54 protein-coding genes, 3 rRNA genes and 1 riboswitch (2 of these 58 only partly in view) are annotated in these 56,981 nt (G+C 62.3%); of the genes, 38 read left to right on the top strand and 19 right to left on the bottom strand.

Going from position 1 to position 56,981, the window contains the following annotated elements; all coding sequences use genetic code 11:
- From WDS16_RS15400 to rrf, 7 genes are all read left to right on the top strand, one after another.
- Nucleotides 1–781 carry the 3' portion of a metallophosphoesterase gene (locus tag WDS16_RS15400; protein WP_338886113.1) on the top strand. Its footprint begins 416 nt before the window's first position, so 781 of the gene's 1,197 nt are visible here — the last part of the coding sequence; its start codon lies beyond the left edge, outside the window; it ends in the stop codon at nt 779–781.
- 50 nt (nt 782–831) lie between these two features.
- Nucleotides 832–1,686: an HAD-IIB family hydrolase gene (locus tag WDS16_RS15395; RefSeq protein WP_338886112.1), complete on the top strand. Its 855-nt coding sequence runs from the start codon at nt 832–834 to the stop codon at nt 1,684–1,686.
- 20 nt (nt 1,687–1,706) lie between these two features.
- A complete protein-coding gene (locus tag WDS16_RS15390) occupies nt 1,707–2,252 on the top strand; it encodes an LpqN/LpqT family lipoprotein (protein ID WP_338886111.1) in 546 nt (181 codons plus the stop codon).
- A 37-nt stretch (nt 2,253–2,289) separates the two neighbouring features.
- A complete protein-coding gene (locus WDS16_RS15385) occupies nt 2,290–3,648 on the top strand; it encodes an IS1096 element passenger TnpR family protein (RefSeq protein ID WP_338886110.1) in 1,359 nt (452 codons plus the stop codon).
- Nucleotides 3,649–4,070: 422 nt separating this feature from the next.
- Nucleotides 4,071–5,588 (top strand): 16S ribosomal RNA (locus WDS16_RS15380).
- 339 nt (nt 5,589–5,927) lie between these two features.
- Nucleotides 5,928–9,089 (top strand): 23S ribosomal RNA (locus WDS16_RS15375).
- 142 nt (nt 9,090–9,231) lie between these two features.
- Nucleotides 9,232–9,348, top strand: a 5S ribosomal RNA gene (gene rrf / locus WDS16_RS15370).
- The 16S, 23S and 5S rRNA genes sit together here, the layout of an rRNA operon.
- 203 nt (nt 9,349–9,551) lie before the next feature.
- Here rrf and WDS16_RS15365 read toward each other — a convergent pair.
- Together WDS16_RS15365 and WDS16_RS15360 are read right to left on the bottom strand one after the other, a co-directional pair.
- The gene (locus WDS16_RS15365) at nt 9,552–10,142 is read right to left on the bottom strand and encodes a dihydrofolate reductase family protein (RefSeq protein WP_338886109.1); all 591 of its coding nucleotides are present in this window, start codon (nt 10,140–10,142) and stop codon (nt 9,552–9,554) included.
- 599 nt (nt 10,143–10,741) lie between these two features.
- Nucleotides 10,742–11,041, bottom strand: a complete 300-nt coding sequence (locus WDS16_RS15360) for a GNAT family N-acetyltransferase (protein ID WP_338886108.1) — start codon at nt 11,039–11,041, stop codon at nt 10,742–10,744.
- Nucleotides 11,042–11,175: 134 nt separating this feature from the next.
- Here WDS16_RS15360 and WDS16_RS15355 point away from each other — a divergent pair, with 134 nt between their 5' ends.
- Together WDS16_RS15355 and WDS16_RS15350 are read left to right on the top strand one after the other, a co-directional pair.
- Nucleotides 11,176–11,946, top strand: coding sequence for a hypothetical protein (locus WDS16_RS15355; RefSeq protein ID WP_338886107.1), 771 nt, complete (start codon nt 11,176–11,178; stop codon nt 11,944–11,946).
- 237 nt (nt 11,947–12,183) lie between these two features.
- Nucleotides 12,184–12,504 carry a homoserine dehydrogenase gene (locus WDS16_RS15350; RefSeq protein WP_338886106.1) on the top strand — a complete coding sequence of 107 codons (321 nt, stop codon included), beginning with the start codon at nt 12,184–12,186 and terminating at the stop codon, nt 12,502–12,504.
- Nucleotides 12,505–12,509: 5 nt separating this feature from the next.
- On the opposite strand, the gene WDS16_RS15345 is transcribed toward WDS16_RS15350, so the two are convergent.
- Nucleotides 12,510–12,875: a helix-turn-helix domain-containing protein gene (locus WDS16_RS15345; protein WP_338886105.1), complete on the bottom strand. Its 366-nt coding sequence runs from the start codon at nt 12,873–12,875 to the stop codon at nt 12,510–12,512.
- 52 nt (nt 12,876–12,927) lie between these two features.
- On the opposite strand from WDS16_RS15345, the gene WDS16_RS15340 reads away from it, so the two are divergent.
- Together WDS16_RS15340 and WDS16_RS15335 are read left to right on the top strand one after the other, a co-directional pair.
- Nucleotides 12,928–13,596 (top strand): FMN-dependent NADH-azoreductase, encoded by a 669-nt coding sequence (locus tag WDS16_RS15340; RefSeq protein ID WP_338886104.1) that lies wholly within the window; start codon nt 12,928–12,930, stop codon nt 13,594–13,596.
- Between the two features lie 10 nt (nt 13,597–13,606).
- Nucleotides 13,607–14,860, top strand: coding sequence for an LCP family protein (locus WDS16_RS15335; RefSeq protein ID WP_338886103.1), 1,254 nt, complete (start codon nt 13,607–13,609; stop codon nt 14,858–14,860).
- Nucleotides 14,861–14,913: 53 nt separating this feature from the next.
- On the opposite strand, the gene WDS16_RS15330 is transcribed toward WDS16_RS15335, so the two are convergent.
- The 4 genes from WDS16_RS15330 to WDS16_RS15315 form a co-directional block, all read right to left on the bottom strand.
- Nucleotides 14,914–15,636, bottom strand: coding sequence for an ABC transporter ATP-binding protein (locus WDS16_RS15330; protein WP_338886102.1), 723 nt, complete (start codon nt 15,634–15,636; stop codon nt 14,914–14,916).
- On the bottom strand, nt 15,633–16,481 hold the full coding sequence (locus WDS16_RS15325; protein WP_338886101.1) for an ABC transporter permease: 849 nt from the start codon (nt 16,479–16,481) through the stop codon (nt 15,633–15,635). Before WDS16_RS15325 ends, WDS16_RS15330 begins: the two co-directional genes overlap by 4 nt.
- The gene (locus WDS16_RS15320; RefSeq protein WP_338886100.1) at nt 16,459–17,478 is read right to left on the bottom strand and encodes an ABC transporter substrate-binding protein; all 1,020 of its coding nucleotides are present in this window, start codon (nt 17,476–17,478) and stop codon (nt 16,459–16,461) included. Before WDS16_RS15320 ends, WDS16_RS15325 begins: the two co-directional genes overlap by 23 nt.
- Nucleotides 17,460–18,170: a TenA family protein gene (locus WDS16_RS15315; RefSeq protein WP_338886099.1), complete on the bottom strand. Its 711-nt coding sequence runs from the start codon at nt 18,168–18,170 to the stop codon at nt 17,460–17,462. Before WDS16_RS15315 ends, WDS16_RS15320 begins: the two co-directional genes overlap by 19 nt.
- Nucleotides 18,164–18,263: riboswitch (TPP riboswitch) on the bottom strand. It overlaps the preceding gene by 7 nt.
- A gap of 100 nt (nt 18,264–18,363) precedes the next feature.
- Between WDS16_RS15315 and WDS16_RS15310 the strand changes: the two genes are divergently transcribed.
- Nucleotides 18,364–18,774 carry a hypothetical protein gene (locus tag WDS16_RS15310; RefSeq protein ID WP_338886098.1) on the top strand — a complete coding sequence of 137 codons (411 nt, stop codon included), beginning with the start codon at nt 18,364–18,366 and terminating at the stop codon, nt 18,772–18,774.
- Nucleotides 18,775–18,785: 11 nt separating this feature from the next.
- Here WDS16_RS15310 and WDS16_RS15305 read toward each other — a convergent pair whose 3' ends face one another.
- Nucleotides 18,786–19,436 carry a hypothetical protein gene (locus tag WDS16_RS15305; protein ID WP_338886097.1) on the bottom strand — a complete coding sequence of 217 codons (651 nt, stop codon included), beginning with the start codon at nt 19,434–19,436 and terminating at the stop codon, nt 18,786–18,788.
- 76 nt (nt 19,437–19,512) lie between these two features.
- Between WDS16_RS15305 and WDS16_RS15300 the strand changes: the two genes are divergently transcribed.
- The 10 genes from WDS16_RS15300 (at nt 19,513) to WDS16_RS15255 (ending at nt 30,992) form a co-directional block, all read left to right on the top strand.
- On the top strand, nt 19,513–21,054 hold the full coding sequence (locus WDS16_RS15300) for a carboxylesterase/lipase family protein (RefSeq protein ID WP_338886096.1): 1,542 nt from the start codon (nt 19,513–19,515) through the stop codon (nt 21,052–21,054).
- Nucleotides 21,055–21,110: 56 nt separating this feature from the next.
- Entirely contained in the window at nt 21,111–22,628 is a 1,518-nt protein-coding gene (locus WDS16_RS15295; RefSeq protein ID WP_338886095.1) for an ATP-dependent DNA ligase, read from the top strand.
- 116 nt (nt 22,629–22,744) lie between these two features.
- Nucleotides 22,745–23,584 carry a nitrilase-related carbon-nitrogen hydrolase gene (locus WDS16_RS15290; RefSeq protein ID WP_338886094.1) on the top strand — a complete coding sequence of 280 codons (840 nt, stop codon included), beginning with the start codon at nt 22,745–22,747 and terminating at the stop codon, nt 23,582–23,584.
- A 21-nt stretch (nt 23,585–23,605) separates the two neighbouring features.
- Nucleotides 23,606–25,027 carry a dihydropyrimidinase gene (gene hydA, locus WDS16_RS15285; RefSeq protein ID WP_338886093.1) on the top strand — a complete coding sequence of 474 codons (1,422 nt, stop codon included), beginning with the start codon at nt 23,606–23,608 and terminating at the stop codon, nt 25,025–25,027.
- A 3-nt stretch (nt 25,028–25,030) separates the two neighbouring features.
- Complete coding sequence (locus WDS16_RS15280) at nt 25,031–26,062, top strand: TIGR03842 family LLM class F420-dependent oxidoreductase (RefSeq protein WP_338886092.1); 1,032 nt, start codon at nt 25,031–25,033, stop codon at nt 26,060–26,062.
- Nucleotides 26,059–26,991 (top strand): ABC transporter permease, encoded by a 933-nt coding sequence (locus WDS16_RS15275; RefSeq protein WP_338886091.1) that lies wholly within the window; start codon nt 26,059–26,061, stop codon nt 26,989–26,991. The genes WDS16_RS15280 and WDS16_RS15275 overlap by 4 nt, the downstream gene beginning before the upstream one ends.
- The gene (locus WDS16_RS15270; RefSeq protein WP_338886090.1) at nt 26,988–27,758 is read left to right on the top strand and encodes an ABC transporter ATP-binding protein; all 771 of its coding nucleotides are present in this window, start codon (nt 26,988–26,990) and stop codon (nt 27,756–27,758) included. Before WDS16_RS15275 ends, WDS16_RS15270 begins: the two co-directional genes overlap by 4 nt.
- A gap of 10 nt (nt 27,759–27,768) precedes the next feature.
- Nucleotides 27,769–28,545, top strand: a complete 777-nt coding sequence (locus WDS16_RS15265) for an ABC transporter permease (RefSeq protein ID WP_338886089.1) — start codon at nt 27,769–27,771, stop codon at nt 28,543–28,545.
- Nucleotides 28,542–29,684: an ABC transporter substrate-binding protein gene (locus tag WDS16_RS15260; protein WP_338886088.1), complete on the top strand. Its 1,143-nt coding sequence runs from the start codon at nt 28,542–28,544 to the stop codon at nt 29,682–29,684. The genes WDS16_RS15265 and WDS16_RS15260 overlap by 4 nt, the downstream gene beginning before the upstream one ends.
- A complete protein-coding gene (locus WDS16_RS15255; RefSeq protein WP_338886087.1) occupies nt 29,685–30,992 on the top strand; it encodes an aspartate aminotransferase family protein in 1,308 nt (435 codons plus the stop codon).
- Between the two features lie 70 nt (nt 30,993–31,062).
- Here WDS16_RS15255 and WDS16_RS15250 read toward each other — a convergent pair whose 3' ends face one another.
- From WDS16_RS15250 to WDS16_RS15240, 3 genes are all read right to left on the bottom strand, one after another.
- A complete protein-coding gene (locus tag WDS16_RS15250) occupies nt 31,063–32,424 on the bottom strand; it encodes an FAD-binding oxidoreductase (RefSeq protein WP_338886086.1) in 1,362 nt (453 codons plus the stop codon).
- Nucleotides 32,425–32,494: 70 nt separating this feature from the next.
- Nucleotides 32,495–33,013 carry a DUF3558 domain-containing protein gene (locus WDS16_RS15245; RefSeq protein WP_338886085.1) on the bottom strand — a complete coding sequence of 173 codons (519 nt, stop codon included), beginning with the start codon at nt 33,011–33,013 and terminating at the stop codon, nt 32,495–32,497.
- An 8-nt stretch (nt 33,014–33,021) separates the two neighbouring features.
- The gene (locus WDS16_RS15240; protein WP_338886084.1) at nt 33,022–33,564 is read right to left on the bottom strand and encodes a DUF3558 domain-containing protein; all 543 of its coding nucleotides are present in this window, start codon (nt 33,562–33,564) and stop codon (nt 33,022–33,024) included.
- Between the two features lie 195 nt (nt 33,565–33,759).
- Between WDS16_RS15240 and WDS16_RS15235 the strand changes: the two genes are divergently transcribed.
- Nucleotides 33,760–34,071, top strand: coding sequence for a hypothetical protein (locus WDS16_RS15235; RefSeq protein WP_338886083.1), 312 nt, complete (start codon nt 33,760–33,762; stop codon nt 34,069–34,071).
- On the opposite strand, the gene WDS16_RS15230 is transcribed toward WDS16_RS15235, so the two are convergent.
- Nucleotides 34,068–34,706 (bottom strand): Type 1 glutamine amidotransferase-like domain-containing protein, encoded by a 639-nt coding sequence (locus WDS16_RS15230; protein WP_338886082.1) that lies wholly within the window; start codon nt 34,704–34,706, stop codon nt 34,068–34,070. The genes WDS16_RS15235 and WDS16_RS15230 overlap by 4 nt on opposite strands.
- Nucleotides 34,703–35,143 (bottom strand): HIT family protein, encoded by a 441-nt coding sequence (locus WDS16_RS15225; RefSeq protein WP_338886081.1) that lies wholly within the window; start codon nt 35,141–35,143, stop codon nt 34,703–34,705. Before WDS16_RS15225 ends, WDS16_RS15230 begins: the two co-directional genes overlap by 4 nt.
- Nucleotides 35,144–35,396: 253 nt before the next feature.
- Between WDS16_RS15225 and WDS16_RS15220 the strand changes: the two genes are divergently transcribed.
- From WDS16_RS15220 to WDS16_RS15210, 3 genes are read left to right on the top strand one after another with little or no spacing between them, the layout of a single operon-like run.
- Nucleotides 35,397–36,524 (top strand): Re/Si-specific NAD(P)(+) transhydrogenase subunit alpha, encoded by a 1,128-nt coding sequence (locus tag WDS16_RS15220; protein ID WP_338886080.1) that lies wholly within the window; start codon nt 35,397–35,399, stop codon nt 36,522–36,524.
- On the top strand, nt 36,524–36,850 hold the full coding sequence (locus tag WDS16_RS15215) for an NAD(P) transhydrogenase subunit alpha (RefSeq protein WP_338886079.1): 327 nt from the start codon (nt 36,524–36,526) through the stop codon (nt 36,848–36,850). Before WDS16_RS15220 ends, WDS16_RS15215 begins: the two co-directional genes overlap by 1 nt.
- Nucleotides 36,850–38,289 carry an NAD(P)(+) transhydrogenase (Re/Si-specific) subunit beta gene (locus WDS16_RS15210; protein ID WP_338886078.1) on the top strand — a complete coding sequence of 480 codons (1,440 nt, stop codon included), beginning with the start codon at nt 36,850–36,852 and terminating at the stop codon, nt 38,287–38,289. Before WDS16_RS15215 ends, WDS16_RS15210 begins: the two co-directional genes overlap by 1 nt.
- Before the next feature lie 43 nt (nt 38,290–38,332).
- Here WDS16_RS15210 and WDS16_RS15205 read toward each other — a convergent pair whose 3' ends face one another.
- Both WDS16_RS15205 and WDS16_RS15200 read right to left on the bottom strand, forming a co-directional pair.
- Nucleotides 38,333–39,022, bottom strand: coding sequence for a hypothetical protein (locus tag WDS16_RS15205; RefSeq protein WP_338886077.1), 690 nt, complete (start codon nt 39,020–39,022; stop codon nt 38,333–38,335).
- Nucleotides 39,023–39,116: 94 nt separating this feature from the next.
- Nucleotides 39,117–40,346 carry an MFS transporter gene (locus tag WDS16_RS15200; RefSeq protein ID WP_422395673.1) on the bottom strand — a complete coding sequence of 410 codons (1,230 nt, stop codon included), beginning with the start codon at nt 40,344–40,346 and terminating at the stop codon, nt 39,117–39,119.
- Between the two features lie 260 nt (nt 40,347–40,606).
- Here WDS16_RS15200 and WDS16_RS15195 point away from each other — a divergent pair, with 260 nt between their 5' ends.
- Entirely contained in the window at nt 40,607–40,975 is a 369-nt protein-coding gene (locus WDS16_RS15195) for a hypothetical protein (RefSeq protein WP_338886075.1), read from the top strand.
- Between the two features lie 202 nt (nt 40,976–41,177).
- Nucleotides 41,178–42,200 (top strand): phosphotransferase family protein, encoded by a 1,023-nt coding sequence (locus tag WDS16_RS15190; RefSeq protein WP_338886074.1) that lies wholly within the window; start codon nt 41,178–41,180, stop codon nt 42,198–42,200.
- A 26-nt stretch (nt 42,201–42,226) separates the two neighbouring features.
- Here WDS16_RS15190 and WDS16_RS15185 read toward each other — a convergent pair whose 3' ends face one another.
- Complete coding sequence (locus WDS16_RS15185; protein WP_338886073.1) at nt 42,227–42,679, bottom strand: thioesterase family protein; 453 nt, start codon at nt 42,677–42,679, stop codon at nt 42,227–42,229.
- 6 nt (nt 42,680–42,685) lie between these two features.
- Nucleotides 42,686–43,885 (bottom strand): benzoate/H(+) symporter BenE family transporter, encoded by a 1,200-nt coding sequence (locus tag WDS16_RS15180; RefSeq protein ID WP_338886072.1) that lies wholly within the window; start codon nt 43,883–43,885, stop codon nt 42,686–42,688.
- 76 nt (nt 43,886–43,961) lie between these two features.
- Here WDS16_RS15180 and WDS16_RS15175 point away from each other — a divergent pair, with 76 nt between their 5' ends.
- Entirely contained in the window at nt 43,962–45,443 is a 1,482-nt protein-coding gene (locus WDS16_RS15175; RefSeq protein ID WP_338886071.1) for an FGGY-family carbohydrate kinase, read from the top strand.
- Here WDS16_RS15175 and WDS16_RS15170 read toward each other — a convergent pair.
- Together WDS16_RS15170 and WDS16_RS15165 are read right to left on the bottom strand one after the other, a co-directional pair.
- A complete protein-coding gene (locus WDS16_RS15170; RefSeq protein ID WP_338886070.1) occupies nt 45,428–46,189 on the bottom strand; it encodes a glucose 1-dehydrogenase in 762 nt (253 codons plus the stop codon). The two genes, WDS16_RS15175 and WDS16_RS15170, sit on opposite strands and share 16 nt — an antisense overlap.
- Entirely contained in the window at nt 46,186–47,208 is a 1,023-nt protein-coding gene (locus WDS16_RS15165; RefSeq protein ID WP_338886069.1) for a sugar-binding transcriptional regulator, read from the bottom strand. Before WDS16_RS15165 ends, WDS16_RS15170 begins: the two co-directional genes overlap by 4 nt.
- Before the next feature lie 174 nt (nt 47,209–47,382).
- On the opposite strand from WDS16_RS15165, the gene eltD reads away from it, so the two are divergent.
- The 9 genes from eltD to WDS16_RS15120 form a co-directional block, all read left to right on the top strand.
- Nucleotides 47,383–48,474 (top strand): erythritol/L-threitol dehyrogenase, encoded by a 1,092-nt coding sequence (gene eltD / locus WDS16_RS15160; RefSeq protein ID WP_338886068.1) that lies wholly within the window; start codon nt 47,383–47,385, stop codon nt 48,472–48,474.
- Between the two features lie 66 nt (nt 48,475–48,540).
- A complete protein-coding gene (locus WDS16_RS15155) occupies nt 48,541–49,917 on the top strand; it encodes an ABC transporter substrate-binding protein (protein ID WP_338893470.1) in 1,377 nt (458 codons plus the stop codon).
- A gap of 24 nt (nt 49,918–49,941) precedes the next feature.
- Nucleotides 49,942–50,889 carry a sugar ABC transporter permease gene (locus WDS16_RS15150; RefSeq protein ID WP_338886067.1) on the top strand — a complete coding sequence of 316 codons (948 nt, stop codon included), beginning with the start codon at nt 49,942–49,944 and terminating at the stop codon, nt 50,887–50,889.
- 1 nt (nt 50,890) lies between these two features.
- Nucleotides 50,891–51,757: a carbohydrate ABC transporter permease gene (locus WDS16_RS15145; RefSeq protein ID WP_338886066.1), complete on the top strand. Its 867-nt coding sequence runs from the start codon at nt 50,891–50,893 to the stop codon at nt 51,755–51,757.
- Nucleotides 51,757–52,887 (top strand): ABC transporter ATP-binding protein, encoded by a 1,131-nt coding sequence (locus WDS16_RS15140; RefSeq protein ID WP_338886065.1) that lies wholly within the window; start codon nt 51,757–51,759, stop codon nt 52,885–52,887. The genes WDS16_RS15145 and WDS16_RS15140 overlap by 1 nt, the downstream gene beginning before the upstream one ends.
- Entirely contained in the window at nt 52,888–54,012 is a 1,125-nt protein-coding gene (locus WDS16_RS15135) for an ABC transporter ATP-binding protein (RefSeq protein ID WP_338886064.1), read from the top strand.
- A 10-nt stretch (nt 54,013–54,022) separates the two neighbouring features.
- Entirely contained in the window at nt 54,023–55,753 is a 1,731-nt protein-coding gene (locus WDS16_RS15130) for a dihydroxyacetone kinase family protein (protein ID WP_338886063.1), read from the top strand.
- A complete protein-coding gene (locus WDS16_RS15125; RefSeq protein ID WP_338886062.1) occupies nt 55,750–56,250 on the top strand; it encodes a ribose-5-phosphate isomerase in 501 nt (166 codons plus the stop codon). Before WDS16_RS15130 ends, WDS16_RS15125 begins: the two co-directional genes overlap by 4 nt.
- Before the next feature lie 98 nt (nt 56,251–56,348).
- Nucleotides 56,349–56,981: the 5' portion of a GntR family transcriptional regulator gene (locus tag WDS16_RS15120; RefSeq protein ID WP_338893468.1), read on the top strand. The gene runs 114 nt beyond the window's last position; only the first 633 of its 747 coding nucleotides appear in the window; it begins with the start codon at nt 56,349–56,351; the stop codon falls past the right edge of the window.

Genomic DNA, 56,981 nt, shown 5'->3' with positions numbered 1-56,981 from the left:
GATGTGGGGGCACTACGAGGCAATGAGGGTGCCGCGTGTCCTGGAGAAGGAGGTTCGCATTCCTCGGCTCGGTAGGGGGTTGGACGGTCTCCGTGTCGTGATGATCACCGACACTCACTACGGTCCGATCGACCGTGCCGCGTGGTCGGCGAAGATAGTCGAGAAAGTCAACGAGCTCGACGCCGATATCGCCTGTCATATAGGCGATCTCGCCGACGGTTCGGTGGCGAGGAGACGTCACCAGGTGGAACCGCTCAGGGACGTCCGAGCGAGGCATGCGAAGGTCTACGTCACTGGGAACCACGAGTACTTCGGCGAGGCACAGGCGTGGCTCGAGCACATGGAGTCGATCGGGTGGACTGCGTTGCACAACAAGCACATCGAGGTGTATCGAGGTAGCGACAGGTTGGTGATCGCCGGAGTCGACGACCGTACTGCAGCGGGGTCGAGAACCGAGGGACACGGTGCCGATCTCGACCGCGCGCTGGACGGGGCCGATCCGGAGCTTCCGGTGTTCTTGCTTGCGCATCAACCGAAACAGATCGACGAGGCTGTGCGACGAGGTGTCGATCTCCAGGTGTCAGGCCATACTCACGGCGGGCAGATCTGGCCGTTCGAATACCTGGTGCGTCTGGACCAGCCGACGGTGCGCGGACTGAGCATGCACGGTACTCGCACTCAGCTGTACACCTCGCGGGGGACCGGCTACTGGGGGCCGCCCTTTCGAGTGTTCGCGCCGAGCGAGATCACCGTGCTCACGCTGCGCTCGACCGCCGACTGATCCGGTGCGCAGTTGTTCAGGAAAAGAAGACGCTGGCATCATCGTCAGGTGTGACCGTCGAACTAGTAGCCACCGATCTCGATGGCACGTTGCTGCGCTCCGATCGCACCATCTCCTCTCGGACAGCCGACGCGATGGCGGCTGCACAAGACGCGGGAATTGACATCGTGTGGGCGTCGGCTCGCGCACGGCACTCCATTCATGATTTAGCCGAGTCGTGTGGATTCACCGGCCGGGCGATCGGCGCCAACGGTGCTGTGGTGCTCGACCTCGCCGACGGCACACCGGTCATTGAACAGACGTCGGCGATCGGGGCGGATGCGGTGACGACCGCGATGCTCCGGGTTCGTCAGCTGGTGCCGGGCGTCGTGTTCGCCACCGTCGGGCCGACGCGTTTCGTGGCCGAGCACGCTTACGCCGCACTGTGCGTGTTCGCCGATCATCATCGAGATCCACGCGAGATGGACATCTCGAGCACTGTGCTCAGCGCCGAACCCACGGTCAAGATCGTCGCGCGTCACCCCGATCTGTCCAGCGTCGAGCTTTATCGGACGGTAGCGGCCGCTCGGGTGGGAGGCGTCGAGCTCACTCATTCGGGCGCGCCCTACATCGAGATGTCGGCCGCTGGAGTGTCGAAGGCAAGTGCGCTGTCGCGTCTGTGCCAGGAGTTGGGCGTCGAGCAGCAGTCCGTGGCCGCCGTCGGCGACGCGCTGAACGACGTTCCCATGCTCGAATGGGCGGGAACACCTCTCACCACGGCCAACGCGCTACCTGAGATCAAGTCGATCGCCCACCGAGTGCTGGCATCGAACGACGACGACGGCGTCGCGGCATACCTGGAGGGGCTCGTGCAGGCACGTCTGGTGGCGGAGACCGGCTCTCTGGAATCGGCCCGGGATCGATGAACAACTCAGGAGACAGCAACATGGCCGATACACAGGCGCAGCGCAGCGACGGAACGACAGTCGCCCAATTCTTGTCCGAGCACGGCATCGAGATTCAGGCAGTCGATCAGGACCACGCTGCACAGCTCGGTATATTCGCCGCCGTCCCGGCAGGCTGGCAGACGTTGCCCGAAGGTCAATTTCCAGGAGCTACGTCGGTCCTGGTCGAACCGGGATTGGTGGAGAACGGGTTCGCGCCCAACGCAGTCCTTCTCGTCGGCAGGCTCTCTGCGGCAGTCGATTCGGAGAGTTTGCTGGACTGTAGTTTCGCCGATGCCCGTGTGATGCCGGGGTGGAACGAAGGCGTCGGTCACTCGGAGGATCTCGGCGGATGGCCTGCACGCTTCATCCGCGGTTCGTTCATGGCGGAGCAGTTGGAACTTGCAGTCACTACTCGGTATGCCGTGGTGGGAGCTCCTGAGCAGTACCTGGTGCAATTGACGGCGACTGTCCTCGCGGACCATGCCGACAGGCTGGAATTCGACGTAGCAGTAATCAACGACGGGCTTTTCCAGCCTGTTCGGTGACGGCACGACGTCGTGTCTTTTCACTTACAGTCGGGGAATGCGGAATGGCACCGGACGAGCGCGGCACCTGACCTTGGTGCCGGACCTCCCGGCCGAACCGAGCCGTCTGCGTCCTCGCCGGAACGACCCGGCGCAGAAGGCGACCATCGGCGGGTATTCGGAGATGGTGCAGCTGACGATGGATGTACAGCTGGCGATCGAGGGCCGGACCGTATGGCGTCGCATCAGAGTGCGGTCCGACCTTCTGTTGCCCGAGTTTCACGCCATTCTGCAGGCAGCGATGGGGTGGAGCGGGCAGGATGCGTACACGATGACGCTGGCCGAAGGGTCGGCTGCACACGCATACTGCGCGCCGGAGGTTCTCGCGGCCGGCGAATCAGGCCAGCTGGGCGACCACGTGAGGGTCGATTCGCTCCTGGCTTCACCGGGTGACACGCTGCACTACCGCTGCGACGATTGGGTCCACGTAGTCCGTGTGCACTCGGTGGACACCGATATCGATGATCTGCGACCGACGTGCCTGGATGGAGCCGAGCAGTGCCCGCCAGACGAGGGGGTCGTCGCACCGACTGCGCACTCGCCCAGCCACACACGATCGACGCCGGTCGCCGACGCCAATGATCGACTTCGTCGCGCGTGGACATCTCGCTCTGTCGAGGCGGAGAGTGCGGCGGCCTCGCCCTTGGTCGCCCGATTCCTCCGGCGCGTCGTCGGTGCGCCGGTCCCGCGTCTGATCGAACTCTTGCCCAGATGCGAACTGACCATCGAGAGCTCCGTCGACCTTGCAGTGGCGCAGATTGCGATGGCCAAAGTGACATGGTTCCTGCAGCTCGTGGGCGACCTGGGTGTGCGGTTGACCGATGATGGTCATCTGCCACCGGCTGTTGTGGAGCTTCTTGGTGACCAGCTGGACTGGGGCATCGGCTGGGTAGGTACCAGCGACCGAGAGACCGACCACCATCAGGCGACGGATCTCCGAGAAGCCGCTCGAGGGATGGGCGTTGTTCGTGTTCTGAAGGGGACCCTGGTGCGAACCAAGGCCGGCTCGCTCCTCGTGGACGACCCCATTGCCCTTTGGCACCACTGCGCTGCACGACTACCTCTCGGTCGACAGGACTACGAACAGGATTCGGGAACTCTCTATCTGGTGGCGCTTGCGGCATCGGCTTCGGCTGCGCAACGGGACGACATGGTCGTGGAATCGATGCACGCCTCGAGGTGGGGTGGCGGTGACGACGCGTTCGAGGCCCAAAATGCAGCGCACCCAACTGTGGCGTTCTTGGATCTCATCGGAGCGCATGGTCCGCTCTTCTATCTGGGAAACGGCGGTTCAGACTCACCCGGTTGGGCGCGGAGGTTTGCCCGCGATGCACTTCGCACGCAGAAGTCGCTCTGACCAGGCGATTTGGAGATGCGCGGCTCGTCGCGTAACTTTTGTCGAGTCAGAGCGACGGACACCGACCCGGTCTTAACGGACTGGGGGGTTGTTCAGAGTGTTTGACGAAGTTTGTCCCCCAAGAGTCGGGCCTTGTGTCCGAGACCAAGCTGGGATAGGCTGGAACAGTTGCCCTCGATGCTTGCAGACGGTGTGTCTGTTGGTGTTGAGTGTGTGCGTGTTCTTTGAGAACTCAACAGTGTGTCGATGAATGTCAGTGCCGAAATTTTTTGTTTTGGTGAATGCATTCGATGTATCAGTCATCCGCTTGTGGTGGTTGTTGTCGGGTGTTGTTTTATTTTTGCTAGTTGAGTTTTTTTTGCTAGTGATTTGACTCTTTTGTCTATGACTGATTTGTGGTTTCGACCATTGATCGAGAGTCTTTTACGGAGAGTTTGATCCTGGCTCAGGACGAACGCTGGCGGCGTGCTTAACACATGCAAGTCGAGCGGTAAGGCCTTTCGGGGTACACGAGCGGCGAACGGGTGAGTAACACGTGGGTGATCTGCCCTGCACTCTGGGATAAGCCTGGGAAACTGGGTCTAATACTGGATATGACCACAGCATGCATGTGTTGTGGTGGAAAGATTTATCGGTGCAGGATGGGCCCGCGGCCTATCAGCTTGTTGGTGGGGTAATGGCCTACCAAGGCGACGACGGGTAGCCGACCTGAGAGGGTGACCGGCCACACTGGGACTGAGACACGGCCCAGACTCCTACGGGAGGCAGCAGTGGGGAATATTGCACAATGGGCGGAAGCCTGATGCAGCGACGCCGCGTGAGGGATGAAGGCCTTCGGGTTGTAAACCTCTTTCAGCAGGGACGAAGCGTGAGTGACGGTACCTGCAGAAGAAGCACCGGCTAACTACGTGCCAGCAGCCGCGGTAATACGTAGGGTGCGAGCGTTGTCCGGAATTACTGGGCGTAAAGAGTTCGTAGGCGGTTTGTCGCGTCGTTTGTGAAAACCCGGGGCTCAACTTCGGGCTTGCAGGCGATACGGGCAGACTTGAGTGTTTCAGGGGAGACTGGAATTCCTGGTGTAGCGGTGAAATGCGCAGATATCAGGAGGAACACCGGTGGCGAAGGCGGGTCTCTGGGAAACAACTGACGCTGAGGAACGAAAGCGTGGGTAGCAAACAGGATTAGATACCCTGGTAGTCCACGCCGTAAACGGTGGGCGCTAGGTGTGGGTTCCTTCCACGGGATCTGTGCCGTAGCTAACGCATTAAGCGCCCCGCCTGGGGAGTACGGCCGCAAGGCTAAAACTCAAAGGAATTGACGGGGGCCCGCACAAGCGGCGGAGCATGTGGATTAATTCGATGCAACGCGAAGAACCTTACCTGGGTTTGACATACACCGGAAAACCGTAGAGATACGGTCCCCCTTGTGGTCGGTGTACAGGTGGTGCATGGCTGTCGTCAGCTCGTGTCGTGAGATGTTGGGTTAAGTCCCGCAACGAGCGCAACCCTTGTCTTATGTTGCCAGCGCGTTATGGCGGGGACTCGTAAGAGACTGCCGGGGTCAACTCGGAGGAAGGTGGGGACGACGTCAAGTCATCATGCCCCTTATGTCCAGGGCTTCACACATGCTACAATGGCCAGTACAGAGGGCTGCGAGACCGTGAGGTGGAGCGAATCCCTTAAAGCTGGTCTCAGTTCGGATCGGGGTCTGCAACTCGACCCCGTGAAGTCGGAGTCGCTAGTAATCGCAGATCAGCAACGCTGCGGTGAATACGTTCCCGGGCCTTGTACACACCGCCCGTCACGTCATGAAAGTCGGTAACACCCGAAGCCGGTGGCCTAACCCCTTGTGGGAGGGAGCCGTCGAAGGTGGGATCGGCGATTGGGACGAAGTCGTAACAAGGTAGCCGTACCGGAAGGTGCGGCTGGATCACCTCCTTTCTAAGGAGCATTCTCCAGGCCGTGCACTGCTGAACAGTCAGTAGATGATGGTGTGGCAGAGCCCGTTTCGTTCCCACATGTGGAACGGCGGGAGCTCACGGGTGGAACACTGACAATCAGACATCGCGTATCGGGGAGTCTTCAATGACTGTCCGGCGGTGGCTATATCGATGCACTGTTGGGTCCTGAGAGAACACGTGAGTGTTTCTTTCTAGGCAAGACATATACAGGCTTTCGCTTTCTAGCAGACCGCATCACTTCGGTGGTGGTCATGGTGTGGAGTGTGGGTGGGAGTGTGTGTGTTGTTTGAGAATTGCACAGTGGACGCGAGCATCTTTATTGTAAGTAGTTTAGAGCGTACGGTGGATGCCTTGGCACCAGGAGCCGATGAAGGACGTAGGAGGCTGCGATAAGCCTCGGGGAGCTGTCAACCGAGCTGTGATCCGAGGGTGTCCGAATGGGGAAACCCAGCACGAGTGATGTCGTGTTACCTGCACCTGAATATATAGGGTGTGTGGAGGGAACGTGGGGAAGTGAAACATCTCAGTACCCACAGGAAGAGAAAACAATTGTGATTCCGTGAGTAGTGGCGAGCGAAAGCGGAGGAGGCCAAACTTTGTGCGTGTGATACCCGGCAGGGGTTGCGTATGGAGGGTTGTGGGGTTTGCTTTGTCGATTCTGCCGGATCGGCCGACAGTGAGAAATCATGGTGTTAGTCGAAGTGGTCTGGAACGGCCTGTCGTAGAGGGTGAGAGTCCCGTAGACGAAAATACTGTGACTGTTGTAGTGGATACCCAAGTAGCAGCGGGCCCGTGAAATCTGCTGTGAATCTGTCGGGACCACCCGATAAGCCTGAATACTCCCTGGTGACCGATAGCGGACTAGTACCGTGAGGGAAAGGTGAAAAGTACCCCGGGAGGGGAGTGAAATAGTACCTGAAACCGTGCGCTTACAATCCGTCAGAGCCTTCGAGTGACTTGTTCGCTGGGGGTGATGGCGTGCCTTTTGAAGAATGAGCCTGCGAGTTAGTGGCATGTCGCGAGGTTAACCCGTGTGGGGTAGCCGTAGCGAAAGCGAGTCCGAATAGGGCGTATCCATGTTATGTGGTGTAGTGGCGTGTTCTAGACCCGAAGCGGAGTGATCTACCCATGGCCAGGTTGAAGCGACGGTAAGACGTCGTGGAGGACCGAACCCACTTAGGTTGAAAACTGAGGGGATGAGTTGTGGGTAGGGGTGAAAGGCCAATCAAACTCCGTGATAGCTGGTTCTCCCCGAAATGCATTTAGGTGCAGCGTCACGTGTTTCTCATCGGAGGTAGAGCTACTGGATGGTCTAGGGGGCTTACCGGCTTACCGAAATCAGCCAAACTCCGAATGCCGATGAGTGAGAGCGTGGCAGTGAGACTGCGGGCGATAAGGTTCGTAGTCGAGAGGGAAACAGCCCAGATCGCCAGCTAAGGTCCCTAAGCGTGTACTAAGTGGAAAAGGATGTGGGGTCGCGAAGACAACCAGGAGGTTGGCTTAGAAGCAGCCACCCTTGAAAGAGTGCGTAATAGCTCACTGGTCAAGTGATCCTGCGCCGACAATGTAGCGGGGCTCAAGTACACCACCGAAGCTGCGGCACTCACACAATAGCCCGCATATCCCTTACGGGGGGTGTGCCAGGTGTGTGGGTGGGTAGGGGAGCGTCGTGCAGCCGTGGAAGCATCGGAGTGATCCAGGTGTGGAGGCTGCGCGAGTGAGAATGCAGGCATGAGTAGCGAAAGACGAGTGAGAAACTCGTCCGCCGAATGACCAAGGGTTCCTGGGCCAGGTTAATCCGCCCAGGGTGAGTCGGGACCTAAGACGAGGCCGACAGGCGTAGCCGATGGACAACGGGTTGATATTCCCGTACCCGTGTGAACGCGCCCATGGTGAATCAGTGACACTAACCACCCTGAATCCACGTTACCGATCTCTTTCGAGAGTGAGGGGTGTGGTGGATGCGTGGGACCTGATCTGGTAGTAGCCAAGCGATGGGGTGACGCAGGAAGGTAGCTGGGCCAGTCAGTGGTAGTACTGGTGTAAGCCTGTAGGGCGAACGGTAGGCAAATCCGCCGTTCATTCGAGCCTGAGAGGTGATGCGTAGCCGATTGAGGCGAATTCAGTGATCCTATGCTGCCGAGAAAAGCCTCTAGCGAGCTTTCACACGGCCCGTACCCCAAACCGACACAGGTGGTCAGGTAGAGAATACTAAGGCGATCGAGATAACTATGGTTAAGGAACTCGGCAAAATGCCCCCGTAACTTCGGGAGAAGGGGGACCTCGTTCGGTGATCACTCTTGCAGTGTGAGCTGGGTGGGGTCGCAGAGACCAGTGAGAAGCGACTGTTTACTAAAAACACAGGTCCGTGCGAAGTCGTAAGACGATGTATACGGACTGACGCCTGCCCGGTGCTGGAAGGTTAAGAGGACCGGTTAACTGCCCTTGTGGTGGTGAAGCTGAGAATTTAAGCCCCAGTAAACGGCGGTGGTAACTATAACCATCCTAAGGTAGCGAAATTCCTTGTCGGGTAAGTTCCGACCTGCACGAATGGCGTAACGACTTCTCAGCTGTCTCAACCATAGACTCGGCGAAATTGCAGTACGAGTAAAGATGCTCGTTACGCGCGGCAGGACGAAAAGACCCCGGGACCTTCACTATAGCTTGGTATTGGTGTTCGGTTCGGTTTGTGTAGGATAGGTGGGAGACTGTGAAGCGGTGACGCTAGTTACTGTGGAGTCGTTGTTGAAATACCACTCTGATCGTATTGGATACCTCAACCTCGGACCATGATCTGGTTCAGGGACAGTGCCTGGTGGGTAGTTTAACTGGGGCGGTTGCCTCCTAAAATGTAACGGAGGCGCCCAAAGGTTCCCTCAGCCTGGTTGGCAATCAGGTGTCGAGTGCAAGTGCACAAGGGAGCTTGACTGTGAGACTGACAAGTCGAGCAGGGACGAAAGTCGGGACTAGTGATCCGGCACCGGCATGTGGAAGCGGTGTCGCTCAACGGATAAAAGGTACCCCGGGGATAACAGGCTGATCTTCCCCAAGAGTCCATATCGACGGGATGGTTTGGCACCTCGATGTCGGCTCGTCGCATCCTGGGGCTGGAGTAGGTCCCAAGGGTTGGGCTGTTCGCCCATTAAAGCGGCACGCGAGCTGGGTTTAGAACGTCGTGAGACAGTTCGGTCTCTATCCGCCGCGCGCGTTAGAAACTTGAGGAAGGCTGTCCCTAGTACGAGAGGACCGGGACGGACGAACCTCTGGTGTGCCAGTTGTTCCACCAGGAGCACCGCTGGTTAGCTACGTTCGGAAGGGATAACCGCTGAAAGCATCTAAGCGGGAAGCCTGTTCCAAGATGAGGTTTCTCACCCCCTCGAGGGGGTAAGGCCCCCGGCAGACCACCGGGTTGATAGGCCAGAACTGGAAGTCGGGTAACCGATGCAGGTGACTGGTACTAATAGGCCGAGGACTTACCATAAAAAAAATGCAAGCGCGTCCACTGTGCAATATCTGAAACAACACACGTTTCAGGTTGTATCGACAATTGAATGAACCAACATGTTCACCAGCACGATCGGTGACACATCTGTTGTGTTCCGTGTGTAACTGTTTCGCAGAGTTACGGCGGCCATAGCGGAGGGGAAACGCCCGGTCCCATTCCGAACCCGGAAGCTAAGCCCTCCAGCGCCGATGGTACTGCACTCGACAGGGTGTGGGAGAGTAGGACACCGCCGAACACAACTTCACAACCAGAACACCCCCGACCCACTGTGGCCGGGGGTGTTTTGCATTCCCACCCCCCACCCGGCCGAGCTGGCACCACTATTACGAACCTGGCACACCCATTCACCTCCGAGAACCCGTCCCAACTCCACAAAAACAGTTCCAGCTCTCCAGCACCCAAAACCCAGGACTGACGGCGGTCGTAGAAAGTGGCGACTCAGACCTCTCGGCGCCGTACCTGATAGCGCAGGTGCAGTACGCGCTTGCCCTGAAGGACCACGTCGGGATCCTCCAACAGGTGCTGCGCGTCGATCGACCCGAAGTAGCGCTTGCCGGCCCCGAGCACGACGGGTGCGACGTCCATGCGGACCTCGTCGATCAGACCCGCGGCAAGCACTTGGCCACCTACGTCACCAGCAGCGACCTCGACGGTGCGGTCGCCCGCAAGCTCCTGCGCCTTGGTCACGGCCGCCTCGACGCCGTCGACGAAGTGGAACGGCGCCTCGGGGTCCCAGCCTTCGGGCTTCGGCCGGTGCGTCACGACGATTACGTGGTCGACTCCGCCCGGCGGCTTCCCGTCCCAGCCGTCCGTCATGTCGAAAACATGGCGGCCGACGATTGTCGCGCCGATCTGGTCCCAGTACGGCCGGGTGTAGTCGTAGGAGGTCTGTGACACCTTCAAGGCGCCGCTCTCGTCCAAGGGCACATCACCGTTGAGCAGCCAGTCGAACAAGGGGCCGGGTTGGTCGTTCACGTCCGCGATGAAGCCGTCCACCGACATCGAGCCGTACAGGACTATCTTGCCCATCAGACGCTCCTCTGCTTCGCGATGCCTCCAAGTTAGCCTGTCGTGGAACTCCGCACCCAGTCGACAAAGAGTTGCTTACTTCCTCGGTACAGGCCCGCTCCAGGAACCCGAACCGCCCCATCCGCACTGCGCCCTTCGGCTACAGGCTCAATCCTGCTGTTCCGAGGCCAGATTCGTCGGGCAATACCGGCTCGGTCGTGTTCGGAATTTAATCGGTGGCGCTGTCGGTCGGTCGTGTTGCATGATGATGTCCGCAACGACACGGACCTGGATGGGAATGGGGTGGGACCTTGGTGGATAACTTGAATACGACTGCGGGTCAACTCTGTTCACGATCCGACGTAGTCGTTCGATTCGCACGATAGCGACGTCCATTCCGCTATCTGTATTCGATTGTGGCAGTGCGATTTCCGCGCGCCCAAATTCCGCTGCGCGCAAGAGTTCCTTCAGGCGCGCGCAATTCGAGGAGCTCGAGATGTACCTGTACGAAAATGTGATCCGGAATCACGAGTTAAGGGTCGCCAAGTCGTTGGAGAGATACGACCTGCGGGAGGGCAAAGACGCCGGGCGTGTCCATGTCTACCCACTGTTCGCAAGAGCTAGGCGTGCGGTTCGGCGGAGGTAAGCAAACTCCCGTACTTGACGGTGTTCGTTTCGATGAATTCCCGGACGAACCAGCAGGATGGAACGACGGTCATTCCGCTGGTTCGTGTGTCGTCGAGGGCATACTCGGTCAGTACCGCGGCGAGGCCTTGGCCGCGGTAATGCGGGAACGTCACGGTGTGGAAGAAGGTGCGCTGCTCTTCGGTCTCGAAGTACTCGGAGATTGCCGCAACCTCCTCGCCCACGTACAGAACGAACCGATGCTGCGCGGCGTCGTGCTCTGTCCGAATCTCCATGCACCGATTGTGCACTGTTCCTGTCTACGGGGTCGGACCACTAGGCTGAGGTCAAAGATCGGAGTCGTGCGCGTGCTACCCGTCGTAGGCACCTCTCCTCAGCTCTACGGGTAGGCAATATCTGAGGAAGCGCTGTGGAAGACGTATCGGAGCAAGGCATAAGGGCATTCATCAGCGCGGTCGTCATGCATGGAGGTCGCGCCGAGAGGTTGACCACGTCGCGGCGTAACCCGGTTCGAGTGTGGGCCGTGGACGGATCGAGCTGTGTCGTCCGCGTCCGGTCCAAGGCAGCGGGAGATTGGAAAGCCCGTCGCCAGGACGAATCGCTGGCCAGCGACGACACAGGCTCGTTGTACTGGGTCTTCGTGGATCTCGGTAAGAGTGAGCCCGATTTCTTCATGGTGTCGTCGGAGGAGATGGCCGCGGACATCAAGGGGGAAGTCGATCTCTGGGTTCAGGAATCCCCGCTGCGCACGCGGACAGGTCACCACGCAATTGCAGTCGGCCGAGTGCAGCACGGACACAACAAGTGGGCCGCCCTCGGTTTGAACGCCGAGGCCGACCCCGAGCTGGCCGAAGAGGCCCGATCGGCGTCGTCGCATCGGATCGGCAAGGTCGTCCGCCGTGCCGGTACCAAACGTGTCGCAGCGGTAGAGGAAGTCATCGATCTTCGCCTACGCGTCGTTGCCGACTTCGACGGCTATCGGCTCAGCGCGAGATTCGACCCGACCAGCACGCGACTGGAGATCGTTCAGGGTCCGATGGAAGGCCGTCGTTTCGAGGATCCGACGGAGGCCGCGAGTGCTGTGGCCACTCACATCAGCGGCGATGTCGAGGTCTTGGACGGCTGGGATTTCTGGGAGCTCGATACTCCGGAACGTCAGCCCATCCGCACGCTCCGGTAGGTCACAACTGGACTCGTCGCAATATTGTGACCAGTCATAGCAATTCTCAAAACAGCGGATGGATCTGGTTTTTCTCTTTATCGTGGGTGAAGTTCCAATTTCACTTCCGAATCGTCGACACCCCTCACCGCGCGAACGGTCTGGTGGGCCGTCAGTGCACAGCTACGTCGTCGATTCGATCCGATCAAGTTCGATGGCGATGCGAGTGGCGTTGTCGACCAGGGAGAGGCCAGCTTCGTGGAGCATTCCTTCCGTTCTCCATCGCTGCACGCATCGCGCTTCGTGATTCTGGTGGCGCAGTTCGTCGACCGACGAATATCGGCCGAACACTTCTCCACCCAGTTCCGCGCTTTGGAACGCTCCGACTCGGGCTACCTCGATCGCGACGTCTCGACGATCGTCCGCAAGTTGTCCGTCGACGTCGGAGCGTATCGAGGGGACGTGAATTTGCTCGGAGTCGACTTCATCGACGGCGAGCAGTTGTGGCGTGCGTCCGGTGAAGCCTTCCGAGATCTGTTGACGCTGCAGTCCGAGCTACTTGGACGCGAAGCGGGTTAGATCCCTCAGGCCTGGAACCGTTCGCGATGTCTGACGAGATCCTCGAGGCGAAATCGACGGTGGGTTCCGCGCATCTCGATCGTCAGTTGTCCTGAGTCGGCCAGCCGACGCACATAAGTGTCGGAAACACCGAGGATCTCAGCAGCCTGCGATGTCGTCAGGAGTTCGTCGACCGGCCCGATCGTCACCGCGGTTCCGCTGGCGAGTTGCCGCAACAGCTCTATGACAGCTTTTCGGGCGGGTTCGTCTATGTCGAGTTCGACGCCGTCGATTGCCAGCGTCGGGACGCGGTCGTCCAGACTCCCGATGATCGAGGTGACTTTCCTGGCGTCGTGATGTGGCAGCGCCGAGGCGATGTACCGGTGGTCCATGTCGCCGACCCTACTGGGCATACTTGTGACAGCCCCAGTAGAAGGAGAACCTGTGCCACAGCTGTTGCATCTCGATTCGTCCGCCGATCTCGACAGCTCGGTCAGTAGAGCCGTCACTGGGCAGTTCTCGGACGTCTGGCACGCTCTCGGCCCAGATCACTCTGTGATCTATCGAGACCTCCATCGCGACGCACCGCCTCATCTCCCGACGTCGGCGCTGCATTGGGCCCCGCACCTCCGCACAGCGAACGAGGTCGCACCCCCAGCTGCCGAAGCGCTGCAGAAAGAGCTCATCGACGAACTGGTCTCGGCCGACGTCGTTCTGATCGGCGCGCCGATGTACAACTGGTCGATCCCGTCGACACTCAAGGCGTGGATCGACTACATCCATGTACCCGGAATCACGGTTCCGTTCGACGCTCCGACTCGTCCGCTCGAGGGCAAGCCTGTCGTCGTAGTGTCCTCCCGCGGCAACCAGTACGGACCAGGGACGCCGGACTTCGGCGCCGACCACACGGTTGCCCAGTTGCAGCAAGTGCTCGGCTCGGCACTGGGTATGGACGTACACGTCGTGACGGTGGATCTGACCCTGGCGTCCCGTGTTCCTGCATTGGCGCCGCTGGCTCCACGGGCAGAGGCCAGCCTGTCCGACGCTCGCGCCAGCGTGACGGGACTCGCTACTCGATTGGGTGGCGCCCCAGCGTCCGACGAGCTCGGCTGAGGTCTGATCGGTGCATGCGGACGACAGGCTCGGCGCCGGACGGCATCGATCGACTTCAGGCAGGCACCGATCTACTCCGCACCAACGGCAGTCCTCGCGTAGGCCGTGGGTCGTTCGTGCCGTGCGAACCGTCGTCGGGCTGGCTGCGGTATCGGCGCTCCTGGTCAGTGGGGTCGGATGGACGGTCTACCGGGAGGCGACGACAGGCCTGACGACATCGGACGCTCTGATCGATCTACCGGACAACCGACCGGCTCGGAACGGCGCGGACACCAACATATTGCTTATCGGACTGGACAGTCGAAAAGACATGGACGGCAACGATCTTCCTGCGGGGTTCGTCACCGATACGTTGCATGCGGGGGACAGCGATGTCGGCGGCTACAACACCAACACGCTGCTGTTGCTGCACCTTCCCGCGGACGGTGGCCGCGCGAAGGCAATTTCGATTCCGCGTGACGACTACGTCGACGTGCCGGGTTACGGCAAGCGGAAGATCAAAGAGGCATACGGTCTCGCCAAAGCGGATGCCGATTCCGAACTCGTCGACGAAGGTGTGACCGACCAGGCGCCGCGGGAGCGTCGCGCCCGGGAGGCTGGTCGACGCTCCACACTGACCGCTGTGCAGCAGCTGTTGAGGGTACCGATCGATCACTTCGCGGAGGTCAACCTGCTCGGCTTCTATGACGTAGCGAACGCAGTCGGGCCGATTCAGGTGTGCCTGCAGGACGCGGTCGACGACGACTACTCAGGGGCGCGGTTCGCCGCAGGCTTACAGACGATCGACGCGACCCAAGCACTGTCGTTCGTGCGACAACGTCATGGGTTGGCAAACGGAGACCTGGACCGGACCAAGCGACAACAGGCATTCGTCGCAGGGGTGATGTCGAAGCTGAAGGAGTCCGGCATTCTCGGCAACCTGGGAGAGCTTCGTGCTCTGGTGGCGGGCACCAAGCAAGACGTCGTCATCGACAGCGGGCTCGACCCCGTATCCCTGATCTCCGACGCTGGAAGTGTCGTGGACGGGAACATCGACTTCTACACCCTCCCCGTGGAGGGCTACGAGACGGTGGATGGGCAGGACGTCAACATCGTCGACGTCGACCGGCTCCGCGCCGAGACCGCCGCCATCCTCGACCCGTCGGCGGAGCAGGTGCAGCCCACCCAGTCTCCAGGGCCTGCCGCCGACCCGGCTCCTGGTTCCGATTCGGATTCGGCAACGGCTGGCGCCCACGTCGACGGCGGGGTTCCCTGCGTGGCCTAGTTTTCGTGTCGGGCGTGAATCTGTGTGCGGCGCACATCCGTGCACGACAAACATCAATGCGCGATGTTGATCAGTACATCCATCAGCTCGGCTTCGACGGCGGCAAACTCCGGTGTCGTCACGATCAGAGGATCACGTGGCCGCGGTAGGGGAACAGAAACCTGGCGTCGAACACGAGCAGGCTTGTCCGACAACACGATCACCCGATCCGACAGATACACGGCTTCACGGATGTCGTGGGTGATCATGAGTGCTGTCCACCCGTACTCGAGCCACATGTCCTGAAGCCAGCGCTGCATGCCGGTGCGGGACAACGAGTCGAGTGCACCGAACGGCTCGTCGAGAAGCAGTAGGTCGTGTCCTTGTACGACGGTGCGGAGCATTGCCGCGCGCTGGCGCATGCCGCCGGACATCTCCGACGGCCGTGCCTTCTCGTACCCGTCCAGCCCGAAGGTGGGAAACAGAGCGAGGGCCATTTCTCTGGCCTTCTTCTTCGGCATGCCTCGAACCTCGAGGCCCAGAGTTGTGTTGTCCAGTACCGTTCGCCACGGAAACAACAGGTCATTCTGCGGCATGTATGCGCTCTCCGGTGCTTCGACTACACCCGAGTCCGGGGTGTCCAGACCTGCGAGCATGTTGAAGATCGTGCTCTTACCTGACCCGCTCGGTCCGATCACCGATACGAATTCACCGGGTTCGACATCGAAGTTCACGCCGGCGAGCACGTCGCGTCCGCCGAAGGACTTGGTGAGATCCGATACGTGCACTCTGCTCATCGGGGGCGTTCTTCCGGAGATCGGGTTTCCAGAGCCCACGGTGCGACCAGACGCTCGACGGCGTAGGTCAGCAGAAACAACGTCACGCTGATCACCGCGGTCACAAGCACCGCGGCCAGCACGAGATCGGTTCGGAACGAGTTCTTCTGCTGACTCATGTAGATGCCGAGTCCGGCACTTGCGCCCGCATACTCGGCGAAGATCGCGCCGACGACCGCATAGGTGACTCCGATGCGGAGCGAGGTGAAGAACCGGGGCATCGCCGACGGCAGTCGAACGTAGCGAAATTGCTGCCAGCGGCTGGCTCCCATGCTCGCCAGCAAGGAACGGGCATCGCGATCGGCTGCGGCGAAGCCTTCGATGAGCCCGATGGCCATCGGAAAGAACGTCGCCAGCGCGATCACGAGGATCTTGGGCAGTAGTCCGAAGCCGAACCAGATGATCAACAGCGGAGCAATGGCGATGATCGGCAGCGTCTGCGACACCACGAACAGAGGGACTACCGCACGTCGCAACCAGGGCGAGAAATCCACGGCCACCGCAAGAATCCACGCGACGAGCAATGACACTGCGAATCCGACGATAGTCACCTGCACCGTTGCTGCTGCGTTCTCGGCAATGGCGTCTCGATGCGCCCAACCCTGACTGGCGATGCGTGACGGCGACGGCAGTACCTGAGGCCTGATGCCGCTGACCGTGACGTAGATCTGCCACGCAGCGACGAGAACGAGAACGATCGTCGCCGACGGGATGGCGAATCGGATGGCGGCGCCGAGACGACGGTCGGTGGGGCCGGCCGGTTCGGCCACACCGACTGCCGAGCTACTGACCGCTGAGGTACTCATCGGTGAAGTAGGTGGACCAATCGGGCTCGGTGTCGAGCGCATTGCCACCTTCGTCGACGAGAACACCGTTCTCGTACAGGAATTTCGAGTATTCGGTCCACTTGGCGAGATCCTGCCCGCCGACGGTGCCCGCTGCGTCCTTCATGTACTTCTCGGCCAGCATGTGCTGGCTTTCGAACACCAGGGACTCGTCGGTGAACGTGCCAGGATTGGCATCGATGATGTCCTGAGCGGCGCGCTCTGGTTCGTCGGCCGCGAACTGGTATCCGCGCTGCAACGCCTGGACGAACTTCCTTCCCTCCTCAGGATTGTCGGCAAGCCAGTTTTCGTTTCCGCTGATCGTGATCGCGTACGCGTCGGGGAAGCCGTAGTCCGTGCTTTCGAAGTACTTCATCGGCGTCCCGCTGTGTTCGGCCTCGAGGCCTTCCCACGCGAGGTACGACACGGTGAAGTCGGCAGTACCCGAGTACACGGCCTCGTACGCAGAGGTGCCGAGCACGACGGTCTCGTATTCGCCGGTACCACCGTCGTTCTGAATGATCTGACGTAGTCCGGCTTGTTCACCGGTATCTCCGAAGCCGGCGTACACCTTGCCGTCCAGTGCCTTCGGGCTGGGAATGTCGTCGCGGTCGGCGCGTACGCCGATCGCGGTTGCCCAGTGTTGAAGTGGCGCAAGTACCGAAATTATCTGCGCACCTGCGGATTTCGCGAATGTCGTAGAGCTTTGAGTGCTGATACCGAACTCGGCATTGCCCGAGTCGACGAGTGTGTCCGGTGAGGTGTTGTTGTAGGGAAGCACCTCGACGTCGAGTCCGGCGTCGGCGAAGTAACCCTCTTGAAGCGCCACATACAATCCGGTGTGATTGGTGTTCGGAGTCCAGTCCAGAGCGAACCGGATGTTGTCCGTATCGTTCGTCTGCGCACAGGATGACAGACCGAGGATCGACACCGCTGCGATGGACATAGCGAATAGTTTTCTCACAGCGACACCGGCCATGGTGTCGGATGCAATGCGGTGTCCCAGAACATCAGCTCGTATCGAGTGGCCGACACGAAGGATCGGATCATCGCCTCGCGCTGAGCCTCGGTCGCGAGCGTCGCAGCCTCGTCGACGAGGCTGCGCGCACCGTCGACGACAGTGCGAAACTCTTCGGAGTCGTACGTCGAAACCCAACGCGCATAGGGATGTTCAGGGTCCGCCAGCAATACATCCCTGGCGGCGCCCGACAGTCGGACGGCCACGTCCGCGTAGATCCAGAAGCACGGCAGAACCGCCGCTGCCGCAACCGCGTACGGTTCTGTCGCTGCTGTGGCGATCAGGTACGAGACGTATCCCAAGCATGCCGACGAGTGTTCGGCGCGTGAATTCGCGTTGGGGAGTAGGTCGCTCGACAGTAGCGAGTGGTGAAGTGAGGCTTCCTCGACGGCGCCGGCCGCCGAGGCAGCCCAGAACGCCGCCGTGGTCGCGTCGGGTGCCTTAGAGGCGAGGATCGACAATGCCTTGGCGTATCCGGCCAGGTAGAGCTCGTCCTGCTCGATATAGGTGCGGAACGCGTCGAGCGGCAAGGAGCCGTCGCCGAGTAGTCGCAGAAACTTCAAGTCGTCGATTGCGGCGCGTAGCTCGGCCGTTGCTTCCCACAATCGATCCGTATGGCGGACAGAGTCCACCGAGTGCACAGGCGTAGTCATCGCCTCGACATCCCTTCGTCAGCATTACCTGCATCAGGTTCGACGGGTGTGATCTCAGCATCCGCATGTACGGACGCACCCCGTGTCAGAACATCGCCGACCATACATCATCGCGTCCGGCGGTCCGCACGTGAGCACAGACGGAGGCCGGATTTTCCCGCGCACGTGGTCGGGCCGGACGTAGGCTACGCCGATGAGCACAGCCCGCACGTGTACCAGAGCCGCAGCGGCCATCGGAGTTACAGCTGGGATCATCCTGGCCGGTAGTGGCATCGCGAACGCCGACGAGTGGCCCCCGATCCCGGACTATCCGAGCCCCAGCGTGCCCTTCGAAACCAAGAACTTCCTGACGCCCACCGATCCGGCCTACTGGAATCCGTTGCTCGCAGAGAACCGGTTGACCTCGCCGTACGGTACCGATACGAGGATCGTGTGTACCGCGTTTCACGGTGTGCTCACCGGATGCTGGCAGGCCGACGAACAGGGCAACCCGCACAAGCTCGTCGCGTTGCCGTTCGATTTTCCGAATGTCACGGGATCGTCGATGCCTGGTGGCGGCCCGCAGCACTTCGTCTACCCGGGGTTCATTCCAGGAATCGGCTGAGCCAAGAAGTTCTACTTCAGTTCGAACGCCGAGTCCGACACGGTGAATCCGTGACCGACTTGGTCCGCGCAGCTGACGCCGGTCTTTTCCTCGACCCGGCACGTCAACCCGTTCGAGCTGCCCGAGCCAGGAATCGACAGCGTCTCGCCGTACGGCAGTGCGCGTGCCGTGCCGTCGAACCGGTGGAAGCGGGGATCTCCCGAGCTGAGAAATCGGGCAGGCGACCCTGCGGTCAGCTCGATGGTATTCGGCGCGACCCGGGAATCAGGAGCCCCGCTGCCCTCGACGCGTGGAGCGGTCGACGGGAATTCTCCGTGGCAGCCGGCAACGGACGTCACGGTGACGAACACGGCACACTCGAATTTCCCACTCGGAGAGGTGAAGTAGTAGAAGCCGTCGTTTCCTTCGAATCGCGAGGCGTCGGCGGTGGGCGGAGCTGTGGTGGTGGTACTGGGTCGTTGCGACGAACTACTGCTCGGTGTCCCCGTCGTGCTCGGTGTCCCAGTAGTGGTCGGGCTGGTAGTGCGGACAACGGACGGTGGATCGGTGTCGACGGTCGCGAGCGGCGCTGTCGCCGTGCCGTCGACGTCGGAGCTGCAGCCGGCGAGAAGTACCGCCCACAGAGCACACGCTGAGCCACCGTATGCCCGCAGTCGGTTCATGTCGCCAGCATAAACAAGCGAACCCGCTCATCTGGAGTTGGTACGTTGGCGTTCGTCGAGCAACGAAGGAGGTGCCATGGGTGACGCGACTTGCCGAGTGGCCACTCCCTACGGGGACGTGGTCGGCTATATGGACGGCACCGTGTACGCGTGGAAGGGCATCCCCTACGCGGCGGCACCCGACGGCGAGCATCGATTCCGATCTCCACGCCCGGCCGAGCCCTGGTCGGAGCCGTTGGATTGCCGAAAGTTCGGCGCGGTCGCTCCGCAAGGACTGGACAATCCTGTCCCGATGGACCCCGACATTCCAATGGCGGAGGACTGTCTGTCGGTGAATGTGTGGGCGCCCGAGCCCGACGGAACTCCGCGTCCGGTCATGGTCTGGATCCACGGCGGTGCGTATTCGCTCGGGTCCGCAGCGCAGAGCGTGTACGACGGGCGCAACCTCGCCGAAGTCGGCGATCTGATCGTCGTGACCGTCAACTATCGAATCGGCGCCTTCGGATTCCTCGACCTGTCGTCGTTCTCGACGGACGACACCGTGTTCGAATCGAATCTTGGTCTTCGCGACATGATCGCTACGCTGGAATGGGTCCAGCGGTGTGTCGAGGCGTTCGGCGGCGATTCCTCGAACGTGACGGTGTTCGGCGAATCCTCCGGCGGCGCGTCGGTGACGACGCTGATGACCTCGCCGAAAGCCGAGGGACTCTTCCATCGCGCCATCGTGCAGAGCGCCCCGGCGACGTCGGTGTACGGGCCCGAACGTGCAGCTCAGGTGGCGTCGCGATTCCTGGAACTGCTCGACATCACCCCGGACCGAGTGCACGAACTGAAGTCCATCGACTTCATGCGTGTCGTCGAGGCCGGCGACACGCTGTGCTACGAAGTCCCGACGAGGGTGCCGGGGACGTTGGGCATCGCCCCCGTCGTCGACGGTGACATAGTGCCGCGCTATCCGGTCGCGGCGTTCCAGAAGGGCTTCGCCCACCGCATCCCGATGATCATCGGAACCAACCACGACGAGGCGTCGATATTTCGTCTGATGAAGTCTCCTCTGATGCCCGTCACTTCGGACACCGTCTCCGAAATGTTCAGGGCGATCGCGAACGACCACGCGGAATTGCCGGCCTTCCGTGTCGCCGAAATCATGTCTGCGTATCCGGATCGATCCAAAACTGCTGGTGCACTGGCGATGTCCCGGGATGCCGGTTTCAAGATGCCGAGTCTGTGGATCGCAGACGCGCACAGCAGACACTCGCAGGTCTGGATGTATCGGTTCGACCACGCGACACCCATGCTCAAGGCCGCTCGGATCGGCGCCGGCCATGCGACCGAATTGCCCTACGTCTTCGGCAATTTCGGTACGTTGAACCGGGATCCTACGTTCTGGCTCGGTGGTCGTAAGGCCGCGATGGCCGTCTCCGCCAGGGTGATGAAGCGGTGGGTAGCGTTCGCCCGGCACGGTGTTCCCGCAACTCTCGATGGCGGCAAACACTGGCCTCTGTACGTCGAACCGAGGCGTGCGACTCTGGTGATCGATGGGCAGGATGCCGTCGTCGACGATCCGGACGGTGAAATGCGGGCCGCGTGGGGAGACCGGGTGCTCGGCTTCAGCTGACTACTGGGTTTCGACTACGGCGGTTGAAGCCGGACGATTCCGGCTACCTTTCTACTGTGCTGTTCACTCGAATCGTCGATACCTCGGTTGCTGTGGGCGCCACGCGTTCACGCAAAGCCAAGATCGGTGCATTGCAGACGTTGCTCGCCGAACTCGACAGCACGGACATCGACACCGTCGTGTCGTGGCTGTCGGGGGAGTTGCCGCAGGGTCGGATCGGCGTCGGGTGGCGGACTCTTGCCGATATCGATGTTGCGCCTGCCTCTGTCGGCACACTGACGATCGCCGAGGTCGACGGTGCGATCTCGGCCGTCGCCACGACCTCCGGATCCGGATCGGCTGCGCGGCGGCGTGAACTGCTCGTCGAGCTGCTTGCGTCGGCGACCGCGGACGAACGCCAGTTCCTCGTCCGATTGATGACCGGTGAGCTCCGGCAGGGTGCGTTGGAGGGAATCATGACCGACGCCATCGCCAAGGCCGCCGGTCTCGAGCTCGCGCCGGTGCGACGAGCGTTCATGCTGTCCGGAACACTCTCGGCGACGGCGACTGCAGCGCTGACCAAGGGAGCAGAGGCCCTGGCGCAGTTCGGTCTCGAGGTCGGTCGGCCGGTTCGACCGATGCTGGCGTCTCCGGCGGAGACGCTGGAGGCCGCGTGGAACGAACTGGATGGCGATGTCAGTGTCGAGTACAAGCTCGACGGTGCACGAATTCAGGTACATCGGAGCGGCCACGACGTGCACATTTACACGCGCACCCTGCGTGAGATCACCGACAGTGTGCCCGAGTTGGTGGAGTTGATCCGCGGGCTGCCGTGCACCTCGGTCGTGCTCGACGGCGAAACCCTCGCGTTGACCGACAGTGGACGACCGAGACCATTCCAGGAAACGATGAGCCGGTTCGGCGCACAGAGCACCCACGAACTGCTGCTGCGCCCCTACTTCTTCGACTGCATCCACCTCGACGGCGTCGACCTGTTGGACGAACCGCTTCATACGCGGCTCGACGCGCTCGCACGCGTTGCGCCCGGTCACCGCATTCCGGCCCTACTACGTCCCGACGCCGACGCCGCAGCCGCACATTTCGACGATGCCCTCGGCGCCGGACACGAGGGCGTGATGATCAAGTCGTTGTCGTCGAGCTATGCGGCGGGCCGTCGGGGACGCACCTGGCAGAAGGTCAAACCCGAGCACACACTCGATCTCGTCGTCCTGGCAGCGGAGTGGGGCTACGGCAGACGCACCGGTTGGCTGTCGAATCTACATCTCGGTGCTCGTGATCCGGACGGTGGACCGCCGATCATGGTCGGCAAGACCTTCAAGGGTCTGACCGATGCCCTGCTGCAGTGGCAGACCGACGAGTTCCCGCAGCACGAGCGTTCGCGCGACGAACACACCGTGTATCTGAACCCGGATCTGGTCGTCGAGATCGAACTCGACGGCGTTCAGGTCAGCAGTCGATACCCGGGTGGCGTAGCGCTGAGATTCGCACGCGTACTGCGTTATCGGCCCGACAAGAGCGCGGCCGAAGCGGACACGATCGAGGCGGTCAGGTCGTTGCTGCTCCCGTCGACCTGAGTCGTTACTCGGTCGAAACTTCGCTACGTCATGTTGTAACACGATTGACCTCACGTTCTCCCCGTGCATCACTTATGTTGAACATGCACGTGACGCGAGGAACGGAGTGACACAGCATGTCAACAGTTCGAGCGGCCCTGGTTCAGACTAATTGGACCGGTGACAAAGAGACCATGATCAAGGCGCACGAGGACTATGCCCGAAGTGCAGCCGAGCAGGGCGCGAAGGTCGTCTGTTTCCAGGAACTGTTCTACGGTCCGTACTTCTGTCAGTTGCAGGACTCCAAGTTCTACGAGTACGCCGAGTCTGTGCCGGGGCCCACCGTCGACCGTTTCGCGGCCCTGGCCAAGGAACTCGGTATCGTCATGATTCTACCGGTGTACGAGCAGGAACAGCCAGGCGTTCTGTACAACACCGCGGCTGTCGTCGACGCTGACGGTACCTACCTGGGCAAGTACCGCAAGCACCACATTCCGCACGTGAACGGCTTCTGGGAGAAGTTCTATTTCCGTCCGGGCAATCTGGGGTGGCCGGTGTTCGATACCGCGGTCGGGCGAATCGGGGTGTACATCTGCTACGACCGTCACTTCCCCGAGGGGTGGCGTGCCCTCGGTCTGGCGGGAGCCGAAATAGTGTTCAATCCCTCGGCAACCTCACGCGGCCTGTCCAACTACCTGTGGAAGCTCGAGCAGCCCGCCTCGGCGGTGGCCAACGAGTACTACATCGGCGCGATCAACCGCGTCGGGATCGAGGCCGACTACGGAGACGACGATTTCTACGGCACCAGCTACTTCGTCGACCCCGAGGGGAAGTTCGTCGGCGACGTCGGCTCCGATACCGAACCCGAGGTGATCGTCCGGGACCTCGATATGGATCTGATCAAGGTCGTCCGCGATAGGTGGGCGTTCTACCGCGACCGTAGACCCGATGCGTACGCGCCTCTGGTGGAACCCTGATGATGCGGCGGGAGTACTGACATGGGTACCACTTTCGTGCACGGCGGCACCGTCGTATCCCCGACGGGCACACAACTGCTCGACGTTCTGATCGACGGCGACACCATTGTTGCTGTGCTGCAACCAGGATCCACCGCTGTGGCCGCCGACCTGACGCAGTCAGCGGATACGGTGATCGACGCGACGGGAAAGTACGTTCTCCCGGGTGGCGTCGACGGACACACGCACATGGAGATGCCGTTCGGTGGCACATTCGCATCCGATACCTTCGAAACCGGAACGAGAGCGGCGGCGTGGGGCGGAACCACAACGATCGTCGATTTCGCCATTCAGACTCCGGGGCAACGAGTTCAGGACACCCTGGCCCAGTGGCACGAGAAGGCGGCGGGGCAGTGCGCCATCGACTACGGGTTCCATCAGATCATCGGCGAGGTCGACAGTGACTCGCTCAAAGCGATGAGTGAGTTGGTCTCCGAGGGTGTGACGAGCTTCAAATTGTTCATGGCGTATCCAGGGGTGTTCTACTCCGATGACGGAAAGATACTGCGCGCCATGCAGACTGCAGCCGAGACCGGCGCGCTGCTGATGATGCACGCCGAGAACGGAATCGCCATCGATGTACTCGTCGCCCAATCGGTCGCGAGAGGTGACACTGCGCCGTACTTCCACGGCACCTCTCGTCCCTGGCAGCTCGAAGAAGAGGCCACTCATCGGGCGATCATGCTCGCGAACGTCACCGGCGCGCCGCTCTACGTCGTGCACGTCTCGGCAAAACAGGCCCTCGAACAGATCGCGCACGCACGCGGTAACGGGCAGAACGTCTTTGCCGAAACGTGTCCGCAGTATCTGTACCTCTCGCTCGAAGAACAGCTCGGGGCTCCGGGATTCGAGGGAGCCAAATGGGTTTGCTCGACGCCCCTCCGATCACGCGCGGAAGGTCATCAGGACGAGCTCTGGCGCTATCTTCGCACCGGCGATGTCGCCACCGTCAGCACCGACCATTGCCCGTTCTGTATGAAGGACCAGAAGGAAATGGGCATCGGCGATTTCTCGAAGATCCCCAATGGAATCGGATCCGTCGAACACCGCATGGATCTGATGTTCCAAGGCGTCAAGACCGGCAAGATCACGCTCGAGAAGTGGGTCGAGGTGTGCTGCACGACGCCTGCGCGCATGTTCGGGATGTACCCGAAGAAGGGCATCGTCTCTCCTGGCGCCGACGGCGACCTCGTGATCTACGACCCGAACGGTCACACCAGCATCGGACTCGGAAAGGCGCACCACATGAACATGGACTACTCCGCCTACGCGGGGTTCGAGATCGACGGTCACGTCGACACCGTCATCTCACGGGGGCGCGTGATCGTCGACGACGGTGCGTACGTCGGCGCCGCTGGCCACGGCCAATTCGTCAAACGATCCCTGTCGCAGAATCTCGTGTGACACATGGATATCGGAGTCGTGCTGCAATGCAACCCGCCCGCATCGCGCGTCGTCGATCTTGCGAGACGAGCCGAAACGCATGGATTTTCGCACGTATGGACTTTCGACTCGCACCTGCTGTGGCAGGAACCGTACGTCATCTACAGCCAGATCCTCGCCGAGACCAGACGCGTGACGGTCGGTCCGATGGTGACCAATCCCGCTACCCGAGACTGGACGGTGACGGCGTCGATCTTCGCAACTTTGAACGAGATGTTCGGCAACCGCACAATCTGTGGGATCGGCCGAGGGGACTCGGCAGTTCGCACTCTCGGTGGCAAACCGACATCGCTCGGCACCCTGCGAGAGTCGATTCACGTCATCCGTGAACTTGCCAACGGTCGGTCGGTGGCACTCGGCGACACCACCGTGCAGTTTCCGTGGGCCGGAGCGTCGACACTCGAGGTCTGGGTTGCTGCCTACGGACCGAAGGCGCTCGACCTCACCGGTGAGGTTGCCGACGGATACATTCTGCAGCTCGCCGACCCGGATATCGCGTCGTGGACGATAGGTCGAGTCCGCGCTGCCGCGGAGGCCGTGGGGCGTGATCCGTCGTCGATCAAGTTCTGCGTTGCGGCGCCCGCCTACGTCACCGACGGTAGCGCGGCAGCCTTGGCGCACGCGCGTGATCAGTGTCGCTGGTTCGGTGGGATGGTCGGAAACCACGTCGCGGACCTTGTCGCTCGCTACGGTCACCACAGTGGCGGCATCCCCCCGGCGCTGACGGACTACATCGATTCCCGCAGCGGGTACGACTACAACGAGCACGGCAAGTCCGGCAATTCGCATGCCGAGTTCGTGCCCGACGAGGTGATCGATCGTTTCTGCCTGCTCGGCAGCCCAGCCGAACATCTGTCGAAACTGAAGGACTTGGAGAAGCTCGGAGTCGACCAGTTCGCGGTCTACCTCCAACACGATGCCAAGTCGGCGACGCTCGAATCCTATGGTGAGCACATCATTCCGTTCATCGGCGAACAGGTGACGGCGACCTCGTGACGGGTATCGACGTTGCGGCGGTGGTGATTCCGCCGCGGAGTCGTGCGCGTGGTCTCCGGAGGCCGACCATGGCCGTCGCCGCGATCGTGTTGATCCTGCTGGTCTGGGAGCTCGTCAAGGTCACCGTTCCGACGAATGGCGTGTCGGTGGCCAGTGTCCGAATCCTGCCTCGCACCGACGACGGAGCCCTGCCGCACGTCTGGGCGGTAGTGGGTGTCTTGACCGATCCCGAGGTGAACGTCGCAGGTGCCCGCTCGGTGGGTGCAGCGATCCTGGCGAGCGGAGCGTTCACGTTCGGATTGGCGATTGCAGGATTCGTCCTGGGGACTGCAGTCGGATTGGTGCTCGCCATCGCGATGCAGAGGTTCATCTGGGCCGAACGCGCTCTTCTGCCCTACGTCATCGTTTCTCAGACGGTCCCGTTGATCGCGTTGGCACCGTTGGTGGCGGGATGGGGCGGCAAGATCGCGGTCGCCGGATACGCGTGGCAACCGTGGATGAGCATCACCGTGATCGCGTCGTATCTCGCATTCTTTTCGGTGGCTGTGGGTATGCTGCGGGGGCTTCGCTCGCCGACTCCGGCTGCCCTCGAACTGATGCACTGTTACGGCGCCGGGTGGTGGTCGACACTGACGCGGGTTGGATTTCCCGCGTCGATTCCGCACCTGATACCAGCGCTGCGTCTGGCGGCCGCAGCATCGGTGATCGGCGCCGTCGTCGCCGAAATCTCCACGGGCACAACCGGTGGCATCGGACGACAGATCATGGTCTTTTCCCAACAGGCCACCGGCAATTCCTCGCGGTTGTATGCAGCGGTTCTCGGGGCGGCGATACTCGGTCTGATCGTGACCGGGCTGGTAGGGCTGCTCGAATACTCGTTGGGCCGGTACGCGGGCCGCTTTCCCCGAGTGCGGGGTGACGAGCGATGACAGTGGATGCGGTCGTCGTGAACGACGTGGCCAAGGTGTTCGATTCAGCGGGTGTAACCGCCCTGCAGGACATCGACCTGACGGTGTCCGCAGGAGAGTTCGTCTCCCTCATCGGGCCGTCGGGATGTGGCAAGTCGACGCTGTTGCGCATCGTCGCCGATCTCGAACAACCGTCGTCGGGAAGCGTGTCGGTGTTCGGGAAGACTCCCCGGCAGGCTCGCCTCGACCAGGACTACGGAATTGCGTTTCAGCAAGCAGGTCTGCTGGATTGGCGGACTGTTCGAGCCAACGTCGAACTGCCGTTGGAGCTGCACAAGATGTCGAAGTCCGAGCGACGGCAACGGTCGGACGAGTTGTTGGGGTTGGTAGGTCTGACCGACTTCGCAGACCGATTCCCGACCGAACTGTCTGGTGGAATGCAGCAACGCGTCGCGATCGCTCGATCCCTCGCGCGGACTCCGCAGTTGCTGCTGATGGACGAGCCGTTCGGCGCGCTCGACGAGATGACGCGCGAGCGAATGCAGGACGACCTGCTGCGAATCGCCGAGGAGACCGCTGCTGCAGTCATTTTCGTGACCCACTCGATTCCCGAAGCTGTCTACCTGTCGGATCGGGTCGTGGTGATGTCCGCGCGGCCCGGGCGAATCCTTGGTGTGCTCGCGATGGACAAGACCTCGATATCCGGAGGAGATCCGCGAGAAAGCCAGTCGTTCTACGCGTCTGTCACCTCGGTACGCGAAGTGCTGCACAGCAGGTCGATGCCATGAAGGTGACGACATGAAGGTATGGCTACCGCCCGTGGTGTTCGGCGTTCTGATGGTGGTGGTGTGGCAACTCGTCACCGATGTCGGCGGGTTGCCGTCGTTTCTTCTTCCGTCGCCGTCCGCCATTGCCGAACAGTTCCACGCCAACCTGGGCAATATCACGACTGCATCGATCGCTATCGGCAAGAACGCCCTGATCGGGCTCATCGTGGGATCGATACTCGGGCTGGTCTCGGCGGCTGTTGCCGTGCGGCTACGAGTGGTCGACGAACTGCTGTCGCCGATCGCGGCTGCTGCGGCCGCGATTCCCATCGTTGCGCTCGCGCCGGTGTTCAACTCGATGTTCTCCGCAACCACCGACTTCCCTAGACGACTCGTGGTGACGATCGTCGTGTTCTTTCCGGTGTTCGTCAGTGCTGCCAAAGGACTACGCCAAGTGGCTCCCGTCCACCTGGACTTCATGCGCTCGTGTGCTGCGTCGAACTGGGAAATCACGCGGCACGTACGCTTCCCGATGGCATTGCCGCTCGTGTTCACCGGGTTGCGAGTGGCGGCTCCCAATGCTGTCATTGCTGCCATCATCACCGAGTACTTCGGTGGACTCCAGAACGGACTGGGGTCGCGGATCACGTCGGCGGCGTCGAATACTGCGTACCCCAGAGCGTGGGCGTACGTGGTCGGCGCGATCGTCGTCGGCTTGTTGTTCTTCCTTCTCGTGCTGCTACTCGAACGACTCGTTGCCCGGCGACCTGCACGTGCAGTGCGGGCGGACTACAGGAGAACCCCGTGATCGCTTCTTTTCGTCGACGTCCAAGAGCAGTCGCTGCGGCAGTCATGGCGGTGGCGCTGCTGGCGACAGCATGCAGCACGACCACCGACACCTCGACCGATGCCGACGGAAATGCAACGGTCAAGCTGCAGCTGCAGTGGTTCAAGCAAGGCCAGTTCGCCGGCTACCTTGCGGCGCTCGACCAGGGTTTCTATGCGGACCAGGGCCTGAACGTCGAGATCCTCGACGGTGGAACCGATATCGTTCCGCAGACTGTGCTCGCGCAAGGGCAGGCCGACTACGCGATTGCATGGGTTCCGAAGGCATTGGCGTCGAGGGAAGCGGGCGCGGGCATCACCGACGTCGCGCAGATCTTCCAGAGATCCGGGACGTTGCAGGCGTCGTTCGCAACGGAGAACATCACCGGCGCCGTAGATCTGCGCGGCAAGACCGTCGGAAACTGGGGTTACGGCAACGAGTTCGAACTGTTCGCCGGGATGACCGAGGCTGGTCTGAATCCGTCGAGCGACGTGACATTGGTGCAGCAGCAGTTCGACATGAACGGTCTCCTCTCCGGTGACATCGCGGCCGCACAGGCAATGTCGTACAACGAGTACGCGCAGCTGCTGGAAACGGTGAATCCTGCTACGGGACAGCTCTACACGGCGGCAGACTTCACCACTATCGACTGGAACGACGAAGGCGTCGCCATGTTGCAGGACGCAATCTGGGCGAACACCGAAAAATTGTCCGACGACGCCTATCGCGAGCAGACGGTCAAGTTCATCGCCGCCTCGCTGCAGGGATGGTCGTTCTGCCGCGACAACGTCGAACAATGCCGGGACATCACCGTCGCAGCTGGGTCGACCCTCGGCGCAAGCCATCAGCTGTGGCAGGTCAACGAGGTCAACAAGCTGATCTGGCCGTCCCCTGCAGGCATCGGAACCATCGACGAGGCGTCGTGGAACCGAACCGTCGAAATTGCCAAGTCGACGAAGAACGCCGAGGGGTCGACGGTGCTCACGGCCGATCCCGATGCCGAGGCGTACAGCAACGAGTACGTGGCCGAAGCGCTCGATCTGTTGAAGGCGGACGGTGTGGACGTGACCGGGGAGTCCTACGCTCCCATTGAGGTGACGTTGGAGGAAGGCGGCAAGTAGATGGATCATGTGTTCTATTCCTGGGCGGCGCAGGCCGAGCTGAACCCGGTCACGATCGACGGTGCATCAGGATCGTGGTTCTGGGACGACAAGGGCAACAGGTATCTCGACTTCTCCTCCCAGCTCGTCAATGTCAATCTGGGACATCAACATCCGGATCTGGTGGCGGCGATCATCGAGCAAGCACAGATCCTGACGACGATCTCGCCGACGGTTGCCAACGCGAAACGCAGTGAGCTCGCAGCTCTCGTCGCTGAACGAGCGCCGGGGGATCTGAACCGTGTGTTCTTCACGACGGGCGGTGCAGAAGCGGTCGAGCATGCCGTTCGCTTGGCTCGTCAGCACACCGGTCGGACGAAGATGCTCGCGGCTTATCGTTCTTATCACGGTGGTACAGGGGTGGCGATCGGACTGACCGGCGAACCGCGCCGGTGGGGCACCGAACCGACCAACGTCGACGTCGTCCGGTTCTTCGGGCCGTACCCGTATCGGTCACCGTGGGGGACGACGACGCCCGAGGACGAGACGACGGCTGCACTCGCGCACCTGCAGCAGGTCATCGAATTGGAAGGCGCGCAGAACATTGCGGGCCTGATCCTCGAGTCCGTCGTCGGCACCAACGGGGTTCTCGTCCCTCCGCCCGGTTATCTCGCAGGTGTGCGCGAGCTGTGTGATCGATACGGGATCGTGTACATCGCAGACGAGGTCATGGTCGGATTCGGCCGTGTCGGTGAGTGGTTCGCGTGCCAAGCGTGGAACGTCGCCCCGGATCTGATCACGTTCGCCAAAGGCATCAACTCGGGGTACGTACCGCTCGGAGGTGTCGTGATCTCCGAGCGCATTGCCTCGAAGTTCGACCACAAGCCGTATCCGGGCGGTCTGACGTATTCGGGGCATCCATTGGCCTGCGCGGTCGGAGTGGCCTCGATCGAGGTGTTCGAGCGTGACGGGATCCTTCCGCACGTTCGATCGGTGGGGGAGGACGTGCTCGGTGGCGGCCTGGCCAAACTGGCCGAGTCGCACCGCAGCGTCGGCGAGGTCAGGGGCAAGGGATTCTTCTGGGCCATCGAGTTGGTGAAGGATCAGCAGTCGAGGGAGCCGCTCGTACCGTTCGCGGCGTCGGGTGCAGATGCCTCGCCGATGGCCGAGGTCACCGCAGCTGCCAAGTCGCGGGGTCTGTGGCCGTTCATAGCGGGCAACCGAATACAGGTAGCTCCGCCGCTCACGACCAGCGAGGACGAGATCAGGCAGGGCCTGGAAATACTCGACGAGGTTCTGGCGGTCGCGGACGAGTGCGCTGCGCGCTAGTGGCACGATTAAGTGCACGTGAACATACTTAACCGCGCCACTGGGGGCGGAGCTCCCAGCGCGGCCAGGCCTACAGAACTGCCCCTGGATTGAGGATGCCGTCGGGATCGAGCGCGGTCTTGATGCGCTGCGTCAGCTTCATGACGTCCTCACCCACCTGATCCGGTAGCCACGCCTTCTTGAGCCGCCCGACGCCGTGCTCGCCGGTGATGGTGCCACCCAGCGAAATTGCAAGGTCCATGATCGCACCGAAGGCGATATTGGCTCGTCGTTCCATGTCCGCATCGGCGGGGTCGAAGACGATCAGCGGATGGGTGTTGCCATCACCTGCGTGCGCGATCACGGCGACGAGGACCTCGTACTTCTCCGAGATCCGCTCGATTCCCTCGACCAGGTCCGGTAGAGCCGGAAGGGGAACTCCGACGTCCTCCAGCAGGAGACTTCCCAGCCGTTCCACCGCGGGGATCGCGAACCGCCGAGCCGCGGCGAAGGCCTCGCCTTCCTCGGGATCGTCGGTGGTGAACACGTCCGACGCGCCCGAATCGGTACACGCTGCCGCCATGATCTCGATCTCGCGCTGACGATCTGCACCGGCCGAGTCCGATCGCGCGATGAGCATCGCCGCCGCGTCGCGGTCCAGGCCCATTTTCATCGCATCTTCGACGGCACCGATCGATGCTCGGTCCATGAACTCGAGCATCGACGGTCGAAGGTTGCGGGTGATGGCCAGGATGGCGGACGTCGCGTCACGTACGGAGCCGAACGAGGCGACGACGGTGCTGGCGGGCGGCTGGGCCGGAATCAGGCGGACGGTGATCTCGGTGATGACGCCGAGCGTTCCTTCGCTGCCGACGAACAGTTTGGTCAACGACAGTCCCGCAACATCTTTCAGTCGTGGACCGCCGAGCCTGACGGCGGTGCCGTCGGCGAGGACTACTTCGAGACCGAGCACATAATCGGTTGTCACGCCGTACTTCACGCAACACAGTCCGCCCGCGTTGGTGGCTGCGTTTCCACCGATCGAACACATCTCGAAGGACGACGGATCCGGCGGGTACCAGAGGCCGTGCTCGGCGGCTGCCGCCTTCACTTCGACGTTGAGCAATCCTGGTTGGGCGACGGCGATGCGGGTGACCGGATCGACGGTGATCTCGCGCATCAGTTCGGTGCTCAACACGATTCCGCCGTCGACAGCTGTTGCGCCACCGGATAATCCGGATCCAGCCCCGCGTGGCACCACCGAAACTCGGTGCTTCGTGGCCCATCGCATCACGGCCTGTACATCGGCTGTGCAGGTAGCGCGGACGACCGCCAACGGTGTACCCGCATTGGGATCCTTCGCCCAGTCCCGCCGGTACCCCTCGGTGACGTCGGGGTCGGTGAGGATCGCGCCGGCCGGTAGGGCCCGTTCCAATTCGGTCAGGTCGGTCATCGTGTGCTCTCCATCTCGATCAGCAGTGCTCTGCGACCAAGCCTATTGAACCGAGCGGTGATCCGAACCGTTATTGGTTGCGCTGCAACGTCAGTTCAGCAAGTCGCGTCGCCCCCTCGCAGGGGTCGAGCGCACCCCCGCGGTACTGCACCCACCACGTGACAGTTCCCGAGTATGACGCCGTGATGCCACACGAGGCCGAGTCGCCGGGCCTGCGGGAGAGAAAGGCACTCGTTCCGGACACGGTGACCGGCTCGACCGAGTAGTCGAGTTCTTCGGCCAGACTGCGTTCGCGACCGAGGGAGTTGTTCTCGTACCAGGCGAACGTGACGTCGATGATGCCCGAGGGGCCGCTGCCGGTCCACATGCAGACTGCGCCGAAGAAGTACTGGTCGACGACATCTGCCTGGACAGTCTCGGCGATCTTGTCGTCGGGTACCGCGACACACTCCTGCAGCAGCTTGTCGAACTCGGTGTTGCCGTCGCCTGCGCCTTGGGCCACCGGGGTGCCGTCGATTGTGGTGCTACAGCCGACGGCCAGTGTCAGGGCTGCGGCGCAGGTGGTGACGAGCAGGGCAGTTCGGTTCATGGTGGTCACTACTTCGCGTTCTCGACGGTCGCGCGCACCAGGTCTTCGACGACCTCGCAGCTGTCGCGCGGCGGCACCGCGAAGACGTAGTTCAGTGACCAGTGCAGGAATCCATCTCCTGACTCGACTCCTGCCTCGCAGGAGGCGTCGGTGCCTTTCGCCGTGAATCCTGGATGGCCGTCGACATCGATGATTCCGATTTCCCGCCCCATCTGACCTGCGACGGTGCGTTCTCGATCGATGGGGCTTCCGCGGTACCACGTGAACATGGCGTATGCGCCGGTGTCGACTGCGTCCCATCGACAGCGAACGGCATTCTTCGACGAGGAAGTGATGCCGCGGACGGCGGTGATCGATGCGATGTGCTCGTCCGTCATCGAGCCGCACTCGCCGACGAACAGTTCCTCGGTGTCGGGGCTGCTGGAGGGGGACGCGCTGTCCGTCGCACTGCCGGAGTCCGAACCGGAGCTCGAACACCCCGAGAGTGTGGAGCACCCCAACACGATGGCCGACACTACTGCCGCGCCGGCGATGGTTCCCCGCTTCCACACGATGACGAAGCCTACCGAGTACGGCGCCGAAGGGTATTCACAACACGCGCGCATCTAGTCACAACAGTCACACCAGCAACTCTGTTACCTGATCGATGCGCCGACGCAACGGAATGTTGTAGCTCGGAGGTCTAGCGTCCAGGCCAACGGTCGGCACGGTTTCACCGTCCCTACCGGCGACAAGGAGGCTCGAAGATGATGGATCCGCACCGGAAATCGTGGAACTACGTCGCTGCGATGTTCTCGTACGAATTTCAAGACGGTGGAGTCGAATACGACACCATCGAATCCATTCACCGCGGTGATGTCGGCGAATGGGTGACGGCATTGGCTCAGTCGGGCCTCTTCGAGAAGGCAACGGTCCTCGAGGCGGAGGACACCTGGAAGCAGCAACCACGGTTGTTGCTGGACATGCTTCTGCTCGACGCCGACGAGGTGACGCGTCGGCGGTGCATCATGGCGTGGTCTTCGCTCGATCGACTGGCACCGATCGCCCAGTTCGGCTAGATCCGTCCGCGCCGGTCTCCGTCGACGACGTATACCTGGTCGTCGTCAAGGGTCAGGTGTTCGACTCCGTCGCGGTGGTACCGCTCCACCATGGTGTCACCGACGTCGTGTTCATCGAGAATCGATCGAAAGTGCGGTACGAACGCGATATCGACCAGGCCGAGGCCTGTCCACAGGGTCGGCTCGCCGGTGGTCGGCGTCACTTCTGTCGGATCGTCGGCGGCTTCGATACCGCGTAGCGACGCCGATGCTACACAGGCACCGGCGCTGTAGCCGGCGAAAACGAGAGAACTATCGCGTACTCGCGACACGAGTGCCTCGTCGGCGCCGCACTGGTGCAGACGAGACCTCAGTACGAAGGTATTTCCTCCGCGCAGCCAGACCGTGTCGACGGAGTCGAGTTCGGCTTCCAGTGCGGCTGTTCGGCCCACGAAGTTTCGGAGATCGAGTTCCTTCGGCTCGTAGCCGAGTTCACGCAGTCCGTGAAGCTCGCTCGTCACCGCCGAGAGTCGAGCCGCTTCGGGCCAGCTGTCGGCAGCGTTGGCGATCACGGCAACACGCCCTGGGCCCGACGTGAGGGAGACGAACTCGTCAGCATGAGCGCCGAAGCGATACGACGCGAGGAACAGCTTCATCCGACCTCTTCGGCGGCCAGGCGTGCGAGACCTTCCCGGATCGCCGCAGCGGTGTGCTCTGGCTCCCGAAGTCGACGCGTCAGGAAGCCTCCGGCGAACCGGAGCTTGTCTCCCGTCCACCGCGGCACGACGTGAAGGTGAGTGTGAAAGACGGTCTGGAATGCGGCCTTGCCGTCGTTGACGACCAGGTTCGCACCGTCCGAACGTAGGTCCGATCGTCGAAGGGCTCGCGAGATGCGCTGGCCTGCTGCGAACACCGCGCTGCCGAGCGCCGGTTCCATGGAGTCGAGATCGGTGGAGTGCTGCTTCGGAATCACCAGAACATGCCCGCGAGCAATGGGGCGGATATCGAGAAAAGCCACCACGTCCTCGGTGTCGAGGACCGTTGTCGACGGGGCTTCGCCGGCTGCGATGGCACAGAAGACACAGTTGTTCACGCGGACCACTGTAGGCGGGCGACGCCGAAGTGCCTCCCTATGATGTCTGTCACAAGTTTGGCCACTACTGCACGTCGTGAATGTACGGATTCGATTCAGAGCCGGCCCGAGTGTGTCATGGGTTACCTTCCGTCTGCTGACTCTGGCTATCATCAGTGACCTTGTGCCTTGACGCATGGATTCGCCTGTTCGCCGGACGGTTACCCCCGTTCGCCGATCCGTAGGCATCATTCAACTCACGGAAGTCGGAGATTTGGAAACATCGCAGAGCACCGAGAGCGGGACGAACAGCGGGGTGGCGACGACGGTCGGCGTCGTGCGTGAGTCTGTGGAGGGCGAGCGCCGCGTTGCGTTGGTTCCCAAGGTCGTCGCGTCGTTGACAGGTAGGGGCATCCGCGTTCTCGTGGAATCGGGGGCGGGTCTGTCGGCCCTCATTCCGGACGAGTTGTACCTCGAAGCGGGCGCTGAGATCGGGGACCCGTGGTCTGCCGATGTGGTGGTCAAGGTCGCCCCGCCCACCGATGCGGAGATCGCGAAGCTCTCCGAAGGTTCGACGCTGATCGGATTCCTCGCGCCCCGTAACGCCGACAACAAGATCGACGCATTGGCCGCAGCCGGCGTGCAGGGGTTCGCGGTCGAAGCCATTCCGCGTATCTCTCGCGCTCAGGTGATGGATGCGTTGTCTTCGCAGGCCAACGTCGCCGGCTACAAGTCGGTGATTCTGGCGGCGTCGGAGTCGACTCGCTTCTTCCCGATGCTCACCACTGCTGCAGGCACCGTCAAGCCCGCGACAGTCCTCGTGCTCGGTGTCGGTGTCGCAGGACTGCAGGCGCTCGCGACGGCGAAGCGTCTCGGCGGGCGTCCGACTGGGTACGACGTGCGTCCCGAGGTCGCCGATCAGGTGCGCTCGGTCGGTGCGCAGTGGCTCGATCTCGGTATCGATGCTGCCGGTGAAGGCGGCTATGCGCGTGAATTGACCGAGTCCGAGCGCGCTCAGCAGCAGCAAGCTCTCGAAGAGGCAATCAAGAGCTTCGACGTCGTCATCACCACCGCTCTGGTGCCGGGACGTCCGGCACCGCGCCTGGTCACCGCGGCTGCGGTCGAGGGCATGAAGCCCGGCAGCGTCGTGGTCGACCTCGCCGGTGAGACCGGTGGCAACTGCGAGTTGACAGAGCCAGGACAAACCGTCGTCAAGCACGACGTCACCATCTGCTCCCCGCTGAATCTGCCGGCGACGATGCCCGAACACGCCAGCGAGCTGTACTCGAAGAACGTGTCCGCATTGCTCGAGCTGATGATCGACGAGAACGGTTCACTCGCGCCTGACTTCTCGGACGAGGTGCTCGCGCAGTCCTGTGTCACCAGAAAGGCAGAAGCCTGATGTACACCCCACTTCTCGCGAATATCGCGATTCTCGTGCTGGCCGGTTTCGTCGGCTTCGCCGTCATCTCCAAAGTGCCCAACACACTGCACACGCCATTGATGTCGGGCACGAACGCCATTCACGGCATCGTCGTTCTCGGTGCGCTGATCGTTCTCGGCCGACTTCCCGAGGACGCGTCCTGGGGCGTGCGAATCATCGCGTTCGTCGCACTGATCTTCGGCACCCTCAACGTCGTCGGCGGCTTCCTGGTCACCGACCGCATGCTCGGAATGTTCAAGTCCAAGCCAGTGCCTGCGAAAGCAGAGAAGGGTGCTGACTCCTGATGAACAATCTCGTCAACATTCTCTACATCGTCGCGTTCGGCATGTTCATCTACGGTCTGATGGGCCTGACCGGCCCGAAGACCGCCGTTCGCGGTAACTGGATCGCTGCGATCGGTATGGGTATCGCCGTCGTCGCGACTCTGATCGAGGTGCGCGACGCCGCCACGATCAACTGGATCCTGATCGCTGCAGGCCTGGCTATCGGCGTGCTGCTCGGTGTTCCGCCGGCCAAGCGCACCAAGATGACGGCGATGCCTCAGTTGGTGGCGCTGTTCAACGGCGTCGGCGGCGGCACTGTCGCCCTCATCGCCTGGGCCGAGTTCATCGAAACCGACGGATTCTCCGCGTTCCAGCATGGTGAAGAGCCGACGGTGCACATCGTCGTCGGATCGCTGTTCGCCGCAGTGATCGGTTCGGTGTCTTTCTGGGGTTCGCTGGTGGCGTTCCTGAAACTGCAGGAACTGTTGAACAAGAACGTGGAGAAGGCGTTCGTGAAGAACGCGCGCATTTTCCAGCTGACCAATATCGTGTTGCTCGTCTTCGCCGTCGCGGTGTCGATCTTCATCGGGGTCAAGTCCACTCCGGGCGAGGGCACGCCGATGTGGTCGATCGTGCTCGTGCTCGTCGCGGCGGGTCTGATGGGTCTGTTCGTCGTCTTCCCGATCGGCGGCGCCGACATGCCGGTCGTGATCTCGCTGCTCAACGCACTGACCGGTTTGTCCGCTGCTGCTGCTGGTTTGGCGCTGAACAACACTGCGATGATCGTGGCAGGCATGATCGTCGGCGCATCCGGGTCGATCCTGACCAACCTGATGGCGACCGCGATGAACCGGTCGATCCCGGCAATCGTGTTCGGTTCGTTCGGCGGCGGTTCCGACGCGGGAGTGGCCGCGGACGCATCCGGTGGCACGGTCAAGGCAACATCGGCAGCCGACGCCGCGATCCAGATGGCCTACGCCTCCCAGGTCATCGTCGTCCCCGGTTACGGTCTCGCGGTTGCGCAGGCGCAGCACGCCGTCAAGGACATGGCGTCGATCCTCGAGAGCAAAGGCGTCGAGGTCAAGTACGCGATCCACCCTGTTGCCGGCCGTATGCCCGGGCACATGAACGTGCTCCTGGCCGAAGCCGACGTCGAATACGACGCGATGAAGGAAATGGACGACATCAACGGTGAGTTCCAACGCACCGATGTCACCATCGTCATCGGCGCCAACGACGTCACCAACCCGGCAGCGCGCAACGACCCGTCCAGTCCGATCCACGGAATGCCGATCCTCAACGTCGACGAATCACGCTCGGTGATCGTGCTCAAGCGATCGATGAGCTCCGGCTACGCGGGCATCGACAATCCGCTGTTCACCGCAGATCGCACGTCGATGCTGTTCGGCGATGCCAAGAAATCGGTCAACTCGGTCATCGAGGAGCTCAAAGCTCTGTAGGCGACACTCCCTGACCCCCGGTGACTCGAGTAGTCACCGGGGGTCAGCGCATTCTCCGGCGGAATGCGAGTGCGGCCGTATCGAGCGGGTTCTGAGCCTCGCGTTCGGCAGCGATCGGGGAGTACAGCATCACTGCCGACGATCCCGCCCACCAGCCGACGACGATCAGCAGAGTCGTCGCGACGCCGACGATGCTCGCCGCGCCACCGACCACGGCGGCGCTGGAGACGGTGATCGCTGCGACAGCCCCCAGACCCCACACCATCGGCAGGAACCGCGGCGCAGCGACGAGCGTTGCCGCGCAGATCAGCGATATGCATGCGCACACGTAGCCGTTCGGGAGAGCGGATGCAGGTACCCAGCCGTCCGCCCAGGTCCGCACGGCTGCCGTAGTAAGTGAGGCGCCGACGACAAGTGAGATGACAGCGCCGATGCCGTACGGAAGTCTGCGGATCAACGTCAGGACAGTCAGCGCTGCGACGGCGACCAGGACCGGAGTCAGCCCGAACATCTGCAGCAGGGCATCGGCCGGGCCCGTCAGGCTCGGCAACATCACGCGCGAGTGCGGATAGGTGACACCGAGGGCCGGCAGGATCGACAGTACGAAGACCGATGCCAGGATGGACGCGGCGACCACGCCCAGCCGTACGAGCGTTCCGCGGCCGCGAGCTACCGCGCTCTGCTCGTCCTCGATTCCCTCCAGCTCGACCAGCTCCATGCTGTCGGTATCCATGCTCATCCCCGAGCAACCCCCTGTTGTTCCAATCCGCATACCTGTCGCCTACGAGGATGCAACACGACTCTGAGCGTGCGATGTGAAGGAGCCGTCAACCTGCTTTTCGTGTTGCGGCGTCTCGGGGCCGCACGACGCCTGCTGCTGCTGCCGCGATCGACGTCAGCACGAGCGGCACGACCATCGCGGTCGTCAGCGAGAGAAAGTGCGAGGACCAACCGATCACAGCGGGCCCGGCGAGAAATCCGACGTACCCCATCCCGACCACCCTCGACATGTTGGTGGCTGCGGCACCCGATCCGAGGTTGCCTGCGCTCGAGAAGATCTGCGGGACGCTGCCGGACAGCCCGAGTCCGAAGGCTGCCCAGCCTGCCAGCGTCAGCGGCAACCAGTCGGACACGAACACGAGGAGCATGCCGGCTGCCGCGATCAAGTTTCCGTACCGCACCACCGCGACAGGTCCGAAGCGTCCGCTGACACGGTCGGCACAGAACCGGCCGACAGTCATCGTGGCGGCGAAGAATCCGAACGCCAGTGCGGCGGTACCGTCGGAGGCGCCCAGGTGTTCCTTCACTTGGAGTGTGCTCCAGTCGTTCGCCACTCCTTCGGAGAGAAGCAGGGCGAATGCCAGTGCGCCCAGCGCGAGAACGCGGGCCGAGAATCTGCCGTGGCCGACCTCCGGCGTGGCTTGCTGTGGCCCGTCGAGCGTGTTCGAGACGTCGAGGAGATACGGACGGCAGAGCGCTACGGCGGCCAGCCCGAGGAGGGCTGAACCTCCCATCGATACGACGATGGGGATGTCGGTGGCCAATGTCGCCGCTCCGACGAGAGACCCGATGACACCGCCCACGGAGAACAAGGCATGAAAGGCCGACATGATCGGCCGCATGTACGTCCGCTCCACGTCGACGGCTTGCGAGTTCATCGAGACGTCGAGGGAGCCGTTGAACATTCCGAACGCGAACAGTGACAGTCCGAGCGTGACCATGTGGGTCGACAGCGCCGGCCCGAGCAGCGCTACCGCTAGAAGCGATCCGGAAATGTTAACGAGTCGATCACTTCCGTACCTGTCCGACAGTGGACCCGACGCCTGCATTCCGACGATCGCGCCGGCGGCGAGCACGAGTAGAAGCGATCCGAGAGTGGCGTGTGAGATGTCGGTGCGGCGTTCGATCGACGGGATGTGAACCACCCACATCGCGAACAGGAACCCGTTCACTCCGAAAATTCCGAAGACGGCGACTCGTGCCCGACGGGTGCTGGCGGATACGTGCACTGACTTCGGGACCACGACAGGCAACGCTACCTGGCCCTTCGCCGGCATCCTTGTTTCGATGGCGATGTGCCGACAGCGTGAAGAGGATTCGAATCCGAACGGTCACGGGATGGTTTCAATTGATGTGACGCTTATCACATCATTCGGTTTGGTCTGGCGGCGCTCGTCGAATTGGGCGTAGTTTCAACGGATCGGGCAAGAGCGCAAATTTGTTACACCGAATTTTGTAACGATATGGACACGGTGCCGTGGAAGTCGAATCAGCGGCCGTAAGGCACCGCGCAGCGTAGCCGATCGAAGGAGAAATCATGACACTCGCAGATACCCGTCCCGAAGTCACGACGCCTGCATCGAGCGACTCCGCTGAACTTTCTACCAGCCAGCTCGAGATGATGCGCGCGTTCTTCTGCTACGAGTTCGAGGTTGAGTTGCTCGACCGCGAGTCGATGCCTGTCGTCACCGCTGAGGCCGTCGAAGAGTGGATCGAAGCACTCGAACACAGTGGCCTCTTCGTCGCTGCCGAACTACAGACCATGAGTCACGCGTGGCGCGCCGAGCCGGAAGCTCTCGTCTCCCTCCTGATCGGTGACGTCGATGAGGTCGCCGCCAAGCGTGACGTCGTCGAGCTCGAGGTTCCGGGCGCTGCTGACAAGGCGTCGTTCCTCCGCGCCAGCTGACCTGCCTTTCTTCAGCAGGAAGCCCTGTGGCTCCTGCACACGCGAGCCGAGAACGGCGTCGCAGGCATACGCCTGCGACGCCGTTCTGCTGTGCTGCCGTTCTGCTGTCTGTGCCGTGCGGAGTTCACACAGTCGGTGATGCGAACATGCAAGAGTGGCACAGGATCTTTCAGACGCCCTCGCATCCGACGAAAGGACATCGATGACGACCGATGTGGACTTCTCCGCAATCTCCGAATGGATCGGGGGTCTTGGAATCGGCGCAGTGTCACCACTGACCTTCGAGCGAGTGGGCAACGGACAGTCCAATCTCACCTACGCCGTCAGCGATGCAGGTGGAAGCCGCTGGGTACTGCGCCGACCGCCGCTCGGTCACCTCCTCGCGTCGGCTCACGACGTAGTACGCGAGTACAGGATTCTGACGGCGCTACAGAACACCGGGGTGCCGGTCCCCAAGATGATCGCGCTCACCGAGGATGCCGCCGTGTCGGATGTTCCGCTGGTATTGATGAGCTACGTCGACGGTGTCGTCCTCGATTCCGTGACCAAGGCGAGCGCCATCGCTGAGAGTGTGCGAGCCTCGGTCGGGCACAGCATGACGAGCGCGCTCGCAGACATCCACCGCGTCGATCTCGAGAGCACCGGGTTGCTCGACCTGGCGAGTCACAAGCCCTATGCCGAACGTCAGCTGAAGAGATGGACGACTCAGTGGGCGAACTCGAAGTCCCGAGACGTTCCCGCGATCGATTTGCTCGCCGAACGCTTGGCCGCCAATATCCCGGATCAGCGTGAGCTCACTCTCGTGCACGGAGACTTCCATCTCAACAACGTGATCACCTCGCCCTCTGATGGATCGATCGTTGCGGTCGTCGATTGGGAACTCTGCACGCTGGGTGATCCACTGGCGGATATCGGTGGTCTGCTCGCGTACTGGCCCGAGGCGGGTGATGCGGTCGCTGGCCCGTTCATGGCGTCCACCCTGCCCGGGTTCCCGTCGCGCGCAGAATTGACCGCCGACTATGCAGCCAAGACGGGACGCGATGTGTCCGCGGTCGGATTCTGGCAGGCACTGGCACTGTGGAAGCTGTCGATCATCGCCGAGGGCGTGATGCGTCGGGCCGAGGCGGACTCGCGTAATCGCGCGGGTGCGGGAAGTCCCACGACGTCGTTGATCGACGACATCGTGGCGCGAGCTCTCGGTGTCGCCGACGACATCGGCATCTAGCGCCGGAGGGATCTAGCTCGGGGGATTTAGCTGGGGATGATGAGAGTCCGCGCTGCAGACTCGATTTCCGCGGGGATCGCCACCGGCGTGCGGGTCTGGGCGTCGACGTAGACGTGGACGAAACGACCGGTGGCAGCTAGCTCCAGTCGGTCGTCGGGCGCTTCGCGAAACAATGCGAGCGCGTAGACGATGCTGCGGGTGCCCAGCTTCTCGACCGACAGGCCCACCTGAAGCGCGTCGGGGAACGACAGCTCGCGGTGGTAGCGGCACGAGGTCTCGGCGACGACGCCGATCGCCGACAACTGTCTGATGTCGACACCGGTGGTGTGCATCAGCCAACCGTTCACCGCGGTGTCGAAGAACGAGTAGTACGTGACGTTGTTGACGTGACCGTAGTGATCGTTGTCTTCCCACCGCGTTCCCAGTGGCCACAGAGCTGGGTAGTCGGCAGCGAACGCGCGATCGGAGGAAGCTGTCATGGCCGCCTACTCTATCGGCCTCGGGGCGAGAACCCAGCGGAGGACCAGACCGACCACCAACGCCCAGAACGCGGATCCGATGCCGAAGATACCGATACCCGACGCAGCGATCAGGAAGGTTGCGATGGCGGCCTCACGTCCTGTTTCGTCCCTCAGCGCGCCCGCGAGCGACGCGCCGAGCGTCCCGAGAAGCGCGAGTCCCGCGACGGTTTCGACGACGCCGGCGGGGGCGACTGCCACGAGCGTCGCCACCGCGGCCGAACACAGGGCGAGCAACAGGTAGAACCATCCTGCGCTCGATGCCGCGATCCATCGTTTCCGTGGATCCGGATGCGCAGTGGGGGCGGCCGCGAGCGCAGCGCTGATCGCAGCGAGGTTGATGGTGTGCCCGCCGAGTGGGGCTCCGATGACAGTTCCGATTCCAGTGACACTCATCGCTGGGCGCCACGGCACGTCGTAGCCGAAGGACTTCATGACGGCCATCCCCGGGATGTTCTGCGATGCCATTGTGACTATGTACAGCGGCAGCGCTATGCCGATGATGGCTTGCCACGTCCAGTGCGGAACCGTGAAGTCCACGCGCGGTATCAGTTCCGATGCGCTCGGCACACGATCTCCGGCAATGACGTCGATCCCGATGACGATCGTGGCCGCACCGAACGCCGCAGGCACTGCCCAGCGTTTCGAGTAGCGTTGCAGTACAAGCCAGACGAGGACAACGGGCGCGATGACGGCGGGCGATGCCGCGAATGCCGTCACGGGTTTCAAGCACAGCGGCAGCAGGACACCGGCAAGCATCGCCTGCGCGAGCGAGGTCGGAATCGACGTGATCAGCGCCCCCAGCCGCGGCCACATACCTGTGGCAACCACCAGCAGCCCGACGACGACGAAGGCGCCGACTGCTGCAGGCCAACCCCCGGCGACCGCTCCGGTTCCCGCGAGCAGGGCGGCTCCCGGAGTCGACCACGCGAGGGTGATCGGCTGCCGGTACCGGCGTGCGAGATACAGCATTCCGATCGCCTGGGTCACGCAGATCGCCAGCAGACCCGACGCGGCCTCGGCGGGCGACGCGCCCACTGCCCGAAGTCCGGTGAGGACGACCGCGAACGAGCTGGTGAATCCGACCAGCGCGGCGACGATGCCTGCGCTGATGGGTTGTAGCGCGTTCGCAGTCGCGTCGGGCGCTGGATCGGTCGACTCTGGCACAGCTGACCATGATGCCCTGTCGCCCCGATGCCTGCTTACCGGCCACAGGTTCTCCCCGCTCCGATAGTGTCGAAGAGTGGAATTGTTCGTGGGAATCGATATGGGCACCGGCAGCAGCAAAGGCGTCCTCGTCACCGTCGACGGAGAGATTCTCGCATCGGAGCAACGAGCGCACACGATGTCGCTACCGCACCCCGGGTGGGCCGAGGTCGATGCGGAGGCCGTCTGGTGGGCGGATGTCTGTGCGATCGCGTCGACGCTGGTAGCTCGAGTCCCGGCAGGTTCGTCGATCGAAGGCGTCTGCGTCAGCGGTGTCGGCCCGTGCCTCGTGCTCACCGATTCCGAGCTCCGACCAGTACGCCCGGCCATTCTGTACGGCATCGATTCACGCGCCACGAGCGAAATCGTCGAGATGACCGAACTTTTCGGTGCAGCCGAGATCCTCTCTCGGTGCGGAAAGTCGTTGTCCAGTCAGGCCATCGGACCCAAGATCGAGTGGGTACGTAACAACGAGCCCGAGGTGTTCGCTCGAGCCACGCGTTGGTATGGCTCCAACTCGTACATCGTCGCCAAACTCACCGGTGAGTATGTGCAGGACCATCACACGGCAAGCCAGTGCGATCCGCTCTACTCGGTTCGCGAATTCGGTTGGAACACCGAATGGGTCGACCGCGTCCTCGGCGGCCTCGAATTGCCGAGGCTCGCGTGGCCGAGTGAGATCGTCGGTCGTGTCGATGCGCGCGGGGCCGAAGCGACGGGAATCCGTGTCGGAACACCGGTGGTTGCCGGCACTGTAGACGCGTATGCCGAGGCCTTCAGCGTCGGTGTTCGGCATCCGGGTGATCTCATGCTGATGTACGGATCGACGATGTTTCTCGTTCAGGTGCTGGCCGATTATCACACCAATCCTGCATTGTGGACGACCACCGGGGTGCAGTCGGGTACCTACGCGCTGGCAGCGGGAACGTCGACTGCGGGTTCACTGACCACCTGGCTTCAAACGCTCACCGGCGGTGCGCCGTTCGATGTGCTGATGCGTGAAGCGTCCGCTGTTCCGGCCGGTGCCGAAGGGTTGCTGGTTCTGCCGTATCTGGCAGGCGAGCGAACCCCGGTCTTCGATGCCGACGCACGAGGGGTGATGGCAGGGCTGACTCTCCGCCATGGCCGGGGGCACATCTTTCGAGCAGCGTACGAGGGAATCTCGTTCGGAATCAGGCAGATTCTGGAGATGTTCGACGATGCGGCCACCCCGGTGTCGCGAGCGGTGGCTGTCGGTGGTGGTCTACGCAGCCCGGTGTGGGCGCAGGCGCTGAGCGACATCACCGGTCGGACGCAGCTGGTCACCGAACAGACTATCGGTGCGAGCTACGGCGACAGTCTGCTGGCGGCGATCGGAGTCGGCGCGGTGTCGCCTGAAACCGACTGGGCTACAGTGGCATCCGAGGTTCCGCCGAATCCTGCCCACAAGGCGTTGTACGACGACCTCTACGGCAACTGGTTGCAGCTGTACCCAGCCACGCGAGACATCGTGCATGCCGGTGCTCAACTGACCAAGTAGCCACCGTCGACCGGTAGGTCGACGCCATTGATCATCGCTGATGCGTCCGACGCCAGCCATAGGGCTGTGTTGGACACTTCCGACGGCACGGCGAAGCGGCCCGCCGGAATTCGGCCGAGCATCGGCGCGGACTTGACCGGATCGCCCCACACCTTCTGGCCCATATCGGTGAGAACCACTGTGGGGCAGATGGAATTGGCCCGCACTCCGCGGCCGCCGAGTTCGAGCGCGAGGATCTTGGTCGCCATGATGATCCCTGCTTTCGACGTGCAGTACGCGTAGTGCTCCGGAAGCGGCCGTAGGGCAGCAGCCGAGGCGACGGTGATGATGGAGCCGCCGCCGGACTCTGCCATGGACCGGCCGACACGCGCGGCCAGAAGTGACGGGGCACGAAGGTTCACCTGCAGCACTTGGTCGAAGTGTGCGGTGTCGAGCGCGTCGACGGCTTCCGGATAGGAAATTCCAGCGTTGTTGACGAGGACATCGATGCCGTCGTATACGCCCACCGCTTCGTCGGCGAGTACGGTGGGCCCCTCGGGGCTGGACAAGTCAGCGACGAGGACTTCCGTTTCGGCGTCCACGGTGTCGGCCAGGGTCTCGAGAGTTCGGCGATCACGGCCCGACAACAGAAGGCGAGCTCCGGCTGCAGCGAACGTGCGCGCGATGTCGGCACCGATTCCCCTGCTGGCACCGGTGATCAGAACCCGCTTGCCATCCAGGCGAAGCGCCGTCGGGGAGCCTGTCATGAAACGTCCTTCCTGTCCTCGGCGGTGATGTGCGCGAGGATTTCCTGAGCTGTTGCCGGGTCGGTGACGAGTCGGTTGAAGAAGTGCGCACGCGCGCCGGTGATGATCGGCGCGACCTTGTCGAGACCGACCGCCACGGCAATTCCTACTGGAATCTTCGGTAGCGCAGCCAGTTCGACGGCGATGAGTCGGTCGGATCCGGGGAACGCGATCGAATTGCCGTCGCGGTCGTAGAAGCGTGAGCACACGTCGCCTACCGAATCGCGCAGAGACGCGGAGCCTGTCGGGACGAATCGAGGGATATCGGAACGCAGCAGGGGAGGAGCGCCGACGCCCATCAGAATGCACTTGGCCTGCGGCCACAGCTCCAGTACTCGCTGTATCGCGGGGTCGGAGTGGATGATCGCATGCAGGTCCGCTCCGGGGAGGGCGGGAGCGAACAGGTAGTTGGCACGCCCGCCGAGCTTGTTGGAGATGAGCCTGGTGATTTCGTTGGTCTGGTACCACTCCTCGGGTTGGTCGTTGCCACCCACGGTGGGGGCGACGAGTACTCCGGGAATTCGGTCGAGGTCGAACTGTGCAACCTCGTAGACAGTCCGCCCCGAAGACACCAGCAGGATGTCCCCGGGCATCAGCCCGACTGCACCGAGGGCCTTGGAAACGGCTGGTGCGAGGTAGCGACCCATGACGTCGACCGTCGGTTTGGACGGTGTTGCGGGAGGTAGCGGCGCGGACAGGTAGACGTTGTCGAGTCCGAGTGCGGTGGCGAGGCGCTCGGCCAGACCGTCCTGAGAGTAGGTGCTCGGTGCAATGACCTCGATGCGGACGATTCCTTGGCGTCGGGCCTCGGACAGCAGTCTGCTCACCGTTGCCCTGCTGGTGCCGAGTTTGGCGGCCACCTCGGCCTGAGTGGCTTCTTCGTCGTAGTACAGCTTGGCGGCGGTGTACAGCAGCGTGGGTGCGAAGTGGCTGCCGTCGGCAGACGGGGTTTGTTCGCTCGCGGAGCCGTTGGTCGCCATGGTCGTCAGTATCCCATTGAACATATGTGCACGGAGTTTGTTTGGATGAACATTCGTTCTGGACATATGTATACGCGTTCGATACTGTGAGCGCCAACACATCGCAACAGGGCAATATTTCACCTCACCCGCGCTGCCCACGCGGATCGAAACTGCTGCACAAGGAGTCACACGATGTCGGAAACGACAATTCCGGAGAAGATGGCCGCAGTCGTCTGCCATGGACCCGAGGACTACCGGCTCGAAGAAGTCCCCGTTCCGGTGCCGGGGCCGGGTGAGGCGCTCGTGCGCGTCGAGGCCGTAGGAATCTGCGCGAGCGACCTCAAGTGCTACCACGGTGCCGCCAAATTCTGGGGCGACGAAAACCGTCCTGCGTGGGCCGAGACCGACGTCATTCCGGGCCACGAGTTCGTCGGCGAAATCGTCGTCATCGACGACGAGGCATCCGCTCGATGGAACGTGGGCGTGGGTGACCGTGTGGTGTCCGAGCAGATCGTGCCGTGTTGGAAGTGCCGATTCTGCCTTCGTGGTCAGTACCACATGTGCGCGCCGCACGACCTGTACGGATTCAAGCGCCGCACACCCGGGGCAATGGCAAGTTACATGGTGTACCCGGCAGAAGCATTGGTGCACAAAGTATCCAAGAACATTCCGCCTGCCCATGCAGCATTCGCCGAGCCGCTCTCGTGCTCACTGCACGCCGTCGAGCGTGCGGGCATCACGTTCGACGACGTTGTCGTGGTCGCCGGCTGTGGCCCCATCGGACTCGGCATGATCGCCGGGGCGCGAGCGAAGAATCCGGCACACGTCATCGCACTCGACATGCAGCCCGAGAAGCTCGCGTTGGCCAAGGAATGCGGCGCCGACATCGTCATCGATATTCGCAACGAGGATGCCGAGAAGATCGTCAAAGATCTGACCGACGGTTACGGCGCCGACGTCTACCTCGAGGGAACCGGCCATCCGACCGCAGTTCCGCAGGGACTCAACCTACTTCGCAAGCTCGGCACGTACGTCGAATACGGTGTCTTCGGTAGCGACGTCACCGTCGACTGGTCGATCATCTCCGATGACAAGGAACTCGACGTGCTGGGCGCGCACCTCGGCCCGTACTGCTGGCCTGCCGCCATCCGCATGATCGAGTCCGGCGTGCTGCCGATGGACAAGATCTGCAGCCATCAGCTTCCGCTTGCCGACTTCCAGAAGGGGCTCGATCTCGTCGGTGCAGGCACCGAGTCCGTCAAAGTTTCGCTCATTCCGTCCTGATTCGCTCCTGCTCGACTCCCCTTGGAGACACATCACATGAGTTATCGTCAATTCTCGCGGCGGGACATGCTCCGCGCGATGGGTCTGGCAGGTGTCGCTGCGGCGTCGGTGCCGATCCTGTCCTCGTGCGGTGTCGGCGGCGCAGTGAACGCCGTCAACGGCGCGGGTGAGGTCACCGGGCCGTTCGATTGGAAAGCGGCGCAGGGTACGACGCTGAACATCCTGCAGACTCCGCATCCGTACCAGCAGTCCTTTCAGCCGCTGCTCGTCGAGTTCGAACAGCTCACCGGCATCACCGTCAACGCAGACCTGGTACCCGAGGCCGACTACTTCACCAAGCTGAATACCGAACTTGCCGGGGGCACAGGCAAACACGATGTGTTCATGCTCGGTGCGTACTTCATTTGGCAGTACGGGCCGCCCGGATGGCTCGAAGACCTGGGGCCGTGGCTGAAGAACAGCTCTGCCACCAGTGACGAGTACGACTTCGAAGACATCTACGAGGGTCTGCGAACGTCGACGAGTTGGGACTTCGAGCAGGGGTCACCGCTCGGAACCGGCGGTCAGTGGGCACTCCCATGGGGATTCGAGAACAACGTCGTCGCCTACAACAAGGCCTACTTCGACAGCAATGGCATCACGTTGCCGGATACGTTCGACAACTTCATCCAGCTGGCCATCGATCTGACCGATCGCTCGCAGAACCGATACGGCATCGCCACCCGCGGATCGAAATCCTGGGCGACCATCCATCCCGGTTTCATGACGCAGTACACCCGTGAAGGCGCGCAGGACTACGTCTTCGAGAACGGTGAGCTGCAGGCTCGGATGAACTCCGCGAAGGCCGTCGACTTCACCGAGAAGTGGATCGAGATGCAGAAGTTGGCCGGGCCCACATCGTGGACGTCCTACGACTACCCGAACGCTACCGGCGATCTCGGTGACGGAACCGCCATGATGGTCTACGACGCGGACAGCGCGACGTACCCCAAGAACAAGCCGGGAGCGTCGGCTCAAGCCGGCAACATCGGGTGGTACCCGGGACCTGCGGGACCGGACGGTAGCTACGCCACCAACCTCTGGACATGGTCGCTGGCGATGAACTCGATGTCGAAGAACAAGCACGCAGCCTGGCTGTTCATGCAGTGGGCAACGGGCAAAGAGGCGATGTCGAAGGCCGTTCAGGGCGGCATCTACGCCGACCCGGTTCGGAAGTCGGTGTTCGACGGCGTGTTCAAGGATCAGGTCGCCGATCAGGCGGGCTACCTCGAGACGTTCGAAACCGTAATCGATCAGTCCAAGATTCAGTTCACGCCGCAGAAGAAGTTCTTCGATACCACGCAGAACTGGGCGTCGGCTCTGCAGGACATCTACGGCGGAGACGACGCGCAGTCGCGTCTCGACGGACTGGCCAAAACCAACACCTCGAAGGTGAACCTGTGAGCACATCCGAGAAAGAGGTAGGTCATGGCCACTCAGACTGAAGGAAGGCGCACGACGGACGCGCCTGCTCCGAAGTCCTCCGGCAAGCCGGAAGTGCCGCGCTGGCGTCGCAAGCTGCGTCCGTACCTGCTGTCGGTTCCCGCTGTCCTGATCGTCATCGGCATTCTGTACCCGTTCTTCGTCGGCGCCTGGTATTCGTTCCTCAATTATGCTGCTGTGAACCCGAATCCGGTGTTCGTGGGCTTCGCGAACTACGTCAGTGTGCTCGGCGACGCGCAATTCTGGTCCAGTGTGCGGGTGACCGGGACGTTCGCGGTCGTCGCGACGCTCGTCGAGACGGTCATCGGTGTGATCATCGCGTTGCTGCTGAACCGATCGTCGATCGTCGGCCGCATCTTCGAGAAAGTTCTGATTCTGCCCCTGATGATTGCACCGGTGATCGCGGCGGTCGTCTGGAAGCTGATGTTCAATCCGCAGTTCGGTGTGCTGAACCACGTTCTGGGGCTGGGCAACACCTTCGACTGGTTGAGCAGTCAGAACGCGCTGTTCTCGGTCATTCTCGTCGACCTGTGGATCTTCACTCCCTTCGTGGCCATCCTGGTCCTCGCCGGTATCAGGTCGCTTCCGAAGGAACCCTTCGAGGCCTCCGAGGTCGACGGGGCCAGCTGGTTCTACATGTTCCGCAGGCTCATGCTTCCGATGCTGTGGCCGTACATCCTCGTCGCGGTGATCTTCCGATTCATGGACAATCTCAAGTTCTTTGACGTGCCATGGGTTCTCACCGCAGGTGGACCTGGTGTGGCGACGCGGTCGTTGCAGATCGGCGCCTTCGAGGACTCGATCATCAACCTCGACTACTCCCGCGGCAGCACCTACATGTTCCTGCTGTGGATCCTCGTGTTCATCACTGCACGCTTCCTCGTGAGCGTGCTCGGCAAAGCACAGCGGCGTGCCGCTGGAGCGGAGAACTGACATGGCCAAGGAATTGCTTCCCGGACAGCGAAGGTTCACGCCGGCTTCGATCGCAGCAGACGTCGTGCTGCTGGTGTGGTTCGTGTTCTCACTGTTTCCGATCGTGTGGATGGTGCTCCTGGCACTCAAGACCGACGCCGAACAGACGAGCACCTATTTCTCGTTCTCACCGACATTCGAGAACTTCGGTACGGTGCTCAGTCAGCGCGGAACCGACCTCACCAGCGTCGATTTCACCTCCTCGTTGCTAACCAGCTTGATCAACTGTGGTGGCGCCGTGATCGTTTCGCTCGTCATCGGAATCCCCGCGGCCTATGCCGCCGGACGGTGGCAGTACCGAGGCAGCAACGATCTGATGTTCCAGATGCTCTCGTTCCGTTTCGCACCCGAGCTGATGGTCATCGTCCCGCTGTTCGTCATCTACAACCAGATCGGGCTCTTCGACACCAAGGTCGGCATGGTCTGGGTCCTGCAGCTGGTGACGATGCCGCTCGTGGTGTGGATCCTGCGGTCCTACTTCCAAGATCTTCCGGAGGATCTCGAGCAGGCCGCACTTCTCGACGGTTACACCCGCATCCGCGCCTTCGTCATGGTGGCCTTGCCGCTCGTGCGCCCGGGCATCGCCGCTGCGGCCCTGCTCGCGTTCATCTTCGCGTGGAACAACTACGTCTTCCCGTTGATTCTGTCCGACAGCAACGCGAGCACCGTCACGGTCGCGATCACCAAGTACCTCGGTGGCGGCGGACAGGCCTACTACAACCTCACTGCGGCGGCGGCCGTCATCGCAGCACTCCCACCGCTGATCCTCGCGTTGACAATTCAGCGCTACCTGGTCCGCGGTCTCTCGTTCGGGGCGGTGAAATCCTGATGGCGCAGTTGGCAATCAAGGGACTCAGTAAGAAATACGGCAAGAAAGTCGGCATCGACGGGATCGACCTCGACATCGCGGACGGCGAGTTCTTCGTCATCCTCGGACCGTCCGGTGCGGGCAAGACCACGACCCTCAAATCCATTGCCGGACTCGTCGATGTCGACGACGGCGCCGTGCACATCGGCGGCGAGGACATGACCTCGGTCGAGCCGTACCACCGCAACGTTGCCATGGCATTCGAAAGCTACGCCCTGTATCCGCAGAAGACCGTGTCGCAGAACCTCGCATCGCCGCTGAAGTCCGGCCGCACGGGTAAGTACAGCGAGGCAGAGCAGACCGAGCGGATCAAGTCGGTGACGACGACGCTCGGCATCGACCATCTCCTCGCGCGTTTCCCGCGGGAGCTCTCCAACGGTCAGCGGCAGCGCGTCGCTCTCGGTCGAGTGCTGGTCAGGCCGGCGGATGTCTACCTCCTCGACGAGCCGCTCTCTCATCTCGACGCGAAACTGCGTGCTGCGATGCGCGTCGAGCTACGGCAGCTCGGCGAGATGTCGAAGACGACGACGGTCTACGTCACCCACGACTATCAGGAAGCGCTTGCCCTCGGGGACCGCATCGCGATTCTCCGGGAGGGACGCGTCGTGCAGGTGGACACCCCCGAGAATATCTGGCGGACACCGGCGGACACCTTCGTCGCCAAAGCGCTCGGGCAACCCGAGATCAATCTCTACGACGCGATCGTCGACGACGGAGCTTTGCGAGTGCTCGGCAGCTCCCTCGAGATCCAGGTACCCCGCACACTCGGTCTGGGCGCCGGGGATCATGCGCGGATCGGTATCCGTCCGTGTGACGTCGACGTTCTCGCCGAGGCATCGAACGACCCAGGAAAAGTGAATCTCCACGGCACCGTCGTACTTGCCGAAAGGTTGGGACGTGACGTCGAGGTGTCCGTCGATCTCGGCGGAACGACCCTCATCGCATTGTCCAAGGGCGGACGGCATGTGACCGAAGGGGCGAAGGTCACCGTCTCGGTCGACGCCGCCGACATTCACATCTTCGCGGACGCCGACGGCGAGTCCGACACCGAGAGTCGGCGACTCGGCGCCGCAGATCAGAAGGGGCAGTAAATGACTGCGACACAGACCGCGAACCGCACCGCCGTCGCACAGAGCTTGACGCTGGACAATCTGGTCAAGACCTACTCCTCCCGGGGCCGAGAGGAGTTCAAGGCGGTCAAGGGGATCGATCTGTCCATCGAGCCCGGTGAACTCGTGGCGCTGCTCGGTCCTTCGGGCTGCGGCAAGACGACGACGCTGCGCATGATTGCTGGGTTGGAGACTGTCACGAGTGGGCAGATTCGGATCGGTGATCGCACGATCACCGATCTGCCTCCGGGCAAGCGTGAGGTCGGCGTCGGATTCGAGAGCTACGCGCTCTACCCGCCGCTGTCGATCCGCGAGAACCTGGCGTACGGCCTCAAGGCGCGCAAGGTCAAGGGTGCAGGGGCACTGGTGGATTCGATTGCTCAGCGACTCGAAATGCAGGATCTGATGGATCTGCGTCCGGCGGGACTGTCGAGCGGACAGAAGCAGCGTGTCGCATTGGCCCGAGCGCTCGTTCGTAACCCGCCGGTTCTCCTGCTCGACGAGCCGCTCTCGCACCTCGATGCCTCTGCGCGTCAACGCGTTCGACGCGAACTCAAGATGCTCCAACGCGAATTCGGCTACACGACGATCGTCGTCACCCACGACCAGGTGGAGGCATTGAGCCTCGCCGACCGCCTCGCCGTGATGGACGGTGGCGTCATCCAACAGTTCGGGACACCCGACGAGGTCTTCGACGACCCGGCCAACCTGTTCGTCGCCGGCTTCGTCGGTGAACCACAGATCAACGTGGTCGACGGTGTTCTCCGCCGGGACGGCGATGACACCGTCGTCGAGATCGGCGGTGGGACACTGAAGGTCGACGTCCTCGGCGTCGCCGATGGAACCGAGGTCAAGATCGGCATCAGACCGCAGGACGCATCCATCGTCTCAGGCGTCGCCGGTCCAGGGCAGATCTCCGCATCGGTGGAGTACTTCGAACATCTGATGGAATTCGGACAGGCCAAGATTTCCGTTGCCGGTGGCGCGTCACTGCTCATCCAGACTCCCGCACGCGATCATTACCGCCCCCACGACCGCTGCGCGCTCACCGCTCCGGCGAGCAGGATCTACCTGTTCGACCGTGAGTCCGGCCTCCGCCTTCGATAGAGGATCTGCCATGACTCGATTGTTCAACGATCCAGCGACCTTCACCGAGGACATGCTGGAGGGATTTCTCGACGCCAACTCGCGCTACGTCGTCGGGGTGCCCGGCGGTGTCGTGCGCGCAGTATCGACCCCGGAAGGCAAAGCCACCGTCGTCGTCGGCGGCGGCTCCGGCCACTACCCGGCTTTCTGCGGTGTCGTCGGTCGCGGGTTCGCCGACGGCGCGGTCGTCGGCAACATCTTCACCTCGCCCTCGGCCGACGACGCTGCGTCGGTTGCCCGGGCGGTCGACAATGGAGGCGGGGTGTTGTTGACGACCGGAAACTATGCCGGCGACGTCATGAATTTCGGACTCGCAGTGCAGAAGCTCCGATCCGAGGGCATCGACGCCAGATATCTCGCCGTCACCGACGACATCGCCAGCGCGCCGCTCGATCAGATCGAGAAGCGACGCGGCATCGCAGGCGACTTCACCGTGTTCCGGTGCGCATCTGCCGCAGCCGACTCCGGTTACTCGATGGACGACGTCGAACGCATCGGAACGGCCGCGAACGACGCCACCCGGACCCTCGGCGTGGCATTCGACGGTTGCACCATGCCTGGTGCAGGCGAACCGTTGTTCTCGGTCGAGAAAGGCACCATGGGGCTCGGTCTCGGCATCCACGGTGAGCCGGGTGTGTCCTCGCACGAGATGCCCTCTGCCGCTGAGCTTGCCGATCTTCTGGTGGACGGAGTGTTGGTCGAGAAGCCTGCAGGTAGCAGCGATCGGATCGCTGTCATCCTCAACGGACTCGGCCGCACCAAGTACGAGGAGCTGTTCGTCGTCTGGCAGACGGTGGCTCGCCGCCTGCGCGAGGCCGGCTATACCGTCGTCGATCCGGAGGTCGGGGAGCTCGTGACGAGCCTCGACATGGCCGGATGCTCGTTGACGATCATGTGGCTCGACGACGAGCTGGAACGGTTCTGGACCGCACCGGCCGACACCCCGGCCTATCGAAAAGGTGCCGTGGCCGCGAACGCCGGTGAGCGCAGGTCGGCCTCCGCCGCAGTCGCTGCCGGAGCGGACACGCTGCCGGAGTCCGACGAGGCTTCCCGTGAGTGTGCTCGCTTCGTCCTGAAGTCGATCGATGCGTTGGCAGAACGAATGGTCTCGGCCGAAGACGAACTCGGCCGCATCGACGCGGTTGCGGGCGACGGCGATCATGGACGCGGAATGGTCAAGGGAACGGCAGCTGCTCGGTCCGCGGCACGAGATGCTGCTGATCGGCAGGGAGGCACCGGCTCGGTGCTGGCTGCGGCGGGCTCGGCGTGGGCAGCCAAGGCAGGAGGCACCTCCGGGGTCCTGTGGGGTGCTGCCCTGACGGCGATCGGAAACAGGCTCGGCAACAACGGAACTCCCGGTGACACCGATGTGGCGGAGGCCCTGCGCGCCGGATACACCGCGCTCACGTCACTCGGAGGCGCCTCGCTCGGAGACAAGACGATGCTCGATGCCCTCGATCCGTTCGTGGGCGCAGTCGAGAGATCGGTCGCGGCCGGAGACGGCTGGCGATCGGCATGGTCCGACGCCGTGGCGGTTGCCCAGAAGGCCGCGGTCGGCACCGCAGACCTGCGCCCCAAAGTGGGTCGTGCTCGACCGCTCGCCGAACGCAGTGTGGGCACCCCCGATGCAGGCGCGGTGTCGATGGCCATGAGCGTTGCCGCCGTCGCCGAACTGTTCACGAACCAAGGAATCTCATCATGAGCAAACTCCGTATCGTCGTCGGTTGCGACGACGCAGGACTGCAGTACAAGCAGGCGCTGTTGGCCGATCTCGAGAAGGACGATCGAGTGGAATCCGTCGCCGATGTCGGCGTCGGCGACGACGAGCACACTGCCTACCCGCACGTTGCGGTCACCGCGGCACGCATGATCGCCGACGGCACCGCCGACCGGGCGCTCCTGGTGTGCGGTACCGGGCTCGGAGTAGCCATCAGCGCCAACAAGGTTCCGGGTATCCGCGCTGTCACCGCGCACGACAGTTTTTCGGTCGAACGCGCAGTTCTCAGCAACGACGCACAGGTGTTGTGCATGGGACAGCGAGTCATCGGTATCGAGCTCGCGCGCAGATTGGCCAAGGAGTGGCTCGGCTACACCTTCGATCCCGAGTCGGCGTCGGCAGCGAAGGTGGCGGCAATCGGTGAGTACGAAACCGGGGCTCTCGCCACTGTCGAGGATGCAGCGAAGGCGGTGTGCGACTGACTTCTCCCGGAACTTTCGGAGAAGTGACGTATCCTTCGGGTTGGACCGGACCAGTCCGTACCGCTGGTTCGGCGAGCGACCGGAAGGCCAGCGCCGTGGTGATGCCCATACACCTGAGGGACAGTGAGATCCCGAAGCACGAACAGCTCCGTGCAATTCTGCTGCATCGCTGCACGAAAGAGCTTCAACCCGGGGACCTGATGCCGAGCGAGCGGCGGTTGATGGAGGACTACGGAGTCAGTCGAATCACCGTCCGCGAGGCTATCGGGCAACTCGTCAACGACGGGCACCTGGTGCGTGTACGCGGCAAAGGCACCTTCGTTGCCAGTAGAACGGTGCAGTCCAGACTGCATCTCGCGTCGTTCTCGGAGGAGATGCGCGCGCAGGGGTTGACACCGACGACCGTGGTTCTGTTCGCGCGTCTGGACAAGCCTTCTCCCGCGACGTCTCGTGCGCTCGGCCTGGCGGCGGATGATCAGGCCTATCACGTCAAGCGACTCCGACTCGCCGACGGCGAACCCGTCAGCGTCGACGACGGATGGTTTCACGCAGCACGGTTGCCCGGTCTCACCGGGCATGACCTGAGCAAGTCCGTCTACGAGGCAGTGCACACGCACTACGGTCTGACGATCGACCGGGCCGAGCAAACAGTCAAGGCAACTGCAGCGGACGGTGACACGGCAACACTTCTGGGCACCAAACGTGGTGCGCCCGTGCTGTATTTCGATCGC

The sequence above is a fragment of the Rhodococcus sovatensis genome (assembly GCF_037327425.1).
Taxonomy (GTDB): Bacteria; Actinomycetota; Actinomycetes; order Mycobacteriales; family Mycobacteriaceae; genus Rhodococcoides; species Rhodococcoides sovatense.
This window is presented reverse-complemented; position numbering and strand designations above follow the sequence as displayed.

What these genes read in the sequence shown, in the direction of transcription:
- WDS16_RS15280 (WP_338886092.1), top strand. Translation starts at nt 25,031, where the DNA reads ATGGATATCGGAGTCGTGCTGCAATGCAACCCGCCCGCATCGCGCGTC.
- WDS16_RS15315 (WP_338886099.1), bottom strand. Translation starts at nt 18,170, where the DNA reads ATGACTACGCCTGTGCACTCGGTGGACTCTGTCCGCCATACGGATCGA.
- WDS16_RS15305 (WP_338886097.1), bottom strand. Translation starts at nt 19,436, where the DNA reads ATGAACCGACTGCGGGCATACGGTGGCTCAGCGTGTGCTCTGTGGGCG.
- WDS16_RS15185 (WP_338886073.1), bottom strand. Translation starts at nt 42,679, where the DNA reads ATGACAGCTTCCTCCGATCGCGCGTTCGCTGCCGACTACCCAGCTCTG.
- WDS16_RS15150 (WP_338886067.1), top strand. Translation starts at nt 49,942, where the DNA reads ATGGCCACTCAGACTGAAGGAAGGCGCACGACGGACGCGCCTGCTCCG.
- WDS16_RS15255 (WP_338886087.1), top strand. Translation starts at nt 29,685, where the DNA reads ATGGATCATGTGTTCTATTCCTGGGCGGCGCAGGCCGAGCTGAACCCG.
- WDS16_RS15125 (WP_338886062.1), top strand. Translation starts at nt 55,750, where the DNA reads ATGAGCAAACTCCGTATCGTCGTCGGTTGCGACGACGCAGGACTGCAG.
- WDS16_RS15145 (WP_338886066.1), top strand. Translation starts at nt 50,891, where the DNA reads ATGGCCAAGGAATTGCTTCCCGGACAGCGAAGGTTCACGCCGGCTTCG.
- WDS16_RS15235 (WP_338886083.1), top strand. Translation starts at nt 33,760, where the DNA reads ATGATGGATCCGCACCGGAAATCGTGGAACTACGTCGCTGCGATGTTC.
- WDS16_RS15290 (WP_338886094.1), top strand. Translation starts at nt 22,745, where the DNA reads ATGTCAACAGTTCGAGCGGCCCTGGTTCAGACTAATTGGACCGGTGAC.
- WDS16_RS15155 (WP_338893470.1), top strand. Translation starts at nt 48,541, where the DNA reads ATGCTCCGCGCGATGGGTCTGGCAGGTGTCGCTGCGGCGTCGGTGCCG.
- WDS16_RS15360 (WP_338886108.1), bottom strand. Translation starts at nt 11,041, where the DNA reads ATGGAGATTCGGACAGAGCACGACGCCGCGCAGCATCGGTTCGTTCTG.
- WDS16_RS15310 (WP_338886098.1), top strand. Translation starts at nt 18,364, where the DNA reads ATGAGCACAGCCCGCACGTGTACCAGAGCCGCAGCGGCCATCGGAGTT.
- WDS16_RS15195 (WP_338886075.1), top strand. Translation starts at nt 40,607, where the DNA reads ATGACACTCGCAGATACCCGTCCCGAAGTCACGACGCCTGCATCGAGC.
- WDS16_RS15170 (WP_338886070.1), bottom strand. Translation starts at nt 46,189, where the DNA reads ATGACAGGCTCCCCGACGGCGCTTCGCCTGGATGGCAAGCGGGTTCTG.
- WDS16_RS15385 (WP_338886110.1), top strand. Translation starts at nt 2,290, where the DNA reads ATGCGGAATGGCACCGGACGAGCGCGGCACCTGACCTTGGTGCCGGAC.
- WDS16_RS15205 (WP_338886077.1), bottom strand. Translation starts at nt 39,022, where the DNA reads ATGGATACCGACAGCATGGAGCTGGTCGAGCTGGAGGGAATCGAGGAC.
- WDS16_RS15300 (WP_338886096.1), top strand. Translation starts at nt 19,513, where the DNA reads ATGGGTGACGCGACTTGCCGAGTGGCCACTCCCTACGGGGACGTGGTC.
- WDS16_RS15245 (WP_338886085.1), bottom strand. Translation starts at nt 33,013, where the DNA reads ATGAACCGAACTGCCCTGCTCGTCACCACCTGCGCCGCAGCCCTGACA.
- WDS16_RS15190 (WP_338886074.1), top strand. Translation starts at nt 41,178, where the DNA reads ATGACGACCGATGTGGACTTCTCCGCAATCTCCGAATGGATCGGGGGT.
- WDS16_RS15390 (WP_338886111.1), top strand. Translation starts at nt 1,707, where the DNA reads ATGGCCGATACACAGGCGCAGCGCAGCGACGGAACGACAGTCGCCCAA.
- WDS16_RS15365 (WP_338886109.1), bottom strand. Translation starts at nt 10,142, where the DNA reads ATGGGCAAGATAGTCCTGTACGGCTCGATGTCGGTGGACGGCTTCATC.
- hydA (WP_338886093.1), top strand. Translation starts at nt 23,606, where the DNA reads ATGGGTACCACTTTCGTGCACGGCGGCACCGTCGTATCCCCGACGGGC.
- WDS16_RS15325 (WP_338886101.1), bottom strand. Translation starts at nt 16,481, where the DNA reads ATGAGTACCTCAGCGGTCAGTAGCTCGGCAGTCGGTGTGGCCGAACCG.
- eltD (WP_338886068.1), top strand. Translation starts at nt 47,383, where the DNA reads ATGTCGGAAACGACAATTCCGGAGAAGATGGCCGCAGTCGTCTGCCAT.
- WDS16_RS15165 (WP_338886069.1), bottom strand. Translation starts at nt 47,208, where the DNA reads ATGGCGACCAACGGCTCCGCGAGCGAACAAACCCCGTCTGCCGACGGC.
- WDS16_RS15135 (WP_338886064.1), top strand. Translation starts at nt 52,888, where the DNA reads ATGACTGCGACACAGACCGCGAACCGCACCGCCGTCGCACAGAGCTTG.
- WDS16_RS15265 (WP_338886089.1), top strand. Translation starts at nt 27,769, where the DNA reads ATGAAGGTATGGCTACCGCCCGTGGTGTTCGGCGTTCTGATGGTGGTG.
- WDS16_RS15200 (WP_422395673.1), bottom strand. Translation starts at nt 40,346, where the DNA reads ATGCCGGCGAAGGGCCAGGTAGCGTTGCCTGTCGTGGTCCCGAAGTCA.
- WDS16_RS15130 (WP_338886063.1), top strand. Translation starts at nt 54,023, where the DNA reads ATGACTCGATTGTTCAACGATCCAGCGACCTTCACCGAGGACATGCTG.
- WDS16_RS15320 (WP_338886100.1), bottom strand. Translation starts at nt 17,478, where the DNA reads ATGGCCGGTGTCGCTGTGAGAAAACTATTCGCTATGTCCATCGCAGCG.
- WDS16_RS15270 (WP_338886090.1), top strand. Translation starts at nt 26,988, where the DNA reads ATGACAGTGGATGCGGTCGTCGTGAACGACGTGGCCAAGGTGTTCGAT.
- WDS16_RS15215 (WP_338886079.1), top strand. Translation starts at nt 36,524, where the DNA reads ATGTACACCCCACTTCTCGCGAATATCGCGATTCTCGTGCTGGCCGGT.
- WDS16_RS15140 (WP_338886065.1), top strand. Translation starts at nt 51,757, where the DNA reads ATGGCGCAGTTGGCAATCAAGGGACTCAGTAAGAAATACGGCAAGAAA.
- WDS16_RS15250 (WP_338886086.1), bottom strand. Translation starts at nt 32,424, where the DNA reads ATGACCGACCTGACCGAATTGGAACGGGCCCTACCGGCCGGCGCGATC.
- WDS16_RS15230 (WP_338886082.1), bottom strand. Translation starts at nt 34,706, where the DNA reads ATGAAGCTGTTCCTCGCGTCGTATCGCTTCGGCGCTCATGCTGACGAG.
- WDS16_RS15210 (WP_338886078.1), top strand. Translation starts at nt 36,850, where the DNA reads ATGAACAATCTCGTCAACATTCTCTACATCGTCGCGTTCGGCATGTTC.
- WDS16_RS15345 (WP_338886105.1), bottom strand. Translation starts at nt 12,875, where the DNA reads ATGGACCACCGGTACATCGCCTCGGCGCTGCCACATCACGACGCCAGG.
- WDS16_RS15330 (WP_338886102.1), bottom strand. Translation starts at nt 15,636, where the DNA reads ATGAGCAGAGTGCACGTATCGGATCTCACCAAGTCCTTCGGCGGACGC.